Origin of the sequence: Sphingomonas sp. BK235 (assembly GCF_004345855.1) — a bacterium.
In the GTDB taxonomy this organism is placed as follows: domain Bacteria; phylum Pseudomonadota; class Alphaproteobacteria; order Sphingomonadales; family Sphingomonadaceae; genus Sphingomonas.
This window is the reverse complement of record NZ_SLXN01000002.1, coordinates 673,230-730,900: the sequence shown is the minus strand read 5'-3', so window position 1 is coordinate 730,900 and position 57,671 is coordinate 673,230. Positions and strand designations below refer to the sequence as shown.

Genomic DNA, 57,671 nt, shown 5'->3' with positions numbered 1-57,671 from the left:
CACACCCGGCTTGCTTGCCGGCAGCGCGGAAAGGGCAGTCTCTAGGCGACCGCACGCAGCTTCGTTCAAAGCTTGTGCGACCAGTCGCGCTCCGTCATTTTCAAGGGTGAGGTCGGAGGAGCGGCAGAGGGTTCCGAGCATGTGGCTGACGCTAGCCCGACTTAGTCTCGGCGTCGACCCGAGGAGACCCAGAACCGGTCACTCAGGAGCCCCTCCCAGCTTCCCAACTCCGGCCGCTTGTTCATCTCGCCGCTCGAGCCTTCCGGGCGCTGCACGTAGCGGTCCGGCTCGCCCGATTGAGAGGGAAGCTGCCCGGCGGCTTTGGGGAAGGGAGGCGGCGCAGTTGCCGTTCAGCTATGGCCGAGGATCGCTCCCGCGTTGGTCAGCGAAAAACAACCGACTGCGCCGGAGGGGTCATTACCGGTTACCAGGCGTCTGAGGTGGAGGTGGAGGCGGCGGTGGGGGTGTGGCTACGCAGCCAGATAGAGGATCGCACCCTAAAGACGCGAAAGAAATGAGAATGGTTGCGTACTCGCCGTTCTTAGTACTACCCGAGCTGGAAAGACGCAGATTTGCTATTATGCTGCGATAGGCTTTCAGTTCGCCTGTTTTGCTTCGTGCGGTTGGCTGGCAGGAGGCCAGCCTCATATTCACAATAAGGCAACGCAACTCAACGTTCGCATGATTTGGATTAATAGCGACCTTGCTCAGCCGCTCGAGACTTCCCTCCTCATCCCACGTCAGCCAATCTCCTCGCGCTCTGTCTTCGGGCCAGCCGATAACGTGCGTTCTACCGACGACGACCTCCGGCACTCTGTCGTATATGGATTGGGTCTGACCTAGCATCGCGAAGGCGGTTAGCATCGAGCCAGGCATGCATTTGCTCCGGATGTTTGTGTAGAGGTCACTGGGTAGGCACACCCTACCTGGGTCAAAAGACCAGTCATGCTTGTGTCGAACGGCACCGAGATGAACAAGCGGCGGTGCCGAAAGGTAGACAGGATGCCCGGTTCGGACCGCTTTGGCGGTTGCCGCCCCCTACCCTCTCATGCCGGGGACCCACAATCGGTCATTCAGACGCCCCTCCCCGCTTTTCAGCTCCGGCCGCTCGTTCATATCGCCGCTCGAACCTTGCAGGCGCTCCGCGCAGCGATTCGGCTGCCCTGATTGCAGGATAGCAAACGTTTGCTTGATGCTCGCCTCACTCGACCATCGAGGCATGGCAACTGTTGGACCATGCTCCGCATAGCCTGGGTATCGACAGGGATGGCGACGAGATCTCGGCAAGCGCCGAGGTGGAAGACCGTCTCGGCGTCCGCCTCGACTACTCCGACGCCCGAAATCGGACGATTGTAGGCGACGTGTACGCTGTGCTTGTGCGCGCGCAACCAGCAGCAAAGGCTGCGGAAGTCGAGACGTGGGCGCGCTTCGCGCAAGGGATGGCGATGGAAGGGGCGTGGGCCCATCACGCGTACAGCCGGAAACCTTGTTGCTTGGCAAACATCATTTCGCTGGATGGATCATACTGGCAACCGCCGTCAAAATCGGATTAATGTTGGCCATCGCACTATGTTGGCGGGAGGCAAACCGCGCGATATCGGGCGCCGGGGCGCAAAAGAGCCACGTCGCTGGGTTGGCCGACCTTGCGAACATCTCGGATGTCGGATACCATCTCGGCACCCGACAAGAAAGAACCGTACAAAGTGCGGATAGCCAGGGCACGAAGCCGTCAGCTCAGTGGCCTCTAGTCGAGAGTAACAAATGCAAGCAATTCAGGCGTGGCGCGCTCAACACGACATATGCGGTATTGGGCGCCTTGCAATTCAACTGCTCTCCCCGAGATAGGAGCAACAATCTCCTCGCGCTGACAGATGAATCGTTTAGGGCGATCCTGACAGTAGGTTACTTTCATTTGGCGAACAACCTTAAGCGGGCGTTATGCACTTAGTTTAGCAGCTAAACCTCACCTTAAAAGCGCAGATACATCCATTTGTCTAAAAATGGCGCATACACCTACCGAAAGCTGATAATATCACCTTGCCTGGCCCTTTTGCAATCGAAGCCAAGCCGATTTACCGGTTAGAGACGCCCCCGGCCGCGCCAACCGATACCTCCCAGTTGCTATATCGCCCTTTATGGAGCAATCGCTTACTTCTCTGAGGATGGCAGCGAACCCAAGACGACTCTGCCGGATTTAAAACGATCATCGGCCGTTCAGGCACAAGCAGTCGGAGTTCGCCGTTGCGCGACAAAGTAACTCTTTTCAGGCGCACCGACCCGCGCCCCCATCAAAGCGAACACCAAGACGCGACTTGATTTTTTACTCTCTCCTGTCAGTGATAGAAATCAGAATAACGATTCATGTAACGGTTAGCGATGATTATCTAGTGCGCGCCATTATTACTTCGACTCAACATCGTCATATCGCCACCGATTTCAGGATTGACTAACGGCCTCAATGAGAGAACGGCTTCGGTACCCGGCGTCGCAAGGCCAAATCTCCTGACATAAAATTCCAGCCAAGCGAAGTACTGGCCCTTCAGCCTACCGGGAGAGCGGTGAATTGGCTCCTGAGCTGCACCCGAGAGACGGTCAACCAAACCGGGATAATCGATCGAATGAACTGTAAAGTGGACCAGCCGGCGCAGCGCACCGCGTTTATAGCCATAAAGGTCACCGCCGTTCGCAGCGACGATCTCAGCGGTCACAACCAGCGGCGCGACAGCATAGAGATGGTAGTGGCGCGCGCGCTCCTTGCGTGCGATCTCAAGCGGCAGGAATCCTTGGTCGGTGACCTCGTCCAGAGCGACGTGCGTCGCAGTCAAGCCGCACCGACGCAACTCACGGTCTCCGGTCGCCATTGCGGTAGCCATGGCGGCGAGGCCGGCCCACGCACGCTGGTTGTTACGTCCGGTCGCATTGCGCAGGTTTTCGAAATGGTGGCACGTGTCGCGCGCCTGTGCCGTCAGCCAGGCAACGATAATTGGCCGTGGGTCACCCGCGCCTCCACGAAGGCGAATGTCGCGGACTTGTGCAAAGTCCATTGCCCAGCCCGATAGCGCGACAGCCCGGATAAATTGGGCATCGTGCGTTGTTACATCACGCAGCGCTCCGGCTTTCGCCCAAGTTTCCAGCATCATGAGAACGCAAGCCCCGCTGCGGGCATCGCGTCCACCACTCGAGACGAAAGCGTTAGCCTGCCGTGCCAGCGCCGAGGTCATCGCGCGGACCGGCGCAGCAGCCTTCGCACGGTCCGCCGCTTTGGCGGCATCCAGCTGCGAATAGCTCCGGTCACCGGCCCGGTAAGGCTGCCCCGTCGCGAGCGATCGAAGGGCTGTCACCATCAAGCAGTCGTTTGGCCTGGATGTCGTTAGTGGGGAAGGCGTTGAAAACGGCCGGACCATCTGAGCCGCCTGTGCGGACGCGGTCATCAGCGTCAAGGACAATGCCACGAGCCAGGTTAGTTTAGATCGAAGTTCGCGGGCGGCGATTATGGCTCTACGCCTACTCTGGTGCTGCGCCACGTCAGAGCGGCCTGGCGACCGGAGCACGCTCAGCGGTCACATCAACAGTGCGGGCCCTCGCTATCCATTTGCCGAGCCGAATGCCGGGCAGTTCGACCTTCTGGTACATGAGCGCCGAGAGCGGCAAGACGACGCAGATGGTTACCACACTCAGCAGAAGACCCGCAACCACACCGCCAAGAGTTGATATTGCGTTTGGACAAGCGATTTGCAATACCGCAGCAGTCAGACACATTACGGTAAAATGCAGTAGATAGACGCTATACGAGATGTCTCCCAGCCAAACGAAGAACCTGCTCCTTAGCGGCTTGGATCTAAACCCCATCTTCGCGAACGTGAAAATTATCAATGCTGCCAGGGCTGACTCATATAGGTGCATCCATCGGTCCCGAGGGCCAACGTTGAAACTCGCGCGCGTGCAGATCAGTAACGCCGTTGCAAGTACGACGACCACGGTCATCCGATGAGTTGTCAACACCTTCGGCAAGATATGGGCGGGATTGATTAGCACTATGGCAGCACCCAAGGCGAAGTCCATGAGGTACAAATCTACGTTGTAGTATACAGAACCACCGACGGTGACACTTACCAGAACGAGAGCGATGACCAGCACCCAGAACAGTACGACACGATTTGCCATAAGAATCCCGGCTAGCGGCAGAAGAGCTGACGCCACTAGTTCAACGAAGATCGTCCAAACTGGCGGTATCAAGAAGGCGAGCAATCCGAGAAAGGATGCCGCAATGTGGATGATGGTAAACCTTTCCGCGCGGAATCGCTCGCTCATCCATTGTGATTGCGCTGGAATTGGCACGTTAAAATGAACCAAACTAACATAAAGTAAGGCAACCGCGCTGGCCACCAACAGTGCCGGATATATCCGTGCAATTCTTTTAATATAATAAGCTTCGAGAGACGTCCTGCTGAAATCACCTTTGTAAAGGGATCTTCCGAGGACATAGCCGCTCAGGACGAAAAATACCTCAACGGCTGCTTTCGTGTTTACGATATGCTTGAAAAGATTCCACCATGCGGGAGCAGCATAGAAGGAGATGCAATGCCCTACCACGACGAACAACGAGGCTATACCGCGGATCGACTGAAGTTCGAGGATGTGATCAGTCGTGGTGCCGTGACAGCACGTGTCTGCGCCCGCAGCGATCATCGGGGATAGCCTCTTATGATTAACTCTTGCGTCGGGAAAGGTCGCCATGCGCTCGCGGCTGCGAAGAACATGGTTAGCGAGGTCGGGCTGGCTGTGGTGAGAGCCTGCGTCTCGATCAGGCCAAGTACGACGAAGCCTGACATAAACATGGCGGTCGCGACGTCGCCTGACGTAGCTCCGTTCCGCATCGCGTGCAGGATCGCACGCATTGCTCCGCCTACGACCAGGAGCAAATAGAACATGAAGCCGATGATCCCGATCTCTGCCAACGTGGCGAGGTAGGCTTCATGCGCGGAACTCGCGACAGTGATATACTTTTCGTGCTGCCGAAAACCGATGCCTAACCAAGGATTGGCGGTGAAAGCCTCCCACGCCTGCGCCCACGCGAGAGATCGTCCTGTTCCTCCCGATGACACACCGCGCCGCGGATCGGAAAGGTGGAACACGCTGTCCAAGACGATGGGCGAGGCAGTGAGAGCGAGAAGGCTCCCGACGATATATACACCAAGCATTATGCCTGTGGCCTTGCGCAGAAGCAGGCCGAGCAAGATGATCGCACCCACAAGCGCGGCCAGCATGGATCCCCGTGAGGAGGTGAGCAGAAGGACTATTACGCTGATCACCACGACGAACACACGAAGGGGTAAGCGTCGAACGCAGACACAGCCGCACAGAGCAGCGAACGCAACCCTGCCCCAGTAATTCGGGCTCGCATGGGAAGCCAAACGACCCCAGCTATATTCCCCGACAGCAACGACGCCGAGCAAGGCTACGGCGCCTGCTATAGCGAGCGCAGTCCAGAACCCTTCCATGGCACTGCTGAGATCGTAGTTCGTCGCGGCATAGACGATGACCACGGTGAGAACGAATGCCAACACCCCAACAAGGGCAATCGCGCTCGCATCCGGATGGCCGAGCAGGCTCAGCGCACTAATACTAACCAAGCCAAGCGATACGAAGGCGAAGTTCCCGACCCGTCGTAAATTTAGGTTGGATCGATTGAGGGCCCAGACGCAGGGAAACGCCAGAGCGGCGGTGAATGAGAAATGCAATATTGTGACGATCGCCGGCGTCGACCGCGTCGTCACCTCCGAATCAACGCTGATCGCCTGAAAGGATGGTCGGAATACCAGGTCAACGAGAACGAACAGCGTAAGCAGCAGACCAATCGATATGCCTACCGCATAAGCGCGTCTGACGTCGTTCCTCGTCAACAGGTGGGCCATGCCAGGGCGAAGCTCGCCCGTCGCGTCGATCTCCGCGCGAAAAGGATCACTCTCAGTCATGGCGATCGCTCGTAGCGCGAGCCGCGTGGGACGCAACGGTATGCCGAAACGTCATTGTCACGCCTCCACAAAATGGAACCGGACAGCCGGCGCGAGAGACGTAAAGGTCATTCTACCGTCAGTTGGTGTGGTAATTGCGATATAGATCGTAATGGTAAGCCGGGTCATGCTTACTGAGGTGGCGGGCCTTGCTCACCATCGTCAGGGTCGCGCCGAGGATGCGCGTCCCATCCTGGCGCAGCCGCGTCACCGCGCCTCGCACCGCGCTCATTGGCGTATGTTCCGCGCGCACAACGAGCAACGACGTATCCGCGAGCGCGGCCAAGGTGCGGCTGTCCGCGACCGCCAGAAGCGGCGGCGTGTCAAGCAGCACAAAGTCATAACGCTCCATCAGATTGTCGATCAGGTTCCGCATGGCGTCGCCGCTGAACAAGTCCCTCGCCGTGGTGGACTGTGCGCGAAGCGGAAGGAGGTGGAGGCTAGTCGCCTCGTCTATGACGATCGCGCGCTCGCTCGTCGTCGCACCCTCTAGCACCTCCACAAGGCCAGGTGCTTGATGATTGGGCGTAAGGCCGGCCGCGCCGCTTCGACGCAAATCACAGTCGACCAGAATCACACGATCGCCGCTTAGCGCCATGATGCGGCCAAGCGAGATAGAACTGGTGGTTTTGCCCTCGCCGGGCAAGGCGGAGAGAACCGCGACCGAGCGGAGCCGATGCCGGTCCAGCAGCAGGCTGCTTCGGATACTCCGAAGCGCCTCCGCGTAGCTCGACAGCGGGTTCTGCACCACATAGTCCGAAGGAGTGCGAGTGGACTGAAGCTGCGCCGATGTCAGGCGAGGAACTGCTCCCAGGTAGGGAACGCTGAGGCGCTTTTCGAGATCGTCGCCCGAGCGGACGGTGCTCGAAAGCACCTCAAGCACGATTACCGCGCTGAGGCCGCTGACCAGGCCCAGCATCACCCCCAATGCCGCGAACAGAGCCTTCTTAGGACTCGCAGGATCGAGCGGCGGGACAGCGCGCTCCAAGATCGTCGCGGTCGGCTCACGATCTCCCTCGACCGCGCCTAGGTTCTGAGCGAGCAGGGCGAGCTGATCGTATTGCTGCTGCTTTACCTTAGCCTGGCGTTCGAGCGCTTCGACCGATACCCGCGCCTTGTTCTCCCGAGCTTGCGCGCCACGAAGTTGGGCAAGCGCGGCGCGCAGGCTGGCGGCGCTGCTACTGGCCGCCCGTGCCTCGGGATCCAGGCCAGCCACGGTTCGGCTCGCTTCCTCCTTCAGCTGTCGATCGATAACGGCGAGCTGCTCGGCCGCCCTCTGAGATTGAGTATGCTTCGGGCCGTAGCGGGCGTCGATCTGCGCCTTCTCCCGTGCCGCCTCCGCCCGCTGCCGACGCAAGTCCGCTATAACGCTCGAATGCAGCACGCCATCGATGGCACCGATGTCCCCGCTTGCAGCCTCCGTGCGAGCCGCACTGAGCTGGGCGCGCGCCGCGGCGGAGACAGACTCGGCCTGCGCTAATTGCGTGGACAGTGGCGCGATCTGCTGGTCGGTGATGGTGCCCGACGACGCCCCCTGAACTATCCCCGCTGCGCTCCGAAGTTTAGCAATCTGCTCACCTAATGAGCGAAGCTCAGCCGACAGACCATCAAGCTGACTGTTAACGAACCGAGCGCGCTCCGCTGCGACTCCGGTGCGGCCGCTGAGACTCTTGCCGATATAGTCTTCGGCAAGCGTGTTTACAATCAAAGCCGACTTTGCAGGGCTCGTCGTTCGAACCGATACTTCTACGACATAATTATCCTTCTCACGAGTGATCGTTAGCGCTTTCTGCAGCGACGCGACTGCTTCGCGCATGGCCATATCACCAGTCGAGCTTGCCTGATCTTTGCCGGCAAACTCCTTATCTTTAGCCAAGCCAAGCTTCTTCACAACTGATGTTGCCGAGCTGCCAGACGTGAGAACCTGCACCTCCGTATCGATGCGCGCCTCGTCCGCCTGAGGAGTCGTTGCCTTCGGATTGTTTTGCTCCGTCACGACCCGCTGGGTCGGATCAATCTTTAAACGAGCGACAGCGTCAAACCGCGGCGTCATCAGAAAGGTCGAGCCTACGGTTGCAGCAGCGATCGCAATAGCCGTGGCGACGAAGACGACCCAGCGGCGCCGGATGATTTCGGCAAGCTGTGCGACGCTTAGCTGAGGCGCCTCGCCCCGATCGCTTGTGTGAGCCGAAAAGCTGCTATCCGGACTGACGCTATTCATTGACTGACCCCTAAACCCACCTGACCGCCGGCTCCATTTGGTGAGCAGAAGGTCACGGCCGCGCTAAAACAGAGTTTAGGCAGCGCTGATCTGCCTCCCTATTCTTCGGACCGTGGTTCTAACCTCTGCAAACTTTGGTCGGCGAACCAATACACCCCGATCTCGCGATGCCTCGCGGGAACGACAATGCCAACGCTCGCCACCTCGACTCGGCGTACACCCCCAGCGCTCTCGATGAGCCTGTATGTGCCTCATACACAAGCATGATTTTGTCCCTTTAAGAGAAACAGCGTGTCAAAATGGCGGTAAAACGTGATTGTTATTCGGAACCGGCCCACCCTATCCAACTGGGCATGGGCACGTCGACGACGGGGGATCAACGCCGCCGCTGCCACCGGGGGGGGACTTAATGATGATCGTTGCACTCGCGTGCTTGTCCGGCGTGGCGCTGCTCCTGTTTCTGCATCCGTATATCAGTTACCCGCTATCGTTGCGCCTGCTCGCGCCAATTCCAATTAAACGTTGCGATGTGGCATCGCGGCACATGAGCCTGTTGTTCTCGGCCTTCAACGAAGAACGGGCCTTGCCGGAAAAACTTGCTAATCTTCGCACGCTCAAGGAAGTGCACTCAAGCCTTGAGATCCTTGCCTATGACGATTTCAGCTCGGATGGAACTGCGGCGCTCCTTCGCGAAAATGCGGCGCTTCTTACGCCCGTCATTGCCTCCGAGCGCGCCGGTAAGGCGACCGGGATGCGCCGTATGGTCGCGCAGGCGAAGGGTGACGTTTGTATATTCACGGATGCAAACGTCATCCTCGACGAAGCAGCGATCACGAGATTGAACCGCTACTTCGACGATCCCGACGTCGGCGGCGTCGCGGGATCGTTGCGCTACATCAACGAAGACGCCAGCACCACCGCGCAGGTGGGCGGCATCTATTGGCGCTTGGAAGAGCACATTAAGCAGCTTGAATCTCGATGCGGCTCGATCATGGGCGCAGACGGTTCGATCTTCGCGGTTCGCCGCGAGCTTTATCCGCTCGTGCCGCCTCATCTTCTCGATGATATGACGGTGTCGTTCGCAGTGCCGCTCGCTGGCAAGCGCCTCGTGCACGCTACGGACGTGCTCGCCTTCGAGCGCAGCGCTACCTCGTCGAAAGATGAATTTCGTCGCAAGCGGCGTATTGCGTGCCGCGCGTTCAACACGCATCGCCACCTTTGGCCGGCGATCCGGCAAACGTTTTCAAAGCGTGACCTGTATAAGTACGTGTCGCACAAGCTTATCCGCTGGTTTGGGTTCCCCTTGCTTCTTCTCGCCATCGTCTCGGCCGTGGCAGCGCTGGCCCTGTCTGATTTCTGGTGGCTCGGGCCTGTCAAACTGGCAGCGGCGCTGGTAGCCATGCTGCTCGGACGTGCGGGTGCGCCGGTCTTCAGCCAGTCTTACGAGGTGTTGATGTCGATCGCCGCGACGTTCGTCGGCATCCTCGACGCGCAGCGCGGGCTGACGTATCAGACGTGGAGCCCCGCGGCATCGCGCGACCTCCCGGCACCGGAGGCTGCGGTCCATGAGTTCGAAGCCGTCTGCTAACACGTCGCTACAGGCGCGTTCACGATCGCGAAGGCATGCTGATCGCACGGTCGCGCGCGTAGCCCCTGTCCGCGTCCTTCCCAGGGCGTGGCCTGTCATCCTCGTGGTGACGACGTGACGCAGCGGCGCGTATAAGGACGCGTCTGCTGCGCGGTGAGGTAGACGCGCCGGCACTCCCGAAGCGAAAGAGCCATCCTCACTCCGGAGCCGTACCCGCGCGCTTGCTTGGTCGCGGGCCAGTCCGGACCGAGATCGACCACGCGAACTCGCCTCTTATTTACGATGCAACGCTGCCATCGCGCCAGCGAGCGCGCGTTCGAGCGGACGCGGACGGTAGCTCGCACGATAGTCTATGCGGGCATTCGCCACCTCAGGCAGCGGCTGCAAGCTTTCAAAGGTCGTAGTCGGCGACGTCGCGATGCCGGTCGGTCCCGCCCGCTGGATGAGCAACGTCAGTTCGTTGACGTGCATGAGGAACTCGGGACTGAGCGGCTGCGGATGCCCCTCTTTCATGGCGCGAACCATTTCGGCGACACCCAGCATCTTGTCCTGCGAGTAGATCTGTTTGCGCCGCAGATAGCTGACGAGCCGCTGCTTCAGCGACAATTTGCTCCCGTCCTCGGCCTCGACCGCGTGGCTCTTCCATGATCGCAGGAGCGGCACGCGCTGTCCGCCGACGCCGAAGCGGCGCCCCAACAGCGGCTGCTCGCGGACGGTGAAGGCCTTGCGCGCGCTCAGCGACACCGCCGAGAACCGCTCCAGGAACACCGGGGACTGATAGTGTCGGTAGCTGTCGCCCGTCAGCTCGCCTTCCTCACCGATTATCCGCATGCGATGATCGCGCGGCGCGACGAAGCTGCATGTCACGCGAGCCGCCATGCCGTTCGCGAAGTTCAGGCACGCCACCGAATAGTCCGGCGTGTCCGCGGGATCGAGCGGCAGATCGGTCTTGTGGTCGATCAACGCCTTGGAGAAGGCCGTGACATGGGTGGCGGGACCGAACATCGCGCAGATCCACACGAGATGATACCCGACATGCTCGAACGTGCAGCCCTCCTGGAGCTCCTCGACCAAGGGCCAAGGAGCGCCGGTGGGACTGGTTATCCCCTCGGCGTGAACCAGATGGACGGGATTGTCGTCGAGCTCGGCGTGGACGAGGACCGGCTTTCCGATCGCGCCGTCGCGTATTGCCTTCCACATCGTACTGACCGAATCGGAAAAAACGTTGCTCGGCGCGCCGGTAAACACGAGGCCCTTTTCCGCGGCCAAGGCGAAGAGCTCACGCGACTGATCCACCTCAGTCGTCAAAGGCTTCTCGGAATATACGTGTTTCCCAGCCTCTAACGCCCGTTTTGTCACCTCGTAATGCGACCTGATGTTGGTCAGGTTAATGACGATATCGACGTTCGGATCGTTAAGCAGTTCGTCAAAACTGGCGAAACCATAATATCCGTAATGCTTACAGACGACTGCCTGCCGATCGCCATCGATGTCGAAGACTCCCCGGACGTCCAGCTCGTCGTGAGCCCAGATCGTCCTCATGTAAATATCGAACACGAAACCACATCCGACGAACGCAATCTTCATCTTACCTTCCTCGATCCTGCGCGCGGCGAGTTGGTGCCGGCGACGATGATGTTGCGGCGCATCCACCTGTCGCTCATCGACGCGCAGGTGTCTCGCGGGGCCCTCGCATCAGCAGCAAAGACGCTCATGCCCGCACGCCGTTCAGCGTCGATGTGAGATCATGTCCGCGCGCCGCAACCCACTCCGCGATCCGTAGATTGGCGAGGTTGATCAGTTGGGTCGCTAGCAGGGCCAGCACGCAGCCCATAAGGCCATAGGGCCGCGCCAGGGCGAGGCTCGCCACGGCGACGGTCGCCGCAGCGAGCCGGGTCAGGAGTAGTAGTTTGCTCTTTCTCAGCACCGTAAGCAGCGTTTCCGAGGGCTGATTCATGCAGATGAGGAAGAAGGCAAGAGCGAGAAGTCTGATCTCGGGCACCTCGGCCGCATAAAGGTTGCCGAAGGCGAGATGCAGCACGAGAGGAGCACCTACGACGAGCGCCGCCAGGTAAGCGCCGCAGAGAACCGCCAACGTCCTCCTGGTCTGCTCCACCGAGCGACGCAAGCCTCGCATTCCATCCCGCTTGAGCGCCTGAGCCGCACGCGGCTTGTCCAATGAGTCGACGGCGGTGACGATGCTGATTGCGGGGCTGGTCAATGTCCGAGCAGCGGTGAAGGCGGCCGCCGCCGGGGCACCTCCGAAGAGGCCAACTAGGATGACGGCGGAGCTATTATAGATTGAATATGGCACGTTCGTGAGCGCTTGCCAGAAAGCGAAGCTTCTGTGACGCCACCATTCCTCACAGGCATCCCTGATCTGCGGCGCACCAGGCGTGTTCGCCAGGGTCGCGATCGCGCCTCCGCCAAGTCCTGCCGCCACCCAGGCCAGGGAACCCGCTATAACGCCGCCTGAGCCGCGGCTCGCAAGCGCCGCCACCCCTAGGTTCAAGACAAGATATACCGCCGAAGCGAATGCCGCGGTACTGCTTCTGCGTTGCTGGTACAGCATGCGACGCCCGAACTCAAAGAAGAGAAGCGACGGCGTGACCATGACGCACAAGGCAATTCCTGTGACGAACCACCGCTGGCCCGCGTTCGTCAGCGCGAAGCCGAGAACCGCAACGACCGCAATCGCCATAGCGGCTAGACCTATCGCGAGGAGATTGAACCACCACCATCGCCGATGAGCCTGATCCTTCGGATCCTGTGAAGCGTTAAGTATATAGGTGATCACCACTGACGATCGATGGATTCCGTGAACGAAATAATGCGTCCCCAGCATCACGCCGATAATGGCGAATGACTCGTGCCCGAGGTGACGCGCCAGAATCACGTTGACGAGCAGGTTGGCAGCACCCTGCAGGCCCTGTTCACCGAAGGAGGCCAGGCGAGTCTGCAACGGCGCGACCTTGCGCCCGAACGGCAGCCGGCGCAGGCACCGGCCAACCGCCTCTTCTAATTTGTCCACGAGCCTCCCCCACCAACGGTGCGACGTCTCCGCTCGCCCTCGCGCCGTTAGCAGGCTGTCGCTGCGAGCGGAAGCTGATCACACCGAAGTGGCGGTACACGTCGTCCCGGCCAGGTACGACTTACCAGGCGAGGTAATCGGCCGCCGCTCTGGCGAGATCGGCCGCGTTGTGATCCAGCGCCGTGAAAGACCAGTCGGCAGAGCTCAGCGGGCCGTCCACCCAGATGGTCTCGACCTTCCCATCGTCGTGTATGGACAGCTCCGCGCCAACGCGAGTGACGTAGGCGCCGCTGCCGAAGCCCTGAAACACGAGTTTATCGCCCTTCGCGAAATCGAAGACGTGATCGCCCTGCGCCTCACCTGCCCTGAAGACGAAGGTGTCCTTGCCGCTGCCGCCCCACAGCTGATCCGAGCCCGCTCCACCGTTGAGCGTGTCATTACCTGCCTGGCCCAAGAGGACGTCATTCCCCGCGCCACCCGAGAGGACGTTGTTGCCCTTGTTACCCGAACCAACCAAATCACGCGAGCCGCGTAGCGCGAGGTTCTCGAGATTGTCTTGGAGTGTGTAATCGATGCTGCTGACGACCGTGTCGATCCCGCCCTTCGATGCCCATTCGATGATGCGATCACCGGCATTGTCGACAAGATAGATGTCGTTGCCGCTTCCGCCAGTCATCCGATCCGCGCCGACGCCCCCATCCAAGAGGTCATCTCCCCAGCCGCCGTCGAGGACGTCATCACCACCCCCGCCCAGGAGCGTGTCGTCGCCGATCAGCCCTTTCAATGTGTTGACCGCATCATTGCCGACCAAGAGGTTGTCGAATTGGTTGCCCATCGCATCGATCGCCTTGGCGCCGGTCAACACGAGGTGCTCGACGTCACCGCCGAGGGTGTAGCTGATCGACGCGAAGACGGCGTCGACGCCGCCGCCCTGATCCTCTACGACCTGATCGCCGCTGTCGTCGACCATGTATGTGTCGTCGCCGGCCCCGCCGCGCATGACGTCGGCGCCGATTCCGCCGTCGAGCAGATCGTTGCCGTCATCGCCGTCGAGCGCGTCGTTGCCCTCCGCCCCGTACAATTTGTCGTTCCCAGCGCCGCCGACGAGACTGTTTGCTCCCAGCCCACCCACGATGACATTGTCGAGCGCGTTACCCCAGCCGTCGAGCGCATTGGCCCCCGTTAGCTGAAGGTTCTCCACATGGTCGCCGAGGCGATAGCTGATGGACGACAGGACCGTGTCGTGGCCACCGTCCGACCCGGGCGTCTCGACGATCACGTCGAGCAGCGAATCGACGACGTAGACGTCGTCACCCAGCCCGCCGATCATGGTATCTGCGCCTGCACCACCGTCGAGATAATCATGCGACGCGCTGCCTCTAAGCGTGTCTGCGCCGGCATTGCCGAACAACCCAGCGCCCGCCGCCCCCGCGACGAGCAGTTCGCCGCGCGACGAACCCCATTGCACGCGCTCGACATCGAGGGCGGACGCGAGTCCTGCCTTCCAATCGTAATCGCCTTCGGCTGTCGCTGTCACAGCGCCCTCGTCGCCGAAGGAGATCGTCGCATCGCCGCCCACCCTGTCATAGCGAACGTCACCGGCGTTTCGCACCCCTTTAAGCAACGTCTCGCCAGAGAAGATCTTGGCGCCGAAGTCTGACCCGCGGCTGGCGGCGCGGCTGTCTAGAGTCACATTCGTCAAGCTCGTCTCGATCGTCGAGGAGCCGTTGCCGAGCCAGAGAAGGACGGGAAAGCGGTTCGGGCCGTCCGCATAGCCCATGTAGACATTGTCGAGGTTGACGATCCCGGGTGCCTTGGTGTCGATCGCGTCGCCCAGGAAGATGCCCTGGTAATTCGTCGTTCCGACGAAATCAGTGACCGTCAGCGAGCCCAGCCCGCCATGCGATTGGATGACGTCGCCGTGAAATCCTTCATAGGAACCCCGCACGTTACGTACGGACGTCGCGCGTATTACGACGTCTGGCCGGAACTCGCCGCCATCAAGGCCGATACCGTCGTGCTCACCCGCGCGCGCATTGTCGATGCGTACGCCCTCGATCGTGACGGAGCGGGCCGTGTTCTTCACGTAAAGCGCGCTCGACGAATCGTGTGACGTGGGTCGAATGTCCGTTCCCAGGATGGTGACATCGCCTCCACCAATCACGTAGAGGCGCTCGCGGACTTCGGATCCCGTTTGAACGAGCACCGCGTTCTGGACATTGCTGAGCGTATAGACCTGCCGCCCGCTCCCAGACGTGTTGATCACCTGGGGTGCCAGGCTTGGCGGCGCCGTCACCGATGCCGCGACGGCCGCGCTAAATTTTGTCTTTACCGGGACGTTGTAGCCCAACTTCTTGACTCCCCTAGCGCGTGATGGTGCGGCGGGATCGATACGAGCTTTGTGTAATCATCGGATTAAGGCCGCATACCGGCATGTCGGTCCAACGGCCTTCAACAAACCCAGGGCGGCGGATTGTTCGGCCTAGGTTGTGGCGCAGACCGGAGGAGCCCGGGGTGCCCTGGACCAAGTTGGGACAATCATCATCGCCGCAATGGGGCATTCCCTATGAGCTTCGCCCCACACGTGTAAGAGGCTGCGGCCGCACGCAGGTCAGGGGTGGCCCAAGACGCCGCAGGGATGATACGCGGTGGGGCGCAAACCGGGGGAACTTATGATTACTGAGGCTAGCACAAGCCAAACCCGCACGAGCTGGGTGCCGCGGAAAGTGGCTTACATCGGCTTTGACGCGTCCCACACCTCGGTTCGGAAGCGCATGAAGCAGATCGAAGAGGTCACATCGCTGGTCGGACTGACATTCAGACGTTCTCGCTACAACAGCGATTTCGTACCCGACTGGAATAACATCGACCTGGGCCACCTTGAAAATGGCAATTATGGTAAGCGGTTACCCATGCTGCTCCGTGCCATGAGGATCATCATTGCGAACAGGGAAAAGCTCTCGGACGTCGACTTTGTAATTGCCCGCAACCTCGACCTCATGTCACTTGCGCTCGCCGCACGGGCGCTTGGGATCTTCAGGGCTCCCATCGTCTATGATGTGTTTGACGTTCGTAACATTCTTCTGACTGAAAGCGCTTCTGCCAAGGCTATGCGCGCCGCAGAGAAGATTGCTTTGAAGCGGAGCGCGTTACTTGTAGTTAGTTCTCCGGGATTCGTTGAAGATTATTTTACTCCATATCTTAAATATGAAGGGCCTACCTTGTTCCTGGAAAACAAGGTAGATCTAAATATCCTGCCGGAGGATGACGCTATACGTGCGGCGTGGAGATCAAAGGAGCGAGCACGTTCAGGCCCAGTAAACGGCGCATTTACCATGGGATGGGTTGGCGCGCTTCGCTGTAGACGTTCTGCGGAAATGATCGCGGAGATCGCGCAGAAGCTACCATGGCTGACAGTGCAAATATCTGGCAAGTCGACCTATTGCGCACCAGACGTATTTGCAAAGCAATTCGAAGGCATAGCTAACATTAATTACACGGGGGAATACTGGTTCCCGACTGGTTTGTACGATGTTTATCGCACTATCGACCTAAATTGGGACTATGATTTGTCCAAACCAAACAAAAGCGGGGGCTGGCTCCTTCCAAATCGCTTGCATGAGGGCGGATATTTTGGCGTCCCACATCTGGCAGAAGAAGGATCTCAGACTGGGCATTACGTGAAGCGCCTTGGCATCGGTTGGACGAGGCCTGCGAACGTGACGGCTATCGTTGATCTCCTATCCGAAGTGAGGGATTCGTACGCGCCTGTGAAACAACGATGCCTTGAGCTTATGGACAGCAGATTTCATTATCAAGATGATATATTGGAGATTTTTGAGAAAGCAGCTCGTTTGTGACAATTATGCTTTGTTTTCCTATGCAACCTTTGCCGCTCCTTAGGGTCAGGACCCATTGATGTGAGCGTTGCGATCTGATTCAGGCTCCACAAGGAGACTGGGATGAGCGACCTGTTTTGGCTGACGGATGAGCAGATGGAGCGGCTGCGGCCGTTCTTTCCGAAAAGCCACGGCAAGCCCCGCGTCGATGACCAGCGGGTGTTGAGCGGCATCGTGTTCGTCAACCGCAATGGGCTGCGCTGGCGAGACGCGCCCGGTGACTACGGCCCGCACAAGACGCTGTACAATCGGTGGAAGCGTTGGGGCGAGGCCGGTGTGTTCACGCGAATGATGGAAGGTCTGGCTGCAGCTGGTGCCGAGCCGCAGACGGTCATGATCGACGCGACCTACCTGAAGGCGCACCGCACGGCATCGAGCCTGCGGGTTAAAAAGGGGATCTCGGCCGCCTGATTGGTCGCACCAAAGGCGGCATGAACACCAAACTCCATGCCGTCGCCGATGCAAACGGGCGCCCCTTGAGCTTCTTCATGACCGCGGGCCAGGTCAGCGATTACACTGGCGCGGCTGCGCTGCTCGATGACATGCCCAAGGCACAGTGGCTGCTCGGCGACCGCGGCTACGACGCCGACTGGTTCAGGGACGCTCTTCAGGCCAAAGGCATCCAGCCCTGCATCCCGGGCCGCAGGTCGCGCAACGAGCCGGTCTGGTACGACAAGCGCCGCTACCGGCGCCGCAGTCGCATCGAGATCATGTTCGGCCGCCTCAAGGATTGGCGACGGATCGCCACCCGCTACGACCGCTGCCCGACCGCCTTCTTCTCCGCCGTCGCACTCGCTGCCACTGTCACTGGCTATGAGCAACGAGTCCTGACCCTAATCGAGCAGCGAGGCTAAAGCCTATTAGTCGGTGCGTCAGTGTGGAGCTATTCTCGCGTGGACTGGGCTGATTTGCGTCATGAACGGTCGGAACGTAGTTGCTGCCCAGCTAAATTAGGGAAGGGAACGCAGGCCAGCTACGCTTTGCGGTCCCGTCAGAATGCAATGCAAAGGTGCGCTTTACCAAATCACAAACTCTACGTGATGGAACGCGAGTGTCGCTGGTCTGCGGGTTCGCGGCGCTCGCTATTCTGGGCGCGTGCATGGGGTAGGCACGCACGTCGGCTCGGTTGCAAGGCGGGAACCCGTCGGCCTTAGTCATACACCGAGCCTGCGGGCTTAAGCGGTCGGGAGCAGTTGAGGCAGCGCGAGGGTAGTGGAACCGCTATCGTTACACAGACGCCACTTCGTTGTTCATTTCACAGACGTTCGGGCCCTGAGCAAGCGGCGTAAAACGTGTCAGGCTTTACCGCTGAGAGCGCTGAGCGGCGCTGGCTCGAGCCGCTATTCGCTGGCTGGCAAGCACCCGTCCTCTAACCTTCCCAGTGACCGGGACAACCGCTTCCCGCGGCCGGCTGGTCGAAAACTGACTGTTCGCCTTTCCACCCTCGTAAGGCGATCAAGCACCCTCGCCCACTTCCTGAACATGGGGTAAGCGGGTATGAGGTGCCTCGACCAGCGATGGCGCGGAAGATTGGCTGTTCGCCTTTCCACCCTCGGCAGGCGCTCAAGTCCCCTACCCTGTCTCCTGAACAAACGGCCGGTTTCCTCGGCCGACCGCCCGAAAGCGGACCGGCCGCTATCCACCCAGCAGGCGATCAAGCCCGTCCCCCTGCCCCGGAACCGACGGCTGGCTTACCTGACCGCCCGCCCAGAAGCAGAGAGGCCGCGATCGACCATTAAGTCTCCATCAAGCGGCGCATTAAATGATCGGGAGCATCTTGCCGGCGGCTGCAAATAACAAGTCCCTGTTTTCAATCGATCCTTGTTGGCATACAGGAATGCCATCTTCCGAAGCCACGAGCAGCGTGAAATTAAATCGCCTTTTTGACCAATTGCACGTGATGTGGTACATTGTTGCTGCGGCGGCAGCGTCGCATTCACGAAAATTGGAGGTTATCATGTCCCACCCTGCGCGGGTGCTGGAGCATGCTGACGTGCGTCGTCTAGTCAGGCACGTGCGAGCTCTTCGGCATGCGTCACGCAACCATGTCATCGTCCTGCTCAGCTTCAAGGCCGGCCTACGCGCCTGTGAGATCGCCGGGCTCGACTGGTCTATGGTATTACAGCCAAACGGTCGCGTCGGCGAGCAGCTGATAATAGCTGGAAGCATCGCTAAGAACGGCACAGCACGCCATGTTCCACTCAATGGCGACCTCAAAGCTGCGTTGCGCATCCTCCATACCGAGCTCCGGCGGCCGCGAAGCGGGCCCGTGATACGATCTGAGCGGGGCACGCACATGCGCCCGCGCAGCATCGTCAACTGGTTTGCGGCCACGTACGCTCAGCTGGACCTCGCGGGCTGCTCCTCACACTCGGGGCGGCGCACCTTCATCACCCGATCGGCGCGGCTGCTGGCACGAAGCGGAGGATCCTTGCGCGATGTGCAGGAACTCGCCGGCCACCGCCACCTGACCACCACTGAGCGCTATATCCAAGGCGATCGCGACGCGCAGCGCCGCCTCGTCCGGCTGGTCTGAGCGACAGCGACCTTCAAACCACCGACAAATAGGGGAATTCGCATGACTGCGAAGCCGATTACGCACGCCCTCGCTACAGAAGGGCCAAGATCGATGGCGCAGCTTAATGATGCCTTTCGTCGCCGACCGTCGACGGGCACAGTGGTTTGTACCGATGGCGTGTTCGCGCTTGGACAGAAGGCGCTGCCGCTCATCGTCAAGCTCGTGCAAGCCTTTGACGCATTTACGCCCGACAACGATCCGCATGGGGAGCACGACTTTGGCGCCTTAAGCTTCGGGGGCGAGCGCCTGTTCTGGAAGATCGACTACTTTGATCGCGAGATGCGCTTTGCCTCGGCGGATCCGCTCGATCCTTCAGTGACGATGCGGCTGCTGACGATCATGCTGGCAAGCGAGTATTGATGGTGCCTACCCGTCTGCTCCAGCTCGGCACCCTCTCCTTCGCTCGATGTGGCCCGGACATGATGCTGCCACCCGGTGACCGGGCCCGACTCATCCTGGCCGCCGCGGACTCGTACCTTCCCGACGTTTTGATCACTGCCGGCTACGCCGTGCACTCGCGCAAACAGCTTCACTGGCTATCGCGCGAGATTGCCGAGGATCCCCGCACGGGCGTGCTGGTGACGGAGGTGCATTATGATGGCCGCCGCCGCTACGAGCTTGGCCGTTCGCACGCGATGTACGCGATCCTTGGCGACGGCGCGCTGCACCGGTTTGGTCGGCAGGCGTTCAGCACCAGCGTTGAAGCGCGGCATCGTGCCAGCCCCGGGCTCGTGGCGTTTCGCCGCAAGATCCCGCGTCGCACACTGCGGAGTAAGCACGGCTCCATCTTCGCGTTAATCTGCGGCGAGCTCAACATCGTCAAGGGCCGCTTGCGGCCGGTTTTCGTCGACGAGGAGGCGCGAGCCGCGATCAAGGCAGCCGACATCATCGTCAATCCCACGCACGACCGCATGAGCAATGCCGGCACGCTCGATGCCAAGCGCCGCCTGTTGTCGCTACCACACGATGATGGTCGGGGCCGTGCGTACGTGTCGGTGTCGAACTGGGAGGCCTGCGGGCTCAACGGCCGCGTACAGCAGCCCTCGCCTACCCTGCACACCGTCTACGCAGCGGGTAAGCCGATCGAGTATGAAGAGCTTGCAGACGGCGCATTCGGCTTCGTTTACCGGCGCTGGCAGGTCGATCTGAGCGGCCGCACGTAGCGGCCTCGCACCAGCTACTCAGTACAAAAAGGGTATTTTGTACTGAGTGGCAGATAGCGTCTCGCTTGCACGCGGTGCGAGGGTCGCCACGATCACCATTGCGCTGCGTGAAAGCCGCAGCGTGGGGCTTCGAAACCCCTGCATACAGACTCGGTCGCGATCTCATTCAGGGCCGGGTGGCACGCGCGGATGTCCAGCCGGCGCGGCCAAGGTCGCCGGTGCGATAGCTGCAGCGCGGGTGAGCAGCGTGAACTACGCGGAGGTGGTGAGCCACTTCGTGCACGCCGGAATGCCGGCGCACGAGGTGGACGTCATGCTCCAGCCCCTGCCGTTGGCCGTGGTTCCGGCAGACCAGGCACTCGCGACCCTCGCCGGGCGGTTGCGGCGTCTGACGTCCGAGGCAGGGCTGAGTCTAGGCGACCGCTTCTGCCTGGCTCTGGCGCAGCGCGACGGCCTGCAGGCCTGGACGAGCGATCAGAACTGGAAGAAGGTCGCCGACGCAGCTGGAGTGAAGGTCGTGGCGATACGATGACCCGCGCCGGCTGGACGTTAGAAAACCTTCAGATAGGCTGCCTAGCGAGGTCGCCGGAACGAAAGTGCATCTCCGCCTTCTTTACGCCCCCCTTGCAAGTGGTTTGCCCTACCTCGAAGACAAGCGCTCGTTAAGCTCCCTTATCAATTATCCAGCGCTAGCGCACGATCCGAGGTTGCTTGCGCGAAGCGAATGTCTGCAAATGGCAGGATAGCGACCGTTGAGGCGAAATCGTTACGTGTTAAGATCGGGTCGACAGCCACCTCCTTAACGGTTCGGTTTTATCTGTTTCCACTGATCGAACTTCTTGACCCTATTTATTTTGCGCTCGGTACCATTTAGATCGGAGATCATGTTGTAGCGATGCCGAGATGCGATCGATTGGCGTACCGCCACCATCCGCTCTACGCATCCAGCCGAATTCTGACAGCGGCATGCGCCTGTTCGGACGACCGCGGACGATGGAGTCGGTGCAGGTCGGCTGATCTTCGGCGCCGCCATTGTCGAGAACGTTTACGGTGCTGAGCGGCCGAACTGCTTGTCGTCTGTTAGGCGATCGTCGGCACGATGCCACCCTCAACCCGAACCGCTGCGCCGTTCGTGATCGCTCCGAGCGGGCTGGCGAGCAGCGCCACTTGGGCGGCGATCTCCTGCGCCTCGATCAGGCGACGGATGAGCGAGAGCGGCCGCATCTTGGCGAAGAACTCGGACTCGCGCTCGGCCTCGGGCGCGTCCTTGTTGTCAACGACCGAACGGATGAACTCGACGATGCCCTCCGATCGCGTCGGTCCGGGCAGTACCGAGTTCACCGTCACGCCGGTCCCGCGGGTCTGCTCGGCCAGCCCGCGGGCGATCGCGAGCTGAGCTGTCTTCGTCATGCCGTAATGGACCATCTCGCTTGGCACCACGAGCGCGCTTTCGCTCGCGATGAAGAGGATGCGCCCCCAGTTTCTCGCCAGCATGCGAGGAAAGTAGTAACGCGCGAGGCGGGCGCCGCTGACCACGTTCACCTCGAACAAATGATGCCAGTCATCGTCGCTGATCGCGGTGAACGGCTTCGCCTCGTAGATGCCCAAGTTGTTTACGAGAATGTCGGTCTCCGGCACGGCATCAACGAGAGCGGTCGCGCCGGCAGAAGTCGCGGGGTCCGCCAGGACTACCGAGACGTCGCCAGCCGCGCTGAGCCGCTCGGCAGCCGAGTCCAGCTTCGCCTGATCGCGTCCGCAGATCGTCACCGCAACTCCTTCCTGCGCGAGCCGCTCGGCGATAGCGAAGCCGATGCCGGCGGTCGAACCGGTCACGATCGCGGTCTTGCCGGTGAGTTGCAGGTCCATGCGTCATCTCCTCTGGTGTCTGCTCGGAACTATGCATTCGGGCCATTGCTGATTAGATCGGATGTCGTCATCGCAGAAGTGCATCGGAGTCATCAATCAAGATGGACAATCGGCTTGGCGAGATGATGATCTTCCTTGCGGTAGCGGAGCACGGCAGCTTCGTCGCAGCGGCGCGAGCCCTCCGCATCACGCCATCGGCAGTGAGCCGCGCCATCGCCCGCCTGGAGCAGCGGCTCGGAGCGCAGCTGGCGTCCCGGACGACGCGAGCACTGGCCCTTACGGCCGAAGGACGATCGTATCGGGAGCGCGTCGAGGGATTGGTAGCGGAGATCGACGCCGTCGAACGCAGCTTCGGCGTCGAACGCACGCCTCGGGGAACGCTCCGCGTCAACGCGTCAGTGCCGTTCGGCACGCACTGTCTGCTGCCGATCCTTCCCACCTACCTTCGCGAGAATCCCGCCGTAACGGTTGACCTGACCTTGACGGACGCGCTCGTAGGGCTGGTCGAGGAGCGTGCAGACGTGGCAATACGCATCGGGCCGCTGCGGGACGCCGACGCAAGGGCAAGGAGGTTGGGTCGCAGCACGATGGCCGTGGTCGCAAGCCCGACTTACCTCCGAGAGCGAGGAACACCAACGCATCCTCGCGATCTGGAAGATCACGTCTGTCTTCGCTTCAACTTCCGGCGAGCAGTGGACAGCTGGCCCTTTCTGATCGACGGCAGGACGGTGCAGCGCATCCCGAGCGGACCGTTTCTCGGCAGCTCCGGCGAAGCGGTCCGGCTGATGGCGGTGGCAGGTGGCGGCATCGCGCGTCTCGGGCGCTTTCACGTCGCCGCCGATCTGGCTGCAGGCCGCCTCGAGGAAGTCCTAGTCTCGTACAACCCTGGCGACGGCGAGGACATCCACGCGCTGTTCGTGTCGCATGAGCGTTTGGCGCTCCGCGTGCGATCCTTCGTGGACTTCATGGTACGTGATCTACGGCTGAGGGGCGGCAGCGCGGTCGGAGCCTGAGAGCGTCGTCAAGTGGCCGCAAGCCGTCGCGCCGGCGCCTTGGCACATCGTAGCGGGCAGGACTTGGCCCTTCGCCAAGGCGGCTTTTCGCTTCAGGCAGCTTTTGCGACCAGCGACGCATCAGGGTTGCCGATTGCGCAAGCTGTCAAGAAAAGCGGCGCGCATCTGTCGTGGGAGCCAGGAAGTCGTGTCGGGCCGATCGCGCCCTTCTAGCGGGGGCGGTCTCAAGCCGCCGCGCCCGACGCCGCGGCTCTGGTCAGCGAGAGGAGGCAAGCTCCATGTCCGGAATCGAGTATGAGAAGCCTACCGAACCTGAAGGTCGTGCTCGCGAGCAGCGCGTTGAAGGCACTCGAGCCTGCCTTGCGTACAAGCCACGACGTAATCTCGGCGTGGACGGACCAAGCGCCCGCGGTCTATGCGGACGCACAGGTCCTGGTGACCGCCGATGACATCCCGCTAGAACGCGATCTGCTCACGATGATGCCGAAGCTCCGACTAGTGGCGTGCGCGACCCGGGAATACGACGCCATCGACGTTGACGCCCTCACCGGCGATGGCATCGATGTCGTCGGTGCGGAGCACGTCAACGACGAGGACGTCGCCGACCACGCACTCGGGGCGATCCTGATGCACTGGCGCGCGATCCTCGCAGGCAGCCGGTTGCTCGCAGCCGGTCGGTGGAGCGGAGACGGACGCCTGGTCAACCGATCGATGATTGGAGCGCGCCTCGGGATCGTGGGCCTTGGACAGATCGGTACTGCTCTGGCCTGCCGCGCGTCTGCCCTCAGAATGGATGTCGGATGGTGGGCGCCCCGGAAGAAGCCCACGCCATGGCCTCGTAAGAGCGACCTTCTCGCCCTTGCGCAGTGGAGCGACGTGCTGGCGGTCACGGCGCGCCCTGACGGCAATGACGACATGATCGGCCATGCAGCGCTCGACGCCCTGGGAGAGCACGGCTTCCTCGTGAACGTGTCCCGCGGCAGACTGGTCGATGAGGACGCGCCGATCGCATCGCTGAAGGAAGGCCGTCTCGAGGGCGCGGCCCTCGACGTTTTCAGCAGGAACTGACCCCAGCACCCCGATGGGTCGACGTCCCTAATGTCCTTCTGACGCCGCACATCTCGGGAAAGACGCAGAAGGCCTTCGAGCGGATGGCGCAGTGGCTGCTGCGAACGCTTGCGCAGTTCGTCTCATCCTCGTCCGAGGGACTCGAAGGTTCGCGCCTACGATCAGGCTCGGGCTAGCGGGTACGTGCGCGAGACCATGGTAGTGTCGGCCTGACCCTCCGTATGATGGAGACCGAGCCGCCCCGGGCGCACCATCGAGCATCCACCGAATGCTGGAGGCTTACATGGACTCTGCAGCCTACGGCCTGGCCGATCTGCCCGCCGCCGATGTCTCAGCACGAACAACGGAGACGCAGCGGGAGCGGTTCTCGCCAGCCCTCACGATGTCGTTCCCCCAAGTGGCAATAGGAGCAGAAGCTGTTCCGCTTACACCGGGCCAGCTGATGCAGGCCAACCTTGCGAGCGTGTTCTGCGAGGAGGACGAGGCCGCGCGATCTGCCGCCTTCGGCCTTCTATGGCATGATGATCCCGTGATCTACGATCGTGAAACGGCCGCGGCCGGTCGGCCGGCGGTGCTCGGGGCCGCCGGGCGCTTCGCCAAGCGATTGGGCTCGGGAAGCTGCACTCCTACCGGGTCGGTAGTCGGCCATAACGGCCTCTACATGATGCGCTGGGCCCTGATGGACGGGCTCGCGCTGGTGGGCACGGGCTGTCACGTGGCTCAGATTAGAAAGAGCCGCATTGACACCCTCTACGTCGTGGAAGACTGATCTGGAGCAGTGATACCCCTCCGCCTCCGGGACGATCGCCTCACCGACGGGAAAGAAGGGCGAGCACGCCGATAGTGATTTTGCATTCTCGCAAGCGCAGCAGCACCTAAGGATCGTCTGCGCCTTCGATCGGCCGGACCGCGTTATCGAAGAACGCTGGCACGCGACGGTTGTTACTGGAGAACATCATGGCTGCGCGACTTGGCGTGCTTCTCGTGGCGCTTGCGACTTCCTCGCTATCCCCGGCTGCCCCGGCGGCCAACGTGCAGTCGCGCCCCACCGCGTCGATCGTGCACAAGGTCGGCCTGTGTCGTGTCCGCGCTATGTCTGCCGTGTCGACGCCCGGCGCCCCCCAGAACACGGTCCTTCCTTGTCGAAGTCGGAGCTAGGCGCGTGCTGGTCGCACCCACCCCAGGCCTCTACCCACCCTCGAGTAGCGGAGAGGGCCGAATCGATGCGGTGCTGCTCACCTCCCTTTCGGAAGCCGCACTCGACGGCGTCGTTCGAGACGGAGCCGTAGCGTTCGCCGGCAGCAAGATCTTCGTCGATCGGGAACTGCTCGACGCAGCGAAGACGAGCGAGAATCGACCGGACAGGAAAAACCTCGACGAGGTGTTGGCGAGCGGCCGCCTCTATTCGCCCGAAGCGGGCGTCGACCTGCTACCAGGTGTCCGGTTCACCATCCCACACACCAGGTCGGCGGCGCCGAGCAGAGTGAAGATTCGCTGCGGTGATCAAACGCTTGTCGTCTTAGGGCTGATCGTCTCCAAGGGACGAGAACTGTCACCCGACGCGGTGGCCGCCCTCGTCACCCCCGGGCAGCAGGCGCCCACTGGCGTGACGCTGTCGCCGAGCCGCCGCGCGGAGCAGATCGGCTGGTCGCTGCAGGGCGGCGGCTGGATCATCGAGGACGACTACCTGAGCGAGCTTCATCCGACGGAGGTGGCGCAGGTAGTGCCCCTGAGCCAGAAACTCCGCCATCGTGATCTGGACGGGCGTGCTAGGGGCAGGCTGGAGAAAGGCCGCCACGTCCGCGAAGCGATGCGCCATCCGCTCCGGTGCCACTACGAAGCCGAGGCCGAGGCTGCCGCTCATCGTCCTGCCGAAGCTGCCGACGTGAACGACCTGGGAGGCGCCCTTCTCGGCGGCGAGCGACGGCGCAGCGCGGCCCGTAAGCTGAAGTGCCTCTACCGAGAGCGTCGAGAGGGCCTGCAGCGGCGTCTGGCCCACCTGTGGTCGGCCGAGGCAATGGCCGGTCTGGCGCTGTCTCTCTTTCTTCCCGACGACGTCGACGATCTAGCGCTCGCCACCGCCGCTGCCGAGTTGGGCCTCGCGCCGATGCCGCTTTCCCCCTGGTACGCCGGCATGGCCAAAAAGCGCGGACTTCTACTAAGCGTCACCAACCTCACGGAGGAAGTCATGCCGGAGGCTTCGCGGCGTCTGGCCGATCTGGTCGCATCCACCACTCGCCCGTAAAGGTAACCACGGGCCGGATCTACGCCGCCCAGGCGAAACGCAGCGCACGCAGGCACTTCCGGACAGGTTTGCGCTCGAGAGCGCAGAAGAGCGTCGGACATCAGCGCCCCCCCCCCCAGGCGCTCTCGGGACAACACGCCTTCTCGACGCCGTGTATGAAAGGAACCACGACGAAATCAGGTCAGAGCCGTCGGTGCAGCCGCAGCTACTATAGTCTTTCGCGGACGGGCGAGCGGTTATCTCGCACTCATGATCCCGTATGCCTCTTGGTCGGAGAGCGAGCCGAGCTAGAGCCCGACCTACCCAATCGGCTTATTGTGGCGGCTGGCTCAGCCGGTATCGGAGGGGCGGACCGAATGGACGGAAAGGAAGACGTTGGCGCATGCACGCATCCGCTCGGAGGAGCTTCGGCGCAGGATCATGCCGGCGGGACGTGCCGCGCAGCTAATCTCAGCCGGCGACACGGTGGGCATGAGCGGCTTCACGGGTTCAGGCTACCCCAAAGCGGTGCCGCTGGCGCTTGCCGCCCGCATCGAGGCGGAACACGCTGCGGGGCGCCCCTTCAGCATTCGCGTCTGGACCGGCGCCTCGACCGGGCCGGAGCTGGACGGCGCGCTCGCAAAGGCGAACGGCATAGAGCTAAGACTGCCGTACAACTCCGATCCGATCGCGAGAGAGGAGATCAACCGCGGCGCGATGAGCTACTTCGACATGCACCTGAGCCAGGTCGCTCCGATGGCATGGCAGGGCTTCTTGGGCGACCTCGACGTCGCGGTGATCGAGGTCACCGCGATCAGAGAGGACGGCAGCCTGGTGCCGTCGTCGTCGGTCGGCAACAACAAGACCTGGCTCGACAGAGCCGCCAAGGTCATCCTGGAGGTCAACTGCTGGCAGAACCCGGCACTCGAGGGCATGCACGATGTATACTACGGGACGGCACTGCCGCCCCACCGGGTGCCGATCCCGTTACGGCGTCCCGACGATCGGATCGGCAGTCCGTACCTGAGGTGTGATCCGAGCAAGATCGTTGCCGTGGTGGAAACCGACGCGCCCGACCGCAATCTCCCCTTCTCGGCACCCGACGAAAACGCACATGCGATCGCCGGTCATCTCCTGGAGTTCCTGCGCCACGAGGTGACGCGAGGACGGCTGCCATCCACCCTGCTGCCCCTCCAGTCCGGCGTAGGCAACGTCGCCAACGCGGTCCTCGCCGGGCTGGTCGATAGTCCGTTCACCGAGATGACCGCCTACACGGAAGTCATACAGGACGGCATGCTCGAACTTCTGGATGCCGGAAAGCTCAGGATGGCGTCGGCTACCGCGTTCTCCCTCAGTCCCGCCGCCGCTGCACGGCTGAATGGGAACATGGGTTCATACCGAGATAAGATGATCCTCCGGCCGCAGGAAATCAGCAACCATCCCGAGATTATCCGGCGGCTTGGCTGCGTGGCCATGAACGGCCTGATCGAGGCGGACATCTACGGCGCGGTGAACTCCACTCACGTGATGGGCTCCCGCATCCAGAACGGGATAGGCGGGTCCGGCGACTTCGCGCGAAACGCATACATGTCGATCTTCTTGAGCCCGTCCACCGCCAAGGCCGGCCGCATTTCGGCCATCGTCCCGCAGGCAAGCCACGTCGACCACATTGCCCAGGACGTGCAGGTCCTGGTGACCGAGCAGGGGCTGGCGGACCTGCGCGGCCTCAGCCCCAAGGAGCGCGCACGGCTGATCATCGCCAACTGCGCGCATCCCAACTACCGGCCGATGCTCGCCGACTACTTCGCCCGCGCGCTTCGAGGCGCATACGGCCAGCAGACCCCCACGCTGCCAGGAGAGGCGCTCTCGTGGCACCAGCGGTTCATGGCGACCGGTTCCATGCTGCCCTAGATGCGGAGGCGGTGAGGCGATCGGCCGGGATGCATGCGTTTCGCTGTACCGAGCGGGCACGGCTCACCCGGCAGGAGGAACCCGGAAGCCGATTTGAAGGCGGTTCCACAGGTTGACCGTTCCGATCACCATGCTGATCACGACCTGCTCCTCTTCGCCGAACTCCGACTTGAACGCCTCGTAGACATCGTCCGGCGCGTGAGTTTCCGCGACGAGGGTGAGCGCCTCCGTCCAGCCTAGCGCGGCGCGCTCCCGCGGCGAGAAGTCGGTCGCCTCGCGCCAGCCGGCGACCATGTGCATCCGCATGTCGGTCTCGCCGAGCTTCTGCAGTTCGACGACGTGTGCATGGATGCAGAACGCGCATCCATTCATCTGCGCTGCCCTAAGACGGACGAGGCCGAGCAGCTTCTGCTCGACCCCTGATTCCGCGTAGCTCCTCTCCAGCGCGACCGCCGCCTTCATGCTCGCGCCGGCGTGAACGAAGGGGTTGGCTATGCGTGCGCTCACGTCGGTACTCCTGCTTTCATCGGCGCTGCTCGACGTCTCGCTCACGGAACGCAACCCCGGTTCGGCTGCGCCTTGCGGCGCTCTGTCCCTCTCCATAGGACGGGTAGACTGGCTGGGTGCGGCGCGTCAGAGCGCTGCTGCCGCAATGGCCTCTACCTCCACGAGGTAGCCATGATGCAGCTCAGGCACCGGGACGATCGTCTGGGCCGGCTTCCAGCTCCCCAACGCCAGAGCCAGCGCGCGATCGAAAGCTGCCCAGTTCTCGACACCCACGATGTAGGCGGTTACGCGCAGCACGGAACGGCCTGCCGGCGGCGGCGCCGAGCACGGCGAGAAGGTTCCTGATCGCTTGCTCCGCCTGAACCTCGAAGGGTTGATCGGCAGTGGACGCTCCATCGGCACGATGCCCCAGCTGGCCGGAGAAGAAGATCAGGTCGCCATGAGCGACCGCCTGCGAGTAGTGCCCAGCGGGGACTGGCGCGTGGGACGTCTCCACACAACGGATCCGCGACGTACTACCTGGCTGTGTCACGCCGGCAGCCGCTGAATGAGATGGTAGGCGACAGTCTCGTATCCGCAGCGATGGTAGACGCGCTGCGCGGCCTCGTTGGAGAGCGCGGTGTCGAGTGCCACGATCCCGCAGTTCGCCGCAACCGCGACGTCCCGAACGGCCGACAGCAGGCGTTCCGCATGTCCCTGCCTACGCTCGTTGTCGTCAACCACGACATCGTCGACATAGACGAACCGTCCGAAGACGAGATTCTCCTGCAGCCGGAAGCCGGCCAGCGCGACGGGCCGACCCTGGCGTCGAATGGCGAGCAGCCGGTAGCCTTGCCCCATCTGGCGCCTCAGCCGGGCGACGACCTGGACGACATCGTCTGGCAGGTGAGGCCGCAGAAGCCGCATTACCGGAACGCAGCCCGCCAGATCGTCCTGCGCGGTCAGCTCGAGAACCTCAGTCTGGATGTCAGACGAGTCTTCCATATTAACTACTCCGCTTTGGTGTCCCCACCAACAGTGACCAGCCCGATCTTTCGGTTGGCTCGCGCATCCGCGTGGCTACCGCATGCTGGTCGAGCCCGGGACTGTCGATAATACAATGGGATGGGCGCGAGAACCGGCTCACCTAGACAATCGTATGGGGGTCAGAACACATCCGCCGTGGCATCGGCACCCCATGCGCAGGCGCAGGTGCAGGCGCTTCGTCGCACGACTGCCTTCCGTCGATGATGACAGGGTTCCAGGAGAGTTCGCGATGGTGGGTCTGACCAGGACGGCAGGGCGCGTCGTGGCTGCGCGCAGGTCGGCACCGATCAAGGCGCGGCTACTGGTCCCGCTGTCGGCCGCTCTGGCGTACCCACTGATAGTCGACTGCTTCCACCTGGCGGTCGGACCGGCCGGCATGAGCCAGACCCTTTCAAGCATGCTCGCGGCGGCCATCCTGCTCTGCCTGATGTTCGCCGTCCCGATGATCGGCTTCGTCTGCGTCCTTCGGGACACCGGCAGGTTCGAACCGGCGACCGGGCTCGAAATCCGCACGAGGAGATTGGCGTACGCCGTCGTCGCCGCTCCAACTCTCTACTGTTTCGTCGGTGTCGGGGGATTTCTGCTTTCGAGCCCCGTAAACGACGAGGTCACCTGGTCGGCGTTGTGGATCGCTGGCGCGGCCTCCACGCTCCTGCTTGGCGGCAGCGACAGATGGTCGCGGCACCGATCGCCGTCGCCTCTTCTCAGGGTCGCCCATGGGCTCTCGGCACTGATCCTGCTCGCCTACGTCGCCTTCCACCTGGCTAATCACCTATGCGCGTGGCGGGGCGAGCAGGCGCACGCCGCGGTCATGGCGGCCGGACGGTCGGTGTACCGCTCACCCATCGTGGAGCCGGTGCTCGTGACAGCCATGCTTTTCCAAATGATCAGCGGCGCATGTCTCGCATGGCGCTGGAGCGCCCAGCGACTCGACTTTCACAAGTCGTTTCAGGTCGCTTCGGGCTTCTATCTGTCAGTCTACATCCTCGGCCACATGAACTCGGTCTTCGTTTTCGCGCGGTGGAAGCTGGGGATCCCGACGGGATGGGCTTTCGCGACCGGGGCACCGGCAGGATTGATACACGATGCATGGAGCATTCGGCTGGTGCCGCACTATGCTCTCGGCGTCTTCCTGGTCATCGCTCATCTGTTCTCGGGCTTGCGCGTGATCTTGATCGCACACGGGACGAAAAAGACGGTGGCGGAGCGTATCTGGTGGGTCGGCGTGGTGTCGGCCGGCGGTACAGCAACCGCGATCATGCTGGCGATGTGTGGCCTTCGACTGCCGTAGCATGGCACCACCAGGCGGGAACAGGTCTGCCATCCTCACGAAACCGGATAGCGAACTCTACTAACACCCCAGGTGTCCAGAAAACGCGCCTCCGGCCTAACCCTGTCACTGCGGCCGTGACGCTTCGGAACACCGTATGTCCCGGCCGCGCCGTCCGGCATTTGCGCGGCATGGGCGTCGATGTACCCGACGGGCTGCTTGCCCACGTCGCCCCGTTAGGCTGGGGCAGATCAACCTCACCGGCGACTATCTATCGGGCCAGATCGATAACCCCCGCAAGCGGTTCAGACGGCTTTGCATCCACCAGCAAAGCCCGCGTGCTTAGCGTGCGCTTCCGACCATCCTCTCACCGGCTCCCCTACCGTCAACACGCTCGCTCTCGTGGGTAGATGCATTTGCGCTGTAAATCGACGGAGCCCGACAAATGGAAGCGCAGAGTGATGCCTTGAAGCGGGCCCGCAGGAGGCGTCAGGATAGAGCTAAGCGGCGTTTCAAAAGGGGGCGAGGAGCTGTTTGAAAAGGTTCACTCCTCCTCCGCTTAGAGGCCTGTTTCGATTTGATCTGAAGCTGCCTTTTCGCAACATCACCGAGGCGTCGCGTCAGCCCTGCGACGCTGCGACCTAGACCAACGGCTGTATGCGCCGCGCCTAGCGTGTGATCGCCTAAGCGCCGGGAGAGGGCGATAACGTCAATGCGTGTTCGGGAGTACACCCCCTCTCCCCGGCCCCGAACACCCGCACGGAAGTGCGACTGGACGGGCTGGTCCGCTCCCCTGCCCACGGCGGGCCAGCCCGTTCCTTTCTCCTTACCCGCAAACCGAACCTAGACGTTGGCATGCCCGTGGCTCGACGTGGCGACGAGTTGTCGGCGACGACGACGACTGCGACCAGTGCGGAACCGCGCCGTCGCGGCGCCCTCGCACACGGAGCTACGACTATGGATAGATGGCTTGGTTCGCTCCTGACGCAGACCCCGGAGGAAGGCTATCAGCTCGCAATCAAGCTCTCGCGCACCGCGATCAAGATGACGCAGCCCAGTCCCGAGGCGCGCGAGCGTGGTCGCCACGTCTACGAGGAGAGCGCAGACTCGCTGATCCGCGTGTCCCATGTGGTGGCGACGAACTTCGCCACGGTGGCTGCCGCGAACGACTACTGGCGCTTCGCAGAGGCGCCGCAATCGTGATCTCGAAGCCTCAGCTTCGGCCGGAAGCGCAGCTCTTCCAAATGCGCGCCGACCTTTGGGCGTAGCGAAGGCGGGGGTACGTCAGTCCATCCTGTGCGAACGCCTCCGCTGTGCGCTGAGTGAAGCCAGCGTGACGAAGACCAGACCTGCGCCGATTGCGCTGATCGCCGGCTCCTCGAGAGTGCTCTGCATCATCAGGTACACTGCGAGCGAGATCAGCAGAAGCATCGACCAGAGCACCCGGCCTGCGCCATTCCGCGTGCCGCGGCGCGGGGTACGCTGACCACGCTGCACGTGCGTTGCCTGGTCCATCGTGAAACCTGCGTCCAGGAAGCGATCGAGCGCGTCGTCGCCGGGGTCGCGCCCGCCACGACAGAGCACGACATATCGACGAAGCTCCTCCAGCCGTTGGTCGGCGAGGCGATTGACCTGCTTCTCCCCGAGAAGACGACCGAGGCGGCTACGCCAATCGGCCGGGTCGCGGATCGAGGCTAGCTCGTCACGGCAGGACATCGCGATGACCAACCGCTCGAGCTCGCTGAAGCTGCCGTCATGCGCGGCAAGAACCGGCCGCGCAGCTTCTCGGAGCTGCGGCAGGACGGGCGACGATAAGGCAACATATGCCATGACGACCTCCTTTTCGGGAGCAGGCCTCCAGTCTTTGACGGAAGGCCGTGCTCGCTCCGGCGCGATTGCGCTCACGACAATCAGAAGTGGTAGGCAACACCGCCGAGCAACTGGTGGCGCTGGAACTTGGTATCGTCTCCCCCAAGGTCGCTGTAGCGGTACTCGACTCGAACGGAGACCTTGTCGCTGACCGCCTGCTCGACGCCACCGCCGACCGACCATCCGTCGAACGTGTCCTTGGCGTAGCGCGAGCCGCTGGTGCCCTCGCTGCGGACTGCCGCTCGCAGGTTTTCGTAGCCGCCGCGCACGTAGAGCAGCGTCTGGTCGCCTACCAGATAGCCAGCGCGCGCGCCGAGATCGAACGAGTACTCCGGATCGATGCTGGCGAGGGTGCCGTTGCGCGAACGGGTGACCGCGTCGTCGATGCCGAAGCTGAAGCCTGCTTCCGCCGACAGCACGATCCGGTCAGCGACCTTGTAGTTGTACCCGGCGAAGACGCCTGCGGTCCCAGCGTCCTTCGATCGATCGATGTCGACGGGGCCCGCCTTGGTCTTGGCGGCGCCCACGTCCGCGTGGCTCCACCCCGCCTGCACGCCCGCATAGGGGCCCTCGAAGGTCTGTGCGGTTGCGGGGAGCGCGGCTGCGGCTGCGGCTGCGGCTGCGATGAAGGCGGCGGTTGCGAGCTTGTTCATGGGACTTCCTTTCAGGTCTGACCGCCGAGACAGCTTGCCTTAGCAAGTATCGGCGGCATGGCGTCCGGATTGGAACATGTCACGAAGCCGATTGAGCTTGAGATCTCCACTCGCCTGGCCCAAGCCATTTGCGAGACGATCACCTTACTCTTCTGCTTCGCGACAGGCTCCCTGCCCGACGCCACTTAACTAACCTCTCCCATTCCATTGTATTATCGGCTAGTGGCCATCTTATTGCTGACGTCCGCGCTGCAATCGAGAGAACGGTACGAAAGGGGCGAGCCGGCGTAGCCGACTCGCCGCCGCCTACTTCTGGATGAAGGCCAGCAGGTCCGGATTCAGGATTTCGGCATGGACCGTCAGCATGCCGTGAGGGTAGCCCTTGTAGATCTTGAGCTCGCCGTTGCGGAGCAGCTTCACCGACAGTTCGGCGGAGTCCGCTACTGGCACCACCTGATCGTCGTCACCATGCATGACGAGTACCGGGACCTTGATGGCCTTGAGGTCCTCCGTGAAGTCGGTCTCGGAGAAGGCCTTGATGCAGTCGTAGTGCGCCTTCGCGCCGCCCATCATGCCCTGTCGCCACCAGTTGCGTATCGTTCCCTCGACGGGCTTGGCACCTGGGCGATTGAAGCCGTAGAAGGGACCGGAGGCGATATCGAGATAGAATTGTGCCCGGTTGGCCGCGAGGCCACTGCGGAATCCGTCGAAGACCGTCATGGGCAGTCCGCCGGGATTGCGACTGCTCTTTACCATCACGGGCGGTACGGCTCCGACCAGAATCGCCTTCGCAACCCGCCCCGGCCTGGCGCGAGCGACGTAGCGAGCCACTTCGCCGCCGCCGGTGGAATGGCCGATGTGCACGGCGTTCCTGAGATCTAGGTGATCAGCAAGCTCGATCATGTCGGCGGCGTAGGTGTCCATGTCGTTGCCGGCGTACGTCTGGGTCGATCGCCCGTGGCCGCGCCGGTCGTGCGCGATCACCCGGAAGCCCTGAAAGAGGAAGAAGAGCATCTGCGCGTCCCAGTCGTCGGAACTGAGCGGCCATCCGTGATGGAAGACGATCGGCTGCGCATCCCTAAGACCCCAGTCCTTGAAGAAGATGTGCGTGCCGTCTTTCGTCGTGATCGAGTCCATCGGAGTTTCTCCCTTTCTGGTTGCACCGGATGTACCTGCTGCCGATAGCGGCGCGGCGGCAATCAGCAGCCCGCCGGCAACGCCTGCGGTCAGGACGTTTCTGCGATCTGGCAGAGACGTGCGATCGCTCTGCGCAGAATATTGCGGCGTCATAACGACGACCTCCCTTCGATTTGGCGATGAGCACGATATACGCCGAGCACTTCGACACTGTTTCTCACGACCGTTCAGAGCGGCTTGGCGATTACAAGCGCTTGAAGAAGCCGATGAGTTCTCATTGCATGCCGGCTGGGCTCCAGCTCACTACGCACCGGTCCAGGAAGCTCTACTTGAGGAGCAGGCGCCTGACGACGGTACGATGGACGCGCATCGGCCATACTAAGGACTAGCCGGCAGAGTGCGACGCACTTGGCGAAAGCAGTCGCGGCCGGACGAGGCTAGTTCCGTGCGCTCAGCACATGGGACAGCATTTCTGAATCGACGTTGCCTCCCGACACCACGATTGCCAGCGCATCGTCACCCGCCGGCGCCTTGCCCTCCAGCGCGGCGGCAAGCGCCACGGCGCCGCCGGGTTCCACCACGATCTTCATCGTCGCGAACGCGAAGCGCATCGCCGCTCGGACCTCGTCGTCGGTGACGGTGAGACCGCCCGACAGAAGCGCCTTGTTGATCGGGAACGTGAGAGCACCCGGGGTGGGCGCCTGCAGGGCATCGCATATGGAGTGTGCCGAGGGGGCGACGCTCTCGCGTCGTCCTGCCCGCAACGATCTCGCCGTGTCGTCGAAGTCGGCAGGCTCCACGCTGAACAGTTGGGTCGAAGGCCGCACGTCCTTAATCGCGGTTGCGATCCCCGCGACGAGACCGCCTCCTCCGCAGCATACGAGCACGGTCCCGAAGCTTGTTCCTGCCTCGGCGGCCTGCTCCATTAACTCGAGACCGATTGTGCCCTGCCCCGCGATGATCGCAGGATCGTCGAAGGATGGCACGAGCACAGCTCCTCTCGCATCGGCGATGCCGGTCGCAATCTCCTCGCGGGACTCCGTTTCTCGATCGTAGAGGACGACCTCGGCTCCGAGTGCGCGAGTGTTGGCGATTTTCATGGAGGGCGCGTCCGAGGGCATCACGATCGTGGCTGTCGTGCCGAGCAGACGTGCCGCATCGGCGACACCCTGAGCATGGTTGCCGGACGACCACGCAACGACGCCCGCCATTCGTTCCTGTGGGCCAAGCTGCACCAGCCGGTTGTACGCTCCTCGGAACTTGAACGATCCGGTCCTCTGAAGTCCCTCGAACTTGACGAGAGTACGCCTGCCGACGCGTTTGCTGAGAGCTGCGAATTCCAGCAGCGGCGTACGCACCGCCACGCCGCGGATCCTCGCTGCGGCAGCCCGTACGTTGACCGCGTCGATCGCAAGCTCCCTCATCACGTCCATCCTCGTTCCGCGTCCGCAGCCGTCCGCGCCGAGTTCCGCGCGGAGCGCATCCGCCACCAACCGGCGGGGTGCTGACGGCTGTCCTTGACGCATGCCTCCACCGAGGCTGCGTCGGAACGATCACCTGATCCAGGAGCGATCATACTGAGGTCGAGGCTCTTCGAAGAGCGGTCTATCCGATCCCCGTCGCCTGACGTGTCTCCACTGGCAGTCGCATGGTGAACATGGCACCACCCGTCGCAGCTCTCTCCACCGCAAGCGAACCTCCATGGGCGGCCGTGATGGATCGGCATATCGCCAGACCCATTCCGATGCCTGCCGGCTTCGTCGAGAAGAAGCTTTCGAACACGCGGTCGATGTTCTCGTCCTCGACCCCGGGACCGGTATCGCTGACCGTGAGCCGGATCCAGCCGGGCGTGCATGACGCGGTACGAAGATGTATCTCTCTTCTCGTGGCGGAGCAGGCGTCGATCGCCTGGATGGCGTTGGTCAGAAGGTTCACCACGACCTGCGTCAGCTGCACGTGATCACCCATGATCGACGGCAGATCGTCGAGCAGCCTCGTCCTGAGCTCGATCGCACGGCTGGCCGCTTCCTCGCCAACGATGAGCAATGCTTCCTGAGCCACCTCGTTAAGGCTGATGCGACCTTGCCGCGTCCGCACTCCCACCGACATGTCGCGCAGACGGCGCACCACCCCCGAGGCACGTTCCGCATCCTCGACTATACGCCGAAGCCGGTTCTCCGCTCGCTGGACATCGGGCGGGTTCTTCGCCAGCCATCTCAGGGCCGTGTCGCCGTTCGTCGTGATGGAGGAGAGCGGCTGATTGACCTCGTGGGCGATCGAGGCCGCCAGCTCGCTGGTGAGCGACACACGAGCCGCAGCCGCGTAGCGGGCCTGGGTGCGCTGCAGCTCGGCCTCGGCACGTACCTGACCGCTGATGTCGATCATGCCGATAAGGCTGTTCGCCCGCGGCATGCTGCCGGGTGAGAAAGCCTGCGAGAGCAGCACGGGGACCCGAGTTCCGTCGAGGCTGCAGACCACTGTCTCCTCGATGAAGCTGCGCGCGCCCCGGTACCGGGCCATTAGCATGCGGCGGAACGTGTCGGGACGAGCCTTCCAGAACGGCCTGACGCTGCGCAGCATCGAGCCGGGTTCGCCGGTGCCGAACAGGCCTTCGGCGTGGTCGTTCGCCTCCGCGATGCTGACGAGGTCCAGGGCGCGCTCGAGCACCTCCGGATGGGCATCCATGTACTCGCCGAGATCCGTGACGCCTGCTCGTCTGGGAGCCTCGAAGACCTCCAGCGAGCCGCGCGCGTCGATACGAAGCAGCGCGATCGGCATGTCGTGGAAGAGCTGGCGATACCGCTGCTCGCTCGCCCGCAGCTGCGCAGAGGTGTCCGCCGGCATTTCCGCAGGCGCGAACACCAGCCTGACCGACAGACCTCCGGCCGCGATCGCACCGACCATGACCCGGATCTCCGCTCCCGCGCAGGTGCGAAGGACTAGCGAGACGTGAGAAAGCGACGCGCCTGCCAGAGAGGCGGCGAGCAGAGCCGCGACGTGGGCCTGATCACCCTCCGGCACCAGTTGATCGAGGGGCAGGCCGAGCAGCTGCTCGTCGAAGGGCGCCTCGAGCATCTGCGATGCCCGCGGCGAGATCGACTCGACGTGCCAGCCTCTCAGGGGCTCCCATCCCGCGGTGGACGGAAGGCTGGCCTGGCTGACCACGATCGACGGGGTCAGGGCCTCGATCAGTCGTATGTGTTCGATCAGGTCGACCGACGGCGGCCCGCCCTCCGACGCGATCTCCGCCAGTCTCAGCTGAGGACCGGAAGCCGCATGCCGTTCTGACACTTCGATCTCCCTTCCAGCCCGTACGATGGCGGCTTTGCCAAAGAGCTAGCGTGCCGGCTGCGGCGAGTCCTTGCGAAAGCCTTGTCTTTTCCTTGCCGGCGCTCCGGCCCCCGAGTGACCGGCTGCAGCGCGACACGGCTCCGGACGACGCCTCTTACGAAAGCACGATCGTCATGGCGCTGGCCTGTACCTTGATGTACATTCCTCCTAGGAGAAGCGTCATGCGGCTGCTCTTCGAGGATTTCACTTTGGATCTCGCCGCCGGAGAGCTGCGGCGCGACGGCGTCGCTGTCGCGGTGGCGCCGAAGGTCTTCGATCTGCTGCGATTCCTCATCGAACGACGAGACGCGCTGGTCACCAAGGACGACGTCCTTTCCGGCGTGTGGGGCGGTCGCATCGTGTCAGAATCCACGATGAGCAGCCATGTTAACGCGGTTCGACGGGCCGTGCGGGACGATGGCGTGCAGCAAAGGATCATCCGCACCGTTGCGCGCAAGGGCTTCCGCTTCGTTGCGAGCGTCCAAACGGCGGCAAGTCCAATGCCCGTGTCCGCGCCTGAGCGCACCCCATTCCCGCTGACCTGCGCGACCTACGGCACTCTCCCGTCCATCGGAGTCCTCCCGATGGCCGTTTACTCGGCCGACCCGCTGCACCGACACTTCGCGGAAGGGCTCAGGGAGGAACTGCTCGTCGCACTGGCGAACACACCTCTGCTCGAAGTCGGTGACGAGTGGCTTGGACGCGATCCGGCCGGCAAGCCCCTAGAGTTGGCGCGGGCACGTGCGCGTTACGACTACGAGCTGGAAGGGAGCGTCCGTGGCGCCGGGCCTCGTCTACGTGTCTCCATGCGGCTGCTCGAGACCGCCAGTGGGCTGCACCTTTGGGCGGACAGCATCGACCTGGGCCCCGGCGACGCTCTGGATCTGCAGGAGACCATCGCGCGCCGAGCACGCGGTGCGCTCGACCGTCACCTTCGCCGAGCCGAAACCTTCCGGGCGGCTCGCAAGGCGCCCGAAACTCTCACCGCCTATGACCACTATCTGATCGGCCAAGCATACTTGAAGAGGGGTGGTCAAGTCGATCTTCAACGGGCGCTCGCCTCCTTCTATGCCGCGATCACGCTCGACCCGGAGTTCCAACCCCCTTACGCCGCGGCCGCCTGGACGTTTGTAATGCGCAAACAGGGTCTCTGGATGAAGGACATAGAGCGAGAGAGTGCCGAGGGAGCGCGCCTTGCGCAGATGGCGGTCACGTCCAACAACGACGATCCTACGGCGCTGGTTTGGGGAAGCTACGCGCTGGGGCATTTCGGGGAGGATCTCGACGTCTGCACCGCCTACATGAACAAGGCCTTGCGGTTAAACCCCAACTCGTCGCTAAGCTGGTATCTCAGCGGCGGCCAGCTCCTTTCGGCGGGCAGGCACGACGAGGCTCTCCTGCACATCGACGAGGCCGCGGATCGTGGCCCGGACGAGAAGGAGGCGAGTGACATTTCCATTCTCCGTACTCTGGCGCATCTCTTGAACGGACACAGCGACGAAGCATCGCTATCTTCGGCAGAGGCGTTCGCGCTCGCTCCCGACAACCCACGGGCTCTGGGACTCGTCGCCGCCAGCCACGCCGCAGCCGGCAGGGTGGAAGACGCGAGCCGCGGCATGACTCTGCTTCGTCGGCACGGACCTCAGCTTCGTGTCGGGACGGTCAGGCAGTGGGTCCATCTGCGTCGCAAGGAAGACCTGGAGGTCTTCGCCGGGGGCCTCAGCCAGGCGGGGCTCCCTATGTAGGTCGCAGCGGCAGCGAGGCGGCCGTGCCGACCCGTGTTCTGCAGCCACGGCTGGTTGCCAGATCGCTACCGGGAACGGCTGATCTGATCCTGACCTTTCCTGCCACGCCGTTCCGCATCCTGACCACGGCGGTATGAGCCCGGCGGCGATCCGATCGCCCGGGTAAAGGCCGAGGAGAAGCTGCTGTCGCTGAGATAGCCCAGGCTCTCGGCTACCCGTGTGACGCTATCGGTGCTGGAGCGGAGGCGCCGGGCTGCGAGCTGCATGCGCCAGCGCGTGGCATACTCGACAGGCGGCACGCCGACCTTGCGGACGAAGCGCTCGGCGAAGGTTGACCTGGACTGTCCCGCCACCGCGGCCAACTGCTGAAGACGCCAGTGCCGCGCCGGCTCCGCGTGGATCGCCGTCATCGCCTTGGCGATTGACGCATCCGCCAGTCCGGACAGCCAGCTCGGCGTCGGGAGAAGTTCGATCGTCTCGCCTCCGAGGCACCGGCGAAGCGTCTGGACGAAGAGGAGCCGCATGATGTCGTCGCACGCCGCCCTGGCACCGGGAAGGCCGCTACCCCACTCGACGCTCAGAAGCTCCAGCAGCCAGGCCATGCGATCCGCGGCGGGCACTCCTCCAGCGATGAGCAGGATAGGCGGCAGCACGTTTGACATGAGATCCGCCTGCGTCTCGTCGAAGCTGACGCTGCCGCCCAGCAGCTCCACCTCGATAGCTCCTCCCACGTCGGCGATGCGGGGATTCCTGGTAAAGACCGCTTCTGCATCGATCGGCACGAGATCGGGATCGCTGGTCAGGACGAAGGTGCCTCGGCTCGCGACCAGGCAGTCGCCGGCGGCGAGCCTGCACGGCGGTTCGTCCGGGATGACGAGCCAGCAGCCTCCATGACGGACGACGTTGAACTTCGGCCGATCGACCTGGAAGCGGATCGACCAGCTGTTCCCGGCCCGCAGCGAGGCGGAAGTCGCGACGCGGAGCTGCATGGCGGCAAGCACGTCGGAGAGAGGGTCCTCTGCGGCCTCCTGGACGATCATGCGGAAAGTTCGGACCGCGAGGGATCGATACGCGCGATCAAGTAGGCGATGTTCCCCGGCATGACGACACCCCAGCAACCTGTCGGCTCGCCCTTCGGCGCAGCCTCCACCGCCGCCGACGTGATGCGCGGCATCGACCTCTCTGGCCGCACGGCGATCGTGACCGGCGGATACTCGGGCCTGGGCCTTGTCACCGCCCGCGCTCTTGCCGAGGCAGGAGCGGATGTGATCGTCCCGGCTCGCGACGTGGTCAAGGCTCGCGAAGCGCTGTCCGAGGTACCCGCAGTGCAGGTCTGGCCGATGGATCTGATGGATGCCGCCTCCGTGGCGGCGTTCGGCTCCGCATTCATGGACATGCGACGTCCCCTATCGATGCTGGTGAACAGCGCGGGCATGATGGCGTCGCCGCTGCTGCGGGATCCGGACGGCCATGAAAGCCAGTTTTCCGTCAATCACCTGGGCCATTTCCGGCTGACCTGCGCACTCTGGCCCGCCCTCGCGCGAGAAGGGGGCCGGGTAGTCGCAGTCTCGTCCCGCGGGCACCAGATTGCCGACATCGACTTCGAGGACGTCGATTTCAAGCGTCGTCCCTACGACAAATGGATAGCCTACGGTCAGTCGAAGACGGCTAACGTGCTCTTCGCCCGGGCGCTTGACCGCCGAGGGAGTGAGCACGGCGTACGTTCGTTCTCCCTGCACCCAGGACAGATCCTGACGGGGCTCGCACGCCATCTCTCCGAGGAGGAGATCGCCGGCTTCGATGTTTTCGATGAGAGCGGGCAGCCCAAGGTGGATCCCCAGAACGGGCTGAAGACGCCGGAACAGGGCGCCGCAACGGCGCTCTGGTGCGCGACCAGCGCACTGCTGCAGGGGCTCGGCGGCGTCTACTGCGAGGATTGCGACGTCTCCGTCGTGAACGACGGGGAACTCGGTCGCCAGGGCGTCGCTTCCTGGGCGATCGACGACGAGCACGCCGAACGATTGTGGCGCCTGTCGGTCGACTGGACGGGGCAGCAGCTGAAGATCTGAGACAGACGCCAACCTGGTCCGATCCATGCTGCACGCAAACTGATCGGGGCTTCGTTCCAAAAATGCTCCAACGGCCGCGCCGGCTCTCCGCCGGCGCGGCTTCGTGCGTCTAATCGCTTCAGGCCGCAGCGGCGGCCTGCGTGCCGAACGCCGTGTCATGGTCGATGGCCTGTTCGGCTGCGCGGTACACCTCCTCGGCTCTTGTCGGACTGGCGAGACCGTCGAGATAGAGGAAGCGCAGATCGTCGATGCCGATCGTCGAGAGGACGTCGCGAACGTAACCCGTCAGGTGATCGGGCTGACCTACGCCGGCTTGCCGAAGCAGGCTTCCTGCGGTGACCAGAACCAGCATCGGACGATCGCGAAGCAGGCCGACCTTGGCGCCGTCCGACGGGGCGAAGCTGCGCCCCCAACGCAGAACCATGTCGATCCATAATTTGAGGGAGGCCGGGACGGTGTAGTTGTGCATCGGCGTCGCGAGCAGGACGTACTTCGCCTCCTCGAGCTCCCGGATCAGGGTCTCGGATAGGACGAACGCCTCGTGGTCGTGCGCGTGTCCGCCCAGGACCGCCTCCGAGTATGCCGCCTGCACCGTCGTCTCGGACAGATCGGACAGATTTCGGTCGACCACGCGCAGCGTCGGATCGCCGGCGTGCAGATTGGCGATGGCCCGCTGCGCCAGAAGCGAGCCGCGGGAGGCGGTGCCGTAGGGGCTGGCAGTAATCTTTAGAATGGAAGCCACGACGTGATCCTAGCTGCGGTGTGTCAGAGCCGACGACGCGCCGATCGGGTTCGCCGACCGGAGCGTCACCGTCTCGGGCTCAGTTGAGGTTGGCCTTGTCCAGACCGAAGGCCTTGTCCGCCGAACCGGGGACCGATCGGAAGGCGATCGAGGCGCGGTTCCAGGCGTTGATGACCATCACCATGTAGGTCAGCTCGACGATCTCCTTTTCGGAGAACTGTTCGCGAACCTTCTCGTAGACCTCGTCGCTGACGCCTTCAGGCGAGAGCCTGGTGAGAGCTTCAGTCCACTCCAGGGCTGCGCGCTCCCGATCGTTGAAGAGCGTCGACTCGCGCCAGATCGCGACGTGGTGCAGGCGCAGCTCGCGCTCGCGGTGTATCTTCGCCTGCTTGACGTGCATGTCGAGGCAGAAGGCGCAGCCGTTGAGCTGCGAAGAGCGGATCTCGACGAGTGCAAGGGTGCTGACCTCCACCTCCCCCTTCTTGACGGCGAAGGTGAGCTCGGTGAGCTTGGACGTGAGTTCGGGTACGAGCTGCATGTGGTTCAGACGCTGGGTCATCGCGTTCACTCCATCGTGTTCTGGGACGCATGTACGTCCATGGCGGAGGTCGGATTAGCCGGCTCGCCGCCATGAGACTGATGCCGGAAAGTGCAGGCCGCGCCCTGCCATGCGTCGGTCGCGCCCGCGGGGCGCCGCGTCGTCCTGCAGTAGGAGACGATTAACCGAACCGCGCGTACGCCAGCCACCAGGAGGATCGCCCTATGACCATCACGATCGGAGAGGGACTTCAGAACCTTTCCTACCCGAGAGGCTACACGGGTCCCGCGAGAGCCTCGGATCGCGCGGCCCAGTTCCAGACGAAGTTCGACACGGCGCTTTCGCAGTTCGAGAAGCTGGCGTTCCAGACTCCGGCAGAGCGAGCACGCGAGGCGGTTCTCAAGCGTCACGGCCTGGACGAGAAGGCACTCGCCGGCCTTAATGCCGCGCCTCGGAACACGATCGAGCAGGAGATCGCAGACTCGGTCCGGCGGGCGACCGGCGCCGAAAGTCCCAAGTCGAGGACATCCTGAGGCCATCACGACCCTGAGCGCTGACGGACGGGAGAGGCGCGCCGTGGAGGCGGGCAGAGGCGATACTCGCGTGCTAGCGCGTCTGCTCACGCGATCGGTCACCACGCACACGAGCCGCGTCCTCAAAGCGAGGTCATGCGATCGACATCGATCACCGCCTCGACGAAGTCGTGCGGAGCCTCCTGCGGCAGATTGTGGCCGACACCGCCGCCGACGAGCCTGTGCAGATACTTGTCTTGAAATTTCGTGCGGTAGGCTTCCGGCTGAGGGTGCGGTGCGCCGTTCGCATCTCCTTCGAGCGTGATCGACGGCACCCGGATGGGCGGGAACGATGCCAGCTGCCGCTCCATCGCGTCGTAGCGCGACTCGCCCTCCGTCAAACCCATACGCCAGCGGTAGTTGTGGATTGCGATCGCGACATGGTCCGGGTTTTCGAGAGCCGCCGCAGACTGGTCGAAGGTGTCGTCGTCGAAAGCCCAGCGCGGCGAGGCCGTCTTCCAGATTAGGCGGGCGAACTCGCGGGTCTGCAGCGCGTACCCTTCCCTGCCGCGGTCGGTGGCGAAGTAGAACTGGTACCACCAGTCGCGCTCTGCAGCGGGCGAGAGAGGCTTCCTGCCGACTTCCTGGCTGCCGATAAGGTACCCGCTTACCGAGACCAGCCCCTTCGTCAAATCGGAGCGGCAGGCCGCGACGGACACGGCGCTCCTCGCCCCCCAGTCGCAGCCGCCGACGATCGAACGCCTGAGCCCGAGTGCCTCGATCAGTTCGATCGCATCCGAGGCGAGCGCGGCCTGCTGGCCGTTTCTGAGAATGGCGTTCGAGGTGAAGCGAGTGGCGCCGTACCCGCGAAGGTATGGCACGATCACGCGGTAGCCACGGGCAGCAAGCGCAGGCGCCACGTCCACGTAGGTGTGGACGTCATATGGCCAGCCATGCAGCAGCAGTACGGCCTGCCCGGTCGGTGCTCCGAGATCGAAGTAGCCGACGTCGAGCACGCTGGTCTTTACGTGCTTGAGCTCTCCAAGCTTCGGCGAGACGCTGCTTTGCCGAAGCTGTGACGCGTCTCGCGCCAAGGCGGCAGACGGCGATAGCGCCGCCATCGCTCCGCCAGTCAGAGCGGCCGCGATGAAGTCGCGGCGCTCGAGATCGTCGGTCGGTTCCATGATGTCGTCTCCTGGAGCGTCGGCGTCCCTCCCCGCCGGTATCGCGGCTCGAGATGACGGGAGGTCGACTAGTTGGTGCGATCGCTCCCACGCGATCGCGCGAAGGTTCAGGTTCGGCATACCGGGGGTCAGGTAGGGCGACGAAGTTCCGTCGATCAGGACGCCCCTTCACGACCTGTCCTCGTCTGCCGGCACGGCCGATCGACCCTGCAGGCCGAAGAACGCCCTTATCGAAGGCAGAAGATCAATCATGCCATGCGCGGCGCGGGCAGGATCGACGGCGGCATCGTGCCTGAGAAGAGCGTATCCGCGCTTGACGGAGGCTTCGAGGAGATCGGCGAGCCGCGGCGTGTCCCGGATCAGCGGCTCGAGAGCCTCCTTGCGCACGATCTGCACGCTCGTCGGTGCTATCGCGACTGTGGACACCTGCTTGGCGGCACCTGTCAGAAGTCCGATCTCGCCGATGTACTCTCCGGCGCCCAGGCGACCTCCTATTTCGAGCCTACCTCCTTCGTGCAGTCGACGCACCTCCAGTACGCCCTCCTCGACGACGTACAGGCTGGTGTCGACGTCTCCCTGGGCAAAGAGCAGATCGCCGGAACGAAGCTGTCGCCTCTCCGTGCCCAAGCGAAGAATGCGCATCTGCTCGTCCGAGAGATCGCGAAACAGCTCCAGGGACGCGAGTGCGTCTCGCGTTTCCCGACGCGAAGGACTCGGCGGCAGCTCGAGAAGGTCGGCGTGAAGAAGCCTCGACCTGACAAGACGGAGGAAGTCACTTTTCGCTCCGCCGAGCGTCGTCGGGTCGTCGACGAAGAAGTGCACGCTGTACCGGTTGAAGCGTCTGCCGAGTCTCGTCAGGTGGACTCCGGACCGGGGATGGTCAGAGATCGCCGGTACGAGCAGCAGCGCATGTTCGACGAGCGCCTGCACCCTCTCGGGGGCGGCGGACGAGACCGCCTCTACTTCGATTGCCGCGCCTCTTCGCCTCGCCGGAAAGCTCCTGTTGACGATCTCCGACTTGGCGACGGCGCTGTTCGGCACAACCGCCACGTCGTCGTCGTCGGTTGAGATCCTGATCGACCGCCAGTTTATCTGCGAAACGGTTCCCTCGATCCGATCGCCGATGCTGATCCTGTCGCCTAGTCGGAACGGCTGCTCGATCCCGACGGCGATGCCGGAGAAAAGATCCGCAAGCGTGCTCTGGAGCGCGAGCCCGAGCACGACCGCTACGATGCCGGAGGTCGCGACGAGCCCGGAGAGAGGCAGTTGCAGCGCGAAGCTCAGGAAGGCGAGCATCGCTCCAAGGTACGCGCCCGCCGACAGTAGATCGGAAACCAGACGGCTCTGTCGGGATCTGCTGTCGTGTCCGAGCGTGTAACGAAGGACCGTCGTGGAGGTCATTGCGCCCAGTAGCCACCAGACGCCGATCGTCGCCTGCCATAGAGGCCGGAGGTGAAGCGCTGACCCGATCGGCATGAGCGGTGACCAGCGGGCTGCAGCAAGAGCGAGACTGAGCAGTGCCAGCGACCCGGCTGCAGCTACGGCCCGCGGCGTGGATCTCGCCCGCCAAAGGCTCATGAGGCCGGCTGCAGTTCCGATCAGGCCGCCGAGAATAAGGAGGAAGGTCGAGGCCGGCAAGGCTCAGTCTTCCGCATCGTCGGACGGCAGCCCGGCCGCGGCGTGAGCGGAAACTCCGGGCGCTTCATCGGATCGCTCGATGTGGAGCCTGAACTGACGCATGCGGGCGCGAGCTCTGGACAGGGCCTCGCTGTTCGAGTGCGCAACACCGTCCTGCTCTAAAAGGCTGGACAGGAGGCTCAGCCTCTCCTGAACGCTCAAGCCCTCAAGAGCCACGATGCAGGCAATCTGCGCCTCGTCGGCGATCAGTGAGATCTCGCGCTCCTCCACCGACATGTCGGGCTGGGTCGCGCCGTCGGCGGATCGACGATGCTCGTGGATGCATCTGCGCGCGACCATCCTGAGCAGCTGATCTGTCGGCGAGTCCGTCGATGTCGCCGACTGCACGAACTCCGATCGGACGTCGGCAAGTACACGGCCAAAGTCGCCGGTCGGACCGAGCGCGAGCCTTGCCAGGCTGGCGAGGCGCTCCGCCGCCTTGTCGAAAGCCTGTCCCCGAATGATGTCATGGACGACGCCAAGCGTTCGCCTGCCAGATCTTGAAAGGCCGAAGCCATCTGTGTCGCTGCTCACGTCTTCCTCCCTCGTCCGGATAGAGACGATGCAGGCGGCTCCGGTGTGACACGCGTCGAGACCTGAAGGGCCTTCGATGCGAGCATGGCCCTTCGGACGTCGTCGCGACGATCATCAGTGCCGACGAGATCCCATCCTGGCGATCGACGGGGCGGCCAGGACGGCGAGAGCCTCGAGTTGACGCTCGCTGTACCCGAACGAGAGCAGCGGAGCTGCAAGTTCGACGGGCATGCGCTGCCGCAGGCGGGTGGCATCCAAGAAGCTTCCTAGAGCAGACCTGCGCGCATCGACGTCTTCGCCTTCGGCGGATCCGCCCTTCAGAAAGCGGATGATTCCGCCCAGCAGCGAGCCATGGCCGGTCGGACCGATCCGACGACTGCGCATGTCGCGCCCCGCCTCCTCGAACGCGCGGGCCACCTGGGCCCATTCGTCATTGTCGAGCTGAAGATCCGAAGTCATGTCGTGCTCCTCCGATGAGCAGGAGATACGCCGAGCGGCCGCCGACGATTAGCGAGGCGGGGGGAAGGTGTGAGTTTCCATCTGGCCTTCAATCGAGGCGGCCCCGTTCGCCGTGGCGACGGATCCGACCTTCACGCCGCAGCTGCCTTCCGCGTCAGAAGAGAGCTTCGCCTCGACGATCGCGGTCTGAGCGAGCACCTTGTGGACGGGACACCTGCCGGCGATGGCGAGGAGGCGCCTGGCCTGATCGATCGTCATTTCCGGACCAGGATCGATACGGCAACTGAACGAGGGTATGCCCTGCGGCGTCCGGGCGTGGTCAACTATGACCTCGAGTTGGCCGAGCATCCAGCCGTGCCTGCTGCCGTACATGCGCAGGGTCATCGCAGTACAGGAGGCGAGCGCCGCCGCCAGCAGGTCGAAGGGCGTCGGACCGGTCTCCATGCCGCCTGCCGACGCGGGTTCGTCGGCAAGGAAGCGGAGCCCCGGGGAAAGCAGGACCTCCGTCTGGAATACCCCGGCTCCGGTCGGGCGCGCTCGTGCGCCGCGATATGCTTCCGAACTCTGCACCTCGACAGTTGGCACATATCGCTGCGCCCAGGCGGAGATCAGATCCGCCGCGTAGAACGCGTCCTCCTTGCGGGTGAGCAGATGATCCGCCGTGTCGAGAGAAACGAAGCTCTTCGGATGACGAGCCGCCGCATAGATGCGTGCAGCATGCTCGATGCCGACGATCCGGTCATGCGGTGCATGGAGGACGAGTAGAGGCCGGTTGGCCTCGCGCACGAGGCGGGGAAGATCGTAGCCTGCAAGATCGTCGACGAAGTCAGCCGCTACCTCGAAGGATCTTCCACCTACGTCAATTCTGGTGGTCGCGGAGTCCCGATCATCTGTCTCGGCCTTCCGACCTTCGGCAAGGTGGCCGGCGCTTGCCGGCGATCCGATCGTGACGAGGGCTCGGATACCCGGCAGACGCGTCGATGCGGCGATCGTCGCGACGCCGCCTAGGCTGTGTCCCACCATCAGGGACACGGCCATGCCGCATCGCTCCATGACCTGGACGGCGCTCACGAGATCGTCGACGTCGGCTGACAGACCCCGCAGCGGGTTGCCACCGCTTCGGCCCAAGCCGGCGAAGTCGTAGCGGAGCACGCCCATGCCGCGCTCGGCCAGCCGCCTCGATATGCGCACTGCGGCGAGGCTGTCTGCACCGCAGGCGAAGCAGTGGGAGAAGACGGCCCAGCCGCGGACCTCGATGGAGGGCAGCTCCAGCCGCCCCGCCAGCCGATAACCTGCTGCACTTTCGAATTCGAATGGTGCCGTCGGCATCCCGAAGTCCTCCACCACGTGCGTCTGGCGAAATCTCGTGAGACGCGCGCGCCACGCAGACCTGCCAGCCGATGTCCTAGGCTCGACAAAACCGTACCGCTTCCAGGTCGGCTCCGCATCGCGACGCAGTGCCGGTGGCGATCATACGAAAGGCTATGGCAAGCTACCTTCGCTTGGAGAGAACCTGCCGAACTGCTAGGGAATCCGGCGGAGACCCAACGTGATCGACAGCGAGACCCCTCGAGCAGAACAGGCCGCGACGAGGACTGTCGATGCTGGAACGGCGTCTGCTCCGGGACGCCCGCTGGTCGTCATCGCCGATGATCATCAGGATATGCGCGAGGCGCTGGCCGACCTTCTCGAGTCGGTGGGGATCGACACCCTGTCCTTCGAGAACGCCAGAGAGCTCCTCGAGGCCGAACTACCCGATCGGCCAGGCTGCTTCGTGCTCGATGTCAGGATGCCCGGCATCAGCGGCCTGGATCTCCAGGCGCAACTTAGTCAGCGCGAGCACGCGATGCCGATCATCTTCATCACGGGCCACGCCGACGTTCCGATGAGCATCAAGGCGATGAAGGCGGGAGCCTCGGACTTCCTCACCAAGCCAGTGCGTGAGCAGGAGCTGCTCGACGCGGTATGGACCGCGATCGATGCGGACAGGTCCCGCCGTATCGAACAAACGGTGGTGAGCGAGAACGTCTCACGCTACGACACTCTCTCCAGGCGAGAGCGCCAGGTTCTCTCGTTCGTGGCGCAGGGGCACCTGAACAAGCAGATCGCGTACGAGCTCGGCGTGTCCGAGGTCACGATCAAGCTGCATCGCGGTGCGGTCATGAAGAAGATGGCTGCCGGATCCGTGGCGGAGCTCGCACGCATGTGGGACGCACTCCCCGCTCTCATTCGGCTGAAGGACCCAGGATAGACCATCGTATGCTTCAAGGATGAAGCCATTACGCAGAATGATCGTTGCCCATGTTCCCGCCGCTTGAGGAACAGCCTTTTGCATCGACTTCCTCTCATAGCAGTCGTGGACGACGACGCGAGCATGTGCGACGCGATCGCGGAACTCGTGGAGGTACTGGACTTCAGGAGCGAAAGGTTCCTGTCGGCCCTGCGCTTTCTGGAGGAACTTGAACCCGAGCGGTTCGACTGTCTCGTCTCAGATGTTCGGATGCCGGGCATGGACGGCTTCGAGCTGGGTCGGCGTGCGTCGGCGATCGCGCCCGGGCTGCCCATCATCTTCGTCAGCTCGTTCGACGACGAAGTGACAAGGTCGCAGGCCGCACGCGTCGGTGCAGCGGCCTTCCTCTGCAAGCCCGTCGATGCAGACGCGCTGCTCGAAAACCTCAACGCCGCGCTGGATCGCGGCTAGCGGCTAGCCTTCGTGCTCGAGGACATGCGCGCTCCAGCCGCTGATGGTGAAGCCCAGAAGGCGGTCCATGCGTACCAGCTGCTGGACGTTCCGGGCTTCGATCTTCCGCATCGCCGTGCCGCGGTGGATCTTCACCGTTATCTCGCTCAGCGAGAGGATCTCGGCTACCTCGCGATTCTTCCGGCCGTCCAGCACCAGCGCCAGGACCTCGCGCTCGCGCGTGGTGAGGGACGCCAGACGGGTGCGGATGCGGGCGCTCTCCAACGCGTCGCCCCGCCGGTCGCGGTCTAGCTCGATTGCCGCGTCCGTCGCATCGAGCACGTCCTGGTCGCGTAGGGGCTTCAGCAGGAAGTCGACGGCACCAGACTTCAGGCCTCGCACCGACATCGGGACGTCGGCGAACCCGCTCATGAAAACCACCGGGAGGCTGAAGCCATGTGACGACAGGCGATCCTGCAGCTCCAGACCTCCGAGCTTCGGCAGCCGGACATCCGTGAGCAGACAGCCAGGCGCGTCAGGATCCGCCTGTTCGAGGAAATCGAGCCCGTTGGCGTAGCAACGCGCCTCCCGCTCCACCGACAAAAAGAGATCCGCTATCGCGTCCCGGATGCCGGCGTCGTCATCCACGACGTGAACGATCGGGACCACTGTCGCTTCGTTCGCCTGCATGCCAACCTCCGTTCGTAGTGCCTCTCGCTCAATCCCTCCCTTGGATAGACCGCGATTCCGCGCCTCGCCATCATACCAAGAGCTAGGTGGCGTCGTCTCGATCCGCCCCGCCTGGCGGATCGGGACGGATCAGAACAATCCGGCGATGTCCTCCACTCGCGACAGAAGGACATCCGGGTGGTGCCGGCGGAGCGCCTCCGGCGTGGCATAGCCCCAGGCCACTGCGGCGGCGACGCCGCCCACCGCGCGGGCCGCCTCGATGTCGCGCGTCTCGTCGCCGACGCAGACCGTACGGCCTGGCTCGACTCCGAAGCGGCGGATCGCCTGTCGCAGCTTGGCCTTCTTGCCGAAGAGCGACGATCCACAGCCGTAGAAGCCGAATGCGGCTGCCAGGTCGCTGCCGAGAACCTCGCGGACGTTGTGCTCGTCGTTGGAACTGACGATCGCAAGAGCCGTGCCGGAGGCCCACAGTCGCCGGAGCGCGTCCGGGATGCCGTCGAACAGGCGGATGGTCTCGATCTGGGTCGCCGCGAGCTCCCGCATGTAGCGGGCGATGGACGGCATCTTCCACAAAGGGATCCGCAGCTCACGCAGTATCTCGCGCGTGCCTAGATCACGCAGCCTTTCGCGTTCGTCCACCGTCGTTCGTCTGAAGCCAAAGCGATCTGCAACGCCGTTCAAGGAGCCGAAGAACCATTCGCGGCTGTCGGCGATCGTGCCGTCGAAGTCGAATATAACGAGGTCGTAGCGCATCGCCGGCGCCCCTGCACAAGTCGCATCGTCGAAGCAACCGGCCGAGGCCGCCAAGCTCCGGTGCGAAGGTCGGCCCGCCTACACCAACGCATAACCATTCCTCGCTGTTCGTCACCTGTGAGGTGGCGCTTGGCTCGATTATCCAAGCTTCGAAGCCGGGATATCGTGTGATCGCAGGCCAGGTTCGGCAGCGGGAGACGATCGTGAACGCGACGACCGGCCACAAGCCACCCATCGCCGCCTTGGCGGTAGCCGGCTACGGCGCCGTACTAGGCTCGCTCTTCCCCGTCGTGGCGGTCCTGTCCTCGGCCGACATCTCGGGTGGCCTCTCCGTGGCGGCGGACAGCGGTGCGCTCGTCAACACCTTCCAGAACGTCGGCGCGATAGCCGGCGTCCTGGCCACCCCTGCGCTTGCGTTCGGCATGGGCCGAGGACGCGCCATGGAGATGATCGCCGCAGGCTTCGTCGGCGCCTCGGCACTGTGCGCGCTCGCGCCAGATCTGCCGCTGATGGTGTGTGCGAGGGTCGTGCAGGGCTTCTTCGCAGGCGCCATGCCTCTCCTCTTCATGCTCCTGGTCATGACCTCTCTGCCGCCGGGGCGCGGACGGTTCGAGGGCATGACCCTTTTCGCCACCTCCACGTCGCTCCTTTTCGGTCTGGCGGCCACGGCTGGCGGGTCGCTCGTCGATGGCTTCGGATGGCGAAGCCTCTTCTGGGCGCAGGCCTTCCTCGGCGTGCCGTACTGGCTCTGCGCCAGGACGACGCTCCGCGAGGAGCTGGGGAAGCCCGAGGCATTGATCCGAGCCGACTGGGGCAGCTACTCGCTCCTCGCCATCGGACTGGCTGCGATCCTCGTCGCGGCGTCAGAGGGGGAGCGCCATTTCTGGCTCGCGACATGGTGGGTGCCGACGCTGGCCGTCGCCGGAGCGACGCTGGTGGCCTGCGCCATCGCGGGCCTCGCTCGATCCGCGCGTCCGCTGCTGCTCCTGAGCGTCTTCCGACGTCCGACGTTCACCTGGGGGATCGTCCTCTCGGTCTTCTTCCGCTTCGGACAGATGTTCGCGATCTACATCGTCCCGTCCTACCTCGGTCGCCTGCAGGGTTACCGTACGGCGGAGATCGGCGCCGTCCTGGCACCGATGACGCCTGCCGCCGCGCTATCGCTGCTCGCGTCGTACGTCTTCGCACGGCGCTTCGACAGCCGCTGGCTTCTCTCGGCCGGCCTTGCCAGCTTCGCGTGCGCGGCGTCCATGTGCATCGGCCTCACTCCAGAGTGGGCTGCCGATCAGCTCCGACTCGCCGCCGCCGTAGCGGGTCTCGGGATGGGCTTCTTCAGCGTGGCCGTGCTGCGCTTCGCGACGCACGGCGTCACCATGCAGGACGGCCCTACCGTCGGGATCATCTTCAATCTCACCCGGGTGTTCGGCATCGTCGCCGGCCTGGCCATCCTTTCCCATCTGGTCGTCGAGCGTGAGAAGTTCCACTCTGCCCGCATCGTGGAGGCTGTGAGCGCCACCTCGCCGGAGACGTCGCAGCGCATCGCGCAGGCTTCGGGAGCGTTCGCCCGCTTCAGCGCCGACGCCGGCAACGCGCAGGCATCGGCAATCGCGACGCTGTCCCGGGCGGCAGGCGGTCAGGCCTTCACGCTCGCGTTCGCGGACGCCTTCGTGGTTACCGCCATCGTCCTGGCTCTTGGCGCCGTCCTGGTCTGGGCCCTGCCCGCCGTTCCACCCGAGGCCGCCACCACGTCGACCTCGGATCAGCAGAGGATAGCAGCATGAAGAGCGTCGCAACGTCAGCCCCCGTCGCCGGCGAGGAGGCTACGGCGAAGGAAAGGCCTCGGACAGCCGGCGCTTCCCGCCGCGTCGCCACCGCCTTCCTTCTCGCGGGTGCCACCGCGGTCGTAGTGGCCGGACTGTACGCCTATGGTCCGCAGAGCGTCGCCTTCGTCTCGACTGACAACGCCTACGTGAAGGGGGACGTCACGTTCGTGTCGCCGAAGGTGCCGGGCTACGTGACGGCCGTACTGACCGAGAACAATGCCACTGTCCGGCCTGGACAGACGCTCATAAGGATCGACCCGACGGACTACGCCTCCGCGGTGTCAGACGTCCACGCCGCCGTCTCGCAGGCAGAGGCGTCCCTGCAGCAGATATCGGCCCAGACGGAATTGCAGCAGGCGCAGATCCGGGTTGCCGACGCAGGCGTCACCTCGGCCCGCGCCACGTCGGTCCGCAGTGACGCTGACTTCGCGCGATCCGACGCGCTCGTCGGGCAGGGTGCGGTGAGCCGGCAGCTGTTCGAAACTGCTCGGGCGGAGAACGTCAGATCGAGCTCGGCGGTTGCCCAGACCGTCGCCCAGGCGGAGGCCGCACGTAAGCAGCTTCGGGTCCTGGCTGCCCAGAGGCTCTCCGCCCAGGCGCAGCTCGAGGGCGCGCGCGCGAAGCTGGTGCGCGCCCAAGCCGACCTCGGACGCACGGACGTGGTGTCGCCGCGGGAAGGAAGGGTGGCGGCCCGCAACGTCCGGCTGGGCGAGTTCGTGAACACGGGCACCCGCCTGCTGGCCATCACTCCGACTCGCGGTCTCTGGGTGGAGGCGAACCTCCGCGAAACCCAGCTGGCTCGTATCAGACAGGGCGATCGCGTGCAGTTGGCCGTGGACGCAGTACCGGACGTCACGTTCTGCGGCGTCGTGGAAGGCGCGCTCGGCGCGAGCGGGTCCGAGTTCGCCGTGATTCCTCCAGACAACGCCACGGGCAACTTCACGAAGATCGTGCGACGTTTCACGGTTCGCATCCTCCTCGACCAGCAACAGGCGGGTCTCGACCGGCTCGCGACCGGCATGTCCGTGACGCCTCGCATAGAGATCGGTTCGCATGTCGACGGAAGATCGCATGGCGGCCTTATCTCGTGGTTCGCCGGTGGCTCGTTCCGGTGCGGGACGCGGTCGTGAGAAGAGTGTTCATCCTTTCTATCGCGGCGCTCCTCGCCGGGTGCGTGTCGCCGCCGAAACTCGGCCCTGAACCGGTCGTCAGACCGTCGACCCAGTACGAGACGGCCAGAAGCTTTCAGGCGGAGGCTGCGCCCTGGCCCGAAGCAGCATGGTGGCGTGCCTACGGCGATCCACAGCTCACCCTGCTAGTCGAGGAGGCTCTCGCCAGCTCGCCGACCATGGCCCAGGCTGCGGCGCGCCTCCGCAGAGCCGAGGCCCTCGTGGGAGCCGCCGGTGCGGCGACGCTCCCCAGCGTGTCCGCGGACGGCTCCTTGACCGTCAGCAGACCGAGCACCGAAGCGGGTGTTCCCGTGCTGCCGGAGCGTCAGGGCTTTCACGACTACGGCAAGGTGGGCCTGAGCTTCGCCTGGGAGCTGGACTTCTGGGGCAAGAACCGCGCGTCGCTCGCGGCGGCGAAGTCGGACGCGGAGGCGGCCCGGGCGGACGCGGCTGCTGCAAGACTGGTCATCTCGACATCGGTGGCCGCCACGTACGCGGATCTCACCCGGCTCTTCGCCGATCGCGACGTTCTCCAGGAGACGCTGGCGGTGCGCGAGAAGAGCCTGGAGCTCGTCACCGCGCGGGTCGCTCACGGCTTCGACTCGGAAGCTGATCTCGCGCAGGCGCAGGCCGGTCCCCCTGCGGCGCGCTCCGAGCTGGCCCAGGCGGACGAGGCGATCGGCCTTACCCGTAACAGGCTCGCCTCCCTCCTGGGATCAGGTCCCGACCGGGGTATGTCGATCGATCGGCCGAGCGCACCGGCGCTAAAGTCGTTTGGACTGCCGCGGGGTCTCGCAGCGGACCTGCTCGGACACCGCCCCGACGTGGTCGCAGCGCGCTGGCGGGTCGAGGCGGCAGGCAAGCGCATCAAGGTGGCGCACGCTCAGTTCTATCCCAACATCAATCTGCTTGGGCTTCTCGGTTTCGAGGCGCTCGGCGTCGACAACCTCTTCCGCGGAGGAAGCGACGTCGGAGCGGGCGGGCCTGCGCTCAGCCTTCCGATATTCGACGGCGGCCGCCGGCGGGCCAACTACCGGGGTGCCAGGGCGGATTACGATGCTGCCGTCGCACTCTACGACGAGACGGTGACACAGGCGCTCCGGGATGTCGCCGACGTCGCTGTGAGCAGCCGTCAGCTCGCCCGCGAGATCGCCGGTGCCGACGAGGCGCTTCACGCGACCGAAAGGGCCTATCAGCTCGCGCAGCTGCGCTATTCAGGGGGAGCCGCCGACTACCAGTCCGTCCTTCTCGTCGAGGACCGCCTGCTCGCTAGAAGAAGGGTAGCCGCGGCGCTGCGCGCCAGAGCCTTCGTACTCGACGTGTCGCTGACACGAAGTCTGGGCGGCAGCGTACTTCGCTGAACTCTCAGCCATTCGGCCTTGCACGTCATCAATGACGTGGCGTCTTGGCCATTAAACGAGACCCCGGATGGGCATAGGTCGGATGCAGATCGAGGGTGACGATCCCAGCGATCCCGAAGCAGCATCGGAGCTTATCATGAAAGACGTCTACGTCACTGCAGTCACCGCGCTCGGCGGTCGCTCGGGCTACGCCTCCAGCAGCGATGGGCGCCTCAAGGTCGAACTCTCGACCCCCGCGGCGCTCGACGGCGACGACGGGCCGGGTACCAACCCGGAGCAGCTGCTCGCGGCTGCGCACGCCTCCTCCCTCCTGGCGGCGATCCGCCAGGTGGCCGAAGACCGAGCGATCCGCGTCCCGTCGGACTGCAACGTCACTGCGACCGTCGAATTGCAGGACGGCCGAGACGGCATGAGCCTCATCGTCACGCTGGACGCGGACATCCCATGCCTCAGCGAGGCTGATGCGTGCGATATTGTAAGACAGGCCATGTCGATCTGCCCGCTCGTGAGGACGACGGGCGAACACGTCCGCACGCTTCCGCTCGCCGCCTGAGCTAGCTTGCGGGTTCAGTGGGAGGCTGCGCCCAGGCCTGCCTCCCATAATGCTCGCGCAGGAAATCGATCAGGACGCGGACACGGGCCGGCCGCGCTACTCCCGGAGGCGTGACCATGTAGGCGGACTTGGGCGCTGCCGCCCAATCGGGCAGAAGGTGCAGCAGACGGCCGCTCTTCAGTTCGTCATGGACGAAGAAGTCCGGCAGCAGCGCCACCCCGAGGCCCTGCGCCACCGCTGGAAGTACCGCGGTAGCATGGTTGATGTGGTATCGACCCGTCATCCTGACCACCTGCGTCTCTCCAGGCCGCTCGAATTCCCAGTCGTTGCCCCACGGCACGTTCGTTGGGATGATGGCCGGAAAACGGGCGAGGTCGGCAGGGTCGCTGGGCGCTCCGTGCTCCTCCACGAGTGCCGGAGAGCCGACGAGCGGGCGTGCGAAGGAGATCAGGCGGACGGTCCGCAGCGTGCTGTCCGGCGGCGGCCCGAGCCTGATGCAGACGTCGAAGCCGGACCCGATCAGATCGACCTCGTCCTCGGTCAGGCAGAGATCCAGCTCGATGTCGGCATAGCGCTTCATAAAGGTGGGCATGATCGGGACGACCGTGGCGAGCCCGAACGCGGTACCGCACGCCATCCTGACGCGACCTCGGGGCACCGCCGCCTCCTCGACCACGTCGGCCTCGATCGCGCGACCATCCGCCAGCATGCGTGCGGCGCGTTCGACGCAGAGGCGGCCGGTCTCCGTCAGCGAGAGCTTCCGGGTCGTGCGATGGAGCAGCGTGGTCTGCATGCGCTGCTCGATGCGCGTGAT

Annotated in this window: 51 protein-coding genes and 2 pseudogenes (2 of these 53 cut by a window edge); 24 read left to right on the top strand and 29 right to left on the bottom strand. The window is 63.6% G+C overall.

Annotated features, from left to right (window positions below):
• The 5 genes from EV292_RS08925 to EV292_RS08905 form a co-directional block, all read right to left on the bottom strand.
• On the bottom strand, window positions 1-141 hold the 5' portion of the coding sequence (locus EV292_RS08925) for a phytanoyl-CoA dioxygenase family protein (protein ID WP_132908818.1). The gene continues 552 nt to the left of window position 1, outside the view; 141 of the gene's 693 nt are visible here — the first part of the coding sequence; its start codon is at window positions 139-141; its stop codon lies off the left edge, out of view.
• A gap of 2,243 nt (window positions 142-2,384) precedes the next feature.
• Entirely contained in the window at window positions 2,385-3,344 is a 960-nt protein-coding gene (locus tag EV292_RS08920) for an alginate lyase family protein (RefSeq protein ID WP_165927063.1), read from the bottom strand.
• 181 nt (window positions 3,345-3,525) lie between these two features.
• Window positions 3,526-4,689 carry an acyltransferase gene (locus EV292_RS08915; protein ID WP_165927062.1) on the bottom strand — a complete coding sequence of 388 codons (1,164 nt, stop codon included), beginning with the start codon at window positions 4,687-4,689 and terminating at the stop codon, window positions 3,526-3,528.
• Complete coding sequence (locus tag EV292_RS08910; RefSeq protein ID WP_132908815.1) at window positions 4,686-5,975, bottom strand: O-antigen ligase family protein; 1,290 nt, start codon at window positions 5,973-5,975, stop codon at window positions 4,686-4,688. Before EV292_RS08910 ends, EV292_RS08915 begins: the two co-directional genes overlap by 4 nt.
• Before the next feature lie 118 nt (window positions 5,976-6,093).
• Window positions 6,094-8,235, bottom strand: coding sequence for an AAA family ATPase (locus EV292_RS08905; RefSeq protein ID WP_132908814.1), 2,142 nt, complete (start codon window positions 8,233-8,235; stop codon window positions 6,094-6,096).
• Window positions 8,236-8,647: 412 nt separating this feature from the next.
• On the opposite strand from EV292_RS08905, the gene EV292_RS08900 reads away from it, so the two are divergent.
• Complete coding sequence (locus EV292_RS08900) at window positions 8,648-9,823, top strand: glycosyltransferase (RefSeq protein ID WP_243693670.1); 1,176 nt, start codon at window positions 8,648-8,650, stop codon at window positions 9,821-9,823.
• 273 nt (window positions 9,824-10,096) lie between these two features.
• On the opposite strand, the gene EV292_RS08895 is transcribed toward EV292_RS08900, so the two are convergent.
• From EV292_RS08895 to EV292_RS08885, 3 genes are all read right to left on the bottom strand, one after another.
• On the bottom strand, window positions 10,097-11,410 hold the full coding sequence (locus tag EV292_RS08895; protein ID WP_132908812.1) for a Gfo/Idh/MocA family oxidoreductase: 1,314 nt from the start codon (window positions 11,408-11,410) through the stop codon (window positions 10,097-10,099).
• A 124-nt stretch (window positions 11,411-11,534) separates the two neighbouring features.
• Window positions 11,535-12,854, bottom strand: a complete 1,320-nt coding sequence (locus EV292_RS08890; protein WP_165927061.1) for an oligosaccharide flippase family protein — start codon at window positions 12,852-12,854, stop codon at window positions 11,535-11,537.
• Between the two features lie 121 nt (window positions 12,855-12,975).
• A complete protein-coding gene (locus tag EV292_RS08885; protein WP_132908810.1) occupies window positions 12,976-15,204 on the bottom strand; it encodes a calcium-binding protein in 2,229 nt (742 codons plus the stop codon).
• Between the two features lie 424 nt (window positions 15,205-15,628).
• On the opposite strand from EV292_RS08885, the gene EV292_RS08880 reads away from it, so the two are divergent.
• From EV292_RS08880 to EV292_RS08855, 6 genes are all read left to right on the top strand, one after another.
• Window positions 15,629-16,714 carry a hypothetical protein gene (locus tag EV292_RS08880; RefSeq protein ID WP_132908809.1) on the top strand — a complete coding sequence of 362 codons (1,086 nt, stop codon included), beginning with the start codon at window positions 15,629-15,631 and terminating at the stop codon, window positions 16,712-16,714.
• Between the two features lie 102 nt (window positions 16,715-16,816).
• Window positions 16,817-17,607, top strand: a protein-coding gene (locus EV292_RS08875; protein WP_132908808.1) for an IS5 family transposase whose coding sequence is annotated in 2 segments (ribosomal slippage) — window positions 16,817-17,150 and window positions 17,150-17,607 — 792 coding nt in all. Because the reading frame shifts where the segments join, the coding sequence is not laid out codon by codon here.
• A 908-nt stretch (window positions 17,608-18,515) separates the two neighbouring features.
• Window positions 18,516-19,289 carry a site-specific integrase gene (locus EV292_RS08870; protein WP_243693669.1) on the top strand — a complete coding sequence of 258 codons (774 nt, stop codon included), beginning with the start codon at window positions 18,516-18,518 and terminating at the stop codon, window positions 19,287-19,289.
• A gap of 93 nt (window positions 19,290-19,382) precedes the next feature.
• The gene (locus tag EV292_RS08865; RefSeq protein ID WP_132908807.1) at window positions 19,383-19,691 is read left to right on the top strand and encodes a DUF3768 domain-containing protein; all 309 of its coding nucleotides are present in this window, start codon (window positions 19,383-19,385) and stop codon (window positions 19,689-19,691) included.
• A 59-nt stretch (window positions 19,692-19,750) separates the two neighbouring features.
• On the top strand, window positions 19,751-20,494 hold the full coding sequence (locus EV292_RS08860; protein ID WP_132908806.1) for a hypothetical protein: 744 nt from the start codon (window positions 19,751-19,753) through the stop codon (window positions 20,492-20,494).
• Between the two features lie 142 nt (window positions 20,495-20,636).
• Entirely contained in the window at window positions 20,637-21,026 is a 390-nt protein-coding gene (locus EV292_RS08855) for a PIN domain-containing protein (protein WP_132908892.1), read from the top strand.
• Between the two features lie 548 nt (window positions 21,027-21,574).
• Here the strand turns inward: EV292_RS08855 and EV292_RS08850 are convergent.
• Window positions 21,575-22,360: an SDR family oxidoreductase gene (locus EV292_RS08850; RefSeq protein WP_132908805.1), complete on the bottom strand. Its 786-nt coding sequence runs from the start codon at window positions 22,358-22,360 to the stop codon at window positions 21,575-21,577.
• A 101-nt stretch (window positions 22,361-22,461) separates the two neighbouring features.
• Here EV292_RS08850 and EV292_RS08845 point away from each other — a divergent pair, with 101 nt between their 5' ends.
• From EV292_RS08845 to EV292_RS08825, 5 genes are all read left to right on the top strand, one after another.
• Entirely contained in the window at window positions 22,462-23,373 is a 912-nt protein-coding gene (locus tag EV292_RS08845) for a LysR family transcriptional regulator (RefSeq protein ID WP_132908804.1), read from the top strand.
• Window positions 23,374-23,808: 435 nt separating this feature from the next.
• Entirely contained in the window at window positions 23,809-24,441 is a 633-nt protein-coding gene (locus EV292_RS08840; RefSeq protein WP_243693668.1) for an NAD(P)-dependent oxidoreductase, read from the top strand.
• A gap of 283 nt (window positions 24,442-24,724) precedes the next feature.
• On the top strand, window positions 24,725-25,210 hold the full coding sequence (locus EV292_RS08835; protein ID WP_132908803.1) for a hypothetical protein: 486 nt from the start codon (window positions 24,725-24,727) through the stop codon (window positions 25,208-25,210).
• Window positions 25,211-25,669: 459 nt separating this feature from the next.
• Window positions 25,670-26,686: a hypothetical protein gene (locus EV292_RS08830; RefSeq protein WP_132908802.1), complete on the top strand. Its 1,017-nt coding sequence runs from the start codon at window positions 25,670-25,672 to the stop codon at window positions 26,684-26,686.
• 375 nt (window positions 26,687-27,061) lie between these two features.
• Window positions 27,062-28,576 carry an acetyl-CoA hydrolase/transferase family protein gene (locus EV292_RS08825; RefSeq protein WP_132908801.1) on the top strand — a complete coding sequence of 505 codons (1,515 nt, stop codon included), beginning with the start codon at window positions 27,062-27,064 and terminating at the stop codon, window positions 28,574-28,576.
• 63 nt (window positions 28,577-28,639) lie between these two features.
• Here EV292_RS08825 and EV292_RS08820 read toward each other — a convergent pair whose 3' ends face one another.
• The 4 genes and pseudogenes from EV292_RS08820 to EV292_RS08810 form a co-directional block, all read right to left on the bottom strand.
• Window positions 28,640-29,083, bottom strand: a complete 444-nt coding sequence (locus EV292_RS08820; protein ID WP_132908891.1) for a carboxymuconolactone decarboxylase family protein — start codon at window positions 29,081-29,083, stop codon at window positions 28,640-28,642.
• A 126-nt stretch (window positions 29,084-29,209) separates the two neighbouring features.
• Window positions 29,210-29,380: a RidA family protein gene (locus EV292_RS23445; RefSeq protein ID WP_347812582.1), complete on the bottom strand. Its 171-nt coding sequence runs from the start codon at window positions 29,378-29,380 to the stop codon at window positions 29,210-29,212.
• A gap of 76 nt (window positions 29,381-29,456) precedes the next feature.
• Window positions 29,457-29,579: pseudogene (locus EV292_RS23440) on the bottom strand (Rid family hydrolase); the annotation flags it as partial.
• Between the two features lie 32 nt (window positions 29,580-29,611).
• Window positions 29,612-30,067: a GNAT family N-acetyltransferase gene (locus EV292_RS08810; protein ID WP_132908800.1), complete on the bottom strand. Its 456-nt coding sequence runs from the start codon at window positions 30,065-30,067 to the stop codon at window positions 29,612-29,614.
• A 271-nt stretch (window positions 30,068-30,338) separates the two neighbouring features.
• On the opposite strand from EV292_RS08810, the gene EV292_RS08805 reads away from it, so the two are divergent.
• The 3 genes and pseudogenes from EV292_RS08805 (at window position 30,339) to EV292_RS08795 (ending at window position 32,582) form a co-directional block, all read left to right on the top strand.
• Window positions 30,339-31,400, top strand: a complete 1,062-nt coding sequence (locus tag EV292_RS08805; protein ID WP_207913372.1) for a hypothetical protein — start codon at window positions 30,339-30,341, stop codon at window positions 31,398-31,400.
• A 98-nt stretch (window positions 31,401-31,498) separates the two neighbouring features.
• Window positions 31,499-31,725: pseudogene (locus EV292_RS23085) on the top strand (Tn3 family transposase); the annotation flags it as partial.
• A gap of 611 nt (window positions 31,726-32,336) precedes the next feature.
• Window positions 32,337-32,582 (top strand): hexameric tyrosine-coordinated heme protein, encoded by a 246-nt coding sequence (locus EV292_RS08795; protein ID WP_132908799.1) that lies wholly within the window; start codon window positions 32,337-32,339, stop codon window positions 32,580-32,582.
• 81 nt (window positions 32,583-32,663) lie between these two features.
• Here the strand turns inward: EV292_RS08795 and EV292_RS08790 are convergent, their stop codons facing one another.
• From EV292_RS08790 to EV292_RS08770, 5 genes are all read right to left on the bottom strand, one after another.
• Complete coding sequence (locus EV292_RS08790; protein WP_132908798.1) at window positions 32,664-33,209, bottom strand: hypothetical protein; 546 nt, start codon at window positions 33,207-33,209, stop codon at window positions 32,664-32,666.
• An 80-nt stretch (window positions 33,210-33,289) separates the two neighbouring features.
• The gene (locus EV292_RS08785) at window positions 33,290-33,901 is read right to left on the bottom strand and encodes an outer membrane beta-barrel protein (protein ID WP_132908797.1); all 612 of its coding nucleotides are present in this window, start codon (window positions 33,899-33,901) and stop codon (window positions 33,290-33,292) included.
• 306 nt (window positions 33,902-34,207) lie between these two features.
• Window positions 34,208-35,038 (bottom strand): alpha/beta hydrolase, encoded by an 831-nt coding sequence (locus EV292_RS08780; RefSeq protein WP_132908889.1) that lies wholly within the window; start codon window positions 35,036-35,038, stop codon window positions 34,208-34,210.
• A 437-nt stretch (window positions 35,039-35,475) separates the two neighbouring features.
• Window positions 35,476-36,462 carry a threonine/serine dehydratase gene (locus EV292_RS08775; RefSeq protein ID WP_132908796.1) on the bottom strand — a complete coding sequence of 329 codons (987 nt, stop codon included), beginning with the start codon at window positions 36,460-36,462 and terminating at the stop codon, window positions 35,476-35,478.
• Between the two features lie 181 nt (window positions 36,463-36,643).
• Window positions 36,644-38,329: an ATP-binding protein gene (locus tag EV292_RS08770; RefSeq protein WP_132908795.1), complete on the bottom strand. Its 1,686-nt coding sequence runs from the start codon at window positions 38,327-38,329 to the stop codon at window positions 36,644-36,646.
• Window positions 38,330-38,550: 221 nt separating this feature from the next.
• On the opposite strand from EV292_RS08770, the gene EV292_RS08765 reads away from it, so the two are divergent.
• A complete protein-coding gene (locus EV292_RS08765; RefSeq protein ID WP_165927059.1) occupies window positions 38,551-40,113 on the top strand; it encodes a winged helix-turn-helix domain-containing protein in 1,563 nt (520 codons plus the stop codon).
• 65 nt (window positions 40,114-40,178) lie between these two features.
• Here EV292_RS08765 and EV292_RS08760 read toward each other — a convergent pair whose 3' ends face one another.
• Complete coding sequence (locus EV292_RS08760; protein WP_132908793.1) at window positions 40,179-41,153, bottom strand: AraC family transcriptional regulator; 975 nt, start codon at window positions 41,151-41,153, stop codon at window positions 40,179-40,181.
• 60 nt (window positions 41,154-41,213) lie between these two features.
• On the opposite strand from EV292_RS08760, the gene EV292_RS08755 reads away from it, so the two are divergent.
• Window positions 41,214-42,182, top strand: a complete 969-nt coding sequence (locus tag EV292_RS08755; RefSeq protein ID WP_132908792.1) for an oxidoreductase — start codon at window positions 41,214-41,216, stop codon at window positions 42,180-42,182.
• Window positions 42,183-42,300: 118 nt separating this feature from the next.
• Here EV292_RS08755 and EV292_RS08750 read toward each other — a convergent pair whose 3' ends face one another.
• Both EV292_RS08750 and EV292_RS08745 read right to left on the bottom strand, forming a co-directional pair.
• Window positions 42,301-42,924, bottom strand: a complete 624-nt coding sequence (locus EV292_RS08750) for an NAD(P)H-dependent oxidoreductase (RefSeq protein WP_132908791.1) — start codon at window positions 42,922-42,924, stop codon at window positions 42,301-42,303.
• A gap of 79 nt (window positions 42,925-43,003) precedes the next feature.
• Window positions 43,004-43,483 (bottom strand): carboxymuconolactone decarboxylase family protein, encoded by a 480-nt coding sequence (locus tag EV292_RS08745; protein ID WP_132908790.1) that lies wholly within the window; start codon window positions 43,481-43,483, stop codon window positions 43,004-43,006.
• A 203-nt stretch (window positions 43,484-43,686) separates the two neighbouring features.
• Here EV292_RS08745 and EV292_RS08740 point away from each other — a divergent pair, with 203 nt between their 5' ends.
• Window positions 43,687-43,995 (top strand): hypothetical protein, encoded by a 309-nt coding sequence (locus EV292_RS08740; RefSeq protein WP_132908789.1) that lies wholly within the window; start codon window positions 43,687-43,689, stop codon window positions 43,993-43,995.
• Between the two features lie 122 nt (window positions 43,996-44,117).
• Here the strand turns inward: EV292_RS08740 and EV292_RS08735 are convergent, their stop codons facing one another.
• From EV292_RS08735 to EV292_RS08715, 5 genes are all read right to left on the bottom strand, one after another.
• On the bottom strand, window positions 44,118-45,158 hold the full coding sequence (locus tag EV292_RS08735; protein WP_132908788.1) for an alpha/beta hydrolase: 1,041 nt from the start codon (window positions 45,156-45,158) through the stop codon (window positions 44,118-44,120).
• A 168-nt stretch (window positions 45,159-45,326) separates the two neighbouring features.
• Complete coding sequence (locus EV292_RS08730) at window positions 45,327-46,796, bottom strand: mechanosensitive ion channel family protein (protein WP_132908787.1); 1,470 nt, start codon at window positions 46,794-46,796, stop codon at window positions 45,327-45,329.
• Window positions 46,797-46,799: 3 nt separating this feature from the next.
• Window positions 46,800-47,369: a hypothetical protein gene (locus tag EV292_RS08725; RefSeq protein WP_132908786.1), complete on the bottom strand. Its 570-nt coding sequence runs from the start codon at window positions 47,367-47,369 to the stop codon at window positions 46,800-46,802.
• Between the two features lie 114 nt (window positions 47,370-47,483).
• Complete coding sequence (locus tag EV292_RS08720; protein ID WP_132908785.1) at window positions 47,484-47,828, bottom strand: hypothetical protein; 345 nt, start codon at window positions 47,826-47,828, stop codon at window positions 47,484-47,486.
• Window positions 47,829-47,876: 48 nt separating this feature from the next.
• The gene (locus tag EV292_RS08715) at window positions 47,877-49,157 is read right to left on the bottom strand and encodes a bifunctional alpha/beta hydrolase/OsmC family protein (protein ID WP_132908784.1); all 1,281 of its coding nucleotides are present in this window, start codon (window positions 49,155-49,157) and stop codon (window positions 47,877-47,879) included.
• 220 nt (window positions 49,158-49,377) lie between these two features.
• Between EV292_RS08715 and EV292_RS08710 the strand changes: the two genes are divergently transcribed.
• Window positions 49,378-50,079, top strand: coding sequence for a response regulator transcription factor (locus EV292_RS08710; RefSeq protein ID WP_243693667.1), 702 nt, complete (start codon window positions 49,378-49,380; stop codon window positions 50,077-50,079).
• Window positions 50,080-50,184: 105 nt separating this feature from the next.
• On the top strand, window positions 50,185-50,529 hold the full coding sequence (locus EV292_RS08705) for a response regulator (protein ID WP_132908783.1): 345 nt from the start codon (window positions 50,185-50,187) through the stop codon (window positions 50,527-50,529).
• 3 nt (window positions 50,530-50,532) lie between these two features.
• Here the strand turns inward: EV292_RS08705 and EV292_RS08700 are convergent, their stop codons facing one another.
• Both EV292_RS08700 and EV292_RS08695 read right to left on the bottom strand, forming a co-directional pair.
• Window positions 50,533-51,198 (bottom strand): response regulator, encoded by a 666-nt coding sequence (locus EV292_RS08700; RefSeq protein WP_132908782.1) that lies wholly within the window; start codon window positions 51,196-51,198, stop codon window positions 50,533-50,535.
• Window positions 51,199-51,327: 129 nt separating this feature from the next.
• Window positions 51,328-51,951 carry an HAD hydrolase-like protein gene (locus EV292_RS08695; RefSeq protein ID WP_132908781.1) on the bottom strand — a complete coding sequence of 208 codons (624 nt, stop codon included), beginning with the start codon at window positions 51,949-51,951 and terminating at the stop codon, window positions 51,328-51,330.
• Window positions 51,952-52,154: 203 nt separating this feature from the next.
• Here EV292_RS08695 and EV292_RS08690 point away from each other — a divergent pair, with 203 nt between their 5' ends.
• The 4 genes from EV292_RS08690 to EV292_RS08675 all read left to right on the top strand — a co-directional run bounded on the left by EV292_RS08690 (window position 52,155) and on the right by EV292_RS08675 (window position 56,857).
• Entirely contained in the window at window positions 52,155-53,732 is a 1,578-nt protein-coding gene (locus EV292_RS08690; protein WP_165927058.1) for an MFS transporter, read from the top strand.
• Complete coding sequence (locus tag EV292_RS08685) at window positions 53,729-54,904, top strand: HlyD family secretion protein (protein ID WP_132908779.1); 1,176 nt, start codon at window positions 53,729-53,731, stop codon at window positions 54,902-54,904. Before EV292_RS08690 ends, EV292_RS08685 begins: the two co-directional genes overlap by 4 nt.
• Complete coding sequence (locus tag EV292_RS08680; protein ID WP_207913371.1) at window positions 54,901-56,304, top strand: efflux transporter outer membrane subunit; 1,404 nt, start codon at window positions 54,901-54,903, stop codon at window positions 56,302-56,304. Before EV292_RS08685 ends, EV292_RS08680 begins: the two co-directional genes overlap by 4 nt.
• Before the next feature lie 82 nt (window positions 56,305-56,386).
• Window positions 56,387-56,857, top strand: coding sequence for an Ohr family peroxiredoxin (locus EV292_RS08675; RefSeq protein ID WP_165927057.1), 471 nt, complete (start codon window positions 56,387-56,389; stop codon window positions 56,855-56,857).
• Window position 56,858: 1 nt separating this feature from the next.
• Here the strand turns inward: EV292_RS08675 and EV292_RS08670 are convergent, their stop codons facing one another.
• Window positions 56,859-57,671, bottom strand: partial view of a LysR family transcriptional regulator gene (locus EV292_RS08670; protein ID WP_243693666.1) — the 3' portion only. Its footprint extends 108 nt past the window's final position; only the last 813 of its 921 coding nucleotides appear in the window; the start codon falls outside the window, past its right edge; its stop codon occupies window positions 56,859-56,861.

Excerpts from the sequence above, each read along its gene's own strand:
- EV292_RS08920 (WP_165927063.1), bottom strand. The coding sequence starts at position 3,344 with ATGGTGACAGCCCTTCGATCGCTCGCGACGGGGCAGCCTTACCGGGCC.
- EV292_RS08915 (WP_165927062.1), bottom strand. The coding sequence starts at position 4,689 with ATGATCGCTGCGGGCGCAGACACGTGCTGTCACGGCACCACGACTGAT.
- EV292_RS08910 (WP_132908815.1), bottom strand. The coding sequence starts at position 5,975 with ATGACTGAGAGTGATCCTTTTCGCGCGGAGATCGACGCGACGGGCGAG.
- EV292_RS08905 (WP_132908814.1), bottom strand. The coding sequence starts at position 8,235 with ATGAATAGCGTCAGTCCGGATAGCAGCTTTTCGGCTCACACAAGCGAT.
- EV292_RS08900 (WP_243693670.1), top strand. The coding sequence starts at position 8,648 with ATGATCGTTGCACTCGCGTGCTTGTCCGGCGTGGCGCTGCTCCTGTTT.
- EV292_RS08895 (WP_132908812.1), bottom strand. The coding sequence starts at position 11,410 with ATGAAGATTGCGTTCGTCGGATGTGGTTTCGTGTTCGATATTTACATG.
- EV292_RS08880 (WP_132908809.1), top strand. The coding sequence starts at position 15,629 with ATGAAGCAGATCGAAGAGGTCACATCGCTGGTCGGACTGACATTCAGA.
- EV292_RS08870 (WP_243693669.1), top strand. The coding sequence starts at position 18,516 with ATGATCGGGAGCATCTTGCCGGCGGCTGCAAATAACAAGTCCCTGTTT.
- EV292_RS08865 (WP_132908807.1), top strand. The coding sequence starts at position 19,383 with ATGGCGCAGCTTAATGATGCCTTTCGTCGCCGACCGTCGACGGGCACA.
- EV292_RS08860 (WP_132908806.1), top strand. The coding sequence starts at position 19,751 with ATGATGCTGCCACCCGGTGACCGGGCCCGACTCATCCTGGCCGCCGCG.
- EV292_RS08850 (WP_132908805.1), bottom strand. The coding sequence starts at position 22,360 with ATGGACCTGCAACTCACCGGCAAGACCGCGATCGTGACCGGTTCGACC.
- EV292_RS08845 (WP_132908804.1), top strand. The coding sequence starts at position 22,462 with ATGGACAATCGGCTTGGCGAGATGATGATCTTCCTTGCGGTAGCGGAG.
- EV292_RS08835 (WP_132908803.1), top strand. The coding sequence starts at position 24,725 with ATGGACTCTGCAGCCTACGGCCTGGCCGATCTGCCCGCCGCCGATGTC.
- EV292_RS08810 (WP_132908800.1), bottom strand. The coding sequence starts at position 30,067 with ATGGAAGACTCGTCTGACATCCAGACTGAGGTTCTCGAGCTGACCGCG.
- EV292_RS08805 (WP_207913372.1), top strand. The coding sequence starts at position 30,339 with ATGGTGGGTCTGACCAGGACGGCAGGGCGCGTCGTGGCTGCGCGCAGG.
- EV292_RS08795 (WP_132908799.1), top strand. The coding sequence starts at position 32,337 with ATGGATAGATGGCTTGGTTCGCTCCTGACGCAGACCCCGGAGGAAGGC.
- EV292_RS08790 (WP_132908798.1), bottom strand. The coding sequence starts at position 33,209 with ATGGCATATGTTGCCTTATCGTCGCCCGTCCTGCCGCAGCTCCGAGAA.
- EV292_RS08785 (WP_132908797.1), bottom strand. The coding sequence starts at position 33,901 with ATGAACAAGCTCGCAACCGCCGCCTTCATCGCAGCCGCAGCCGCAGCC.
- EV292_RS08780 (WP_132908889.1), bottom strand. The coding sequence starts at position 35,038 with ATGGACTCGATCACGACGAAAGACGGCACGCACATCTTCTTCAAGGAC.
- EV292_RS08775 (WP_132908796.1), bottom strand. The coding sequence starts at position 36,462 with ATGAGGGAGCTTGCGATCGACGCGGTCAACGTACGGGCTGCCGCAGCG.
- EV292_RS08765 (WP_165927059.1), top strand. The coding sequence starts at position 38,551 with ATGCGGCTGCTCTTCGAGGATTTCACTTTGGATCTCGCCGCCGGAGAG.
- EV292_RS08760 (WP_132908793.1), bottom strand. The coding sequence starts at position 41,153 with ATGATCGTCCAGGAGGCCGCAGAGGACCCTCTCTCCGACGTGCTTGCC.
- EV292_RS08755 (WP_132908792.1), top strand. The coding sequence starts at position 41,214 with ATGACGACACCCCAGCAACCTGTCGGCTCGCCCTTCGGCGCAGCCTCC.
- EV292_RS08745 (WP_132908790.1), bottom strand. The coding sequence starts at position 43,483 with ATGACCCAGCGTCTGAACCACATGCAGCTCGTACCCGAACTCACGTCC.
- EV292_RS08740 (WP_132908789.1), top strand. The coding sequence starts at position 43,687 with ATGACCATCACGATCGGAGAGGGACTTCAGAACCTTTCCTACCCGAGA.
- EV292_RS08735 (WP_132908788.1), bottom strand. The coding sequence starts at position 45,158 with ATGGAACCGACCGACGATCTCGAGCGCCGCGACTTCATCGCGGCCGCT.
- EV292_RS08720 (WP_132908785.1), bottom strand. The coding sequence starts at position 47,828 with ATGACTTCGGATCTTCAGCTCGACAATGACGAATGGGCCCAGGTGGCC.
- EV292_RS08715 (WP_132908784.1), bottom strand. The coding sequence starts at position 49,157 with ATGCCGACGGCACCATTCGAATTCGAAAGTGCAGCAGGTTATCGGCTG.
- EV292_RS08700 (WP_132908782.1), bottom strand. The coding sequence starts at position 51,198 with ATGCAGGCGAACGAAGCGACAGTGGTCCCGATCGTTCACGTCGTGGAT.
- EV292_RS08695 (WP_132908781.1), bottom strand. The coding sequence starts at position 51,951 with ATGCGCTACGACCTCGTTATATTCGACTTCGACGGCACGATCGCCGAC.
- EV292_RS08685 (WP_132908779.1), top strand. The coding sequence starts at position 53,729 with ATGAAGAGCGTCGCAACGTCAGCCCCCGTCGCCGGCGAGGAGGCTACG.
- EV292_RS08675 (WP_165927057.1), top strand. The coding sequence starts at position 56,387 with ATGCAGATCGAGGGTGACGATCCCAGCGATCCCGAAGCAGCATCGGAG.